This is a genomic window from Nocardioides sp. NPDC004968 (genome assembly GCF_040608935.1).
Taxonomy (GTDB): domain Bacteria; phylum Actinomycetota; class Actinomycetes; order Propionibacteriales; family Nocardioidaceae; genus Nocardioides.
Window position 1 is genome coordinate 1 of record NZ_JBEXJF010000030.1, and the last position, 56,453, is coordinate 56,453.

Annotated in this window: 54 protein-coding genes, 1 tRNA gene and 1 riboswitch (1 of these 56 running past the window's edge); of the genes, 25 read left to right on the top strand and 30 right to left on the bottom strand. The window is 69.5% G+C overall.

The features are described 5' to 3' along the window. The 7 genes from ABZU72_RS21805 to typA all read right to left on the bottom strand — a co-directional run. Window positions 1-687, bottom strand: a 687-nt coding sequence (locus ABZU72_RS21805; protein ID WP_355020898.1) for a LacI family DNA-binding transcriptional regulator, incomplete at its 3' end; no start/stop codon positions are given. Between the two features lie 13 nt (window positions 688-700). Beyond that, window positions 701-2,164: a family 1 glycosylhydrolase gene (locus ABZU72_RS21810; RefSeq protein ID WP_355020899.1), complete on the bottom strand. Its 1,464-nt coding sequence runs from the start codon at window positions 2,162-2,164 to the stop codon at window positions 701-703. After that, a complete protein-coding gene (locus ABZU72_RS21815; RefSeq protein ID WP_355020900.1) occupies window positions 2,161-2,991 on the bottom strand; it encodes a carbohydrate ABC transporter permease in 831 nt (276 codons plus the stop codon). The genes ABZU72_RS21810 and ABZU72_RS21815 overlap by 4 nt, the downstream gene beginning before the upstream one ends. Next, complete coding sequence (locus tag ABZU72_RS21820) at window positions 2,988-3,980, bottom strand: sugar ABC transporter permease (protein ID WP_355020901.1); 993 nt, start codon at window positions 3,978-3,980, stop codon at window positions 2,988-2,990. The genes ABZU72_RS21815 and ABZU72_RS21820 overlap by 4 nt, the downstream gene beginning before the upstream one ends. A gap of 3 nt (window positions 3,981-3,983) precedes the next feature. Further along, window positions 3,984-5,276: an extracellular solute-binding protein gene (locus ABZU72_RS21825; protein ID WP_355020902.1), complete on the bottom strand. Its 1,293-nt coding sequence runs from the start codon at window positions 5,274-5,276 to the stop codon at window positions 3,984-3,986. 160 nt (window positions 5,277-5,436) lie between these two features. Continuing rightward, window positions 5,437-6,270 carry a class II fructose-bisphosphate aldolase gene (locus ABZU72_RS21830; RefSeq protein WP_355020903.1) on the bottom strand — a complete coding sequence of 278 codons (834 nt, stop codon included), beginning with the start codon at window positions 6,268-6,270 and terminating at the stop codon, window positions 5,437-5,439. Window positions 6,271-6,346: 76 nt separating this feature from the next. After that, the gene (gene typA / locus ABZU72_RS21835) at window positions 6,347-8,239 is read right to left on the bottom strand and encodes a translational GTPase TypA (protein ID WP_355020904.1); all 1,893 of its coding nucleotides are present in this window, start codon (window positions 8,237-8,239) and stop codon (window positions 6,347-6,349) included. A gap of 99 nt (window positions 8,240-8,338) precedes the next feature. On the opposite strand from typA, the gene ABZU72_RS21840 reads away from it, so the two are divergent. Beyond that, window positions 8,339-9,634, top strand: coding sequence for a M4 family metallopeptidase (locus ABZU72_RS21840; protein WP_355020905.1), 1,296 nt, complete (start codon window positions 8,339-8,341; stop codon window positions 9,632-9,634). Here ABZU72_RS21840 and ABZU72_RS21845 read toward each other — a convergent pair. Further along, window positions 9,631-10,320 (bottom strand): amino acid racemase, encoded by a 690-nt coding sequence (locus ABZU72_RS21845; protein WP_355020906.1) that lies wholly within the window; start codon window positions 10,318-10,320, stop codon window positions 9,631-9,633. The genes ABZU72_RS21840 and ABZU72_RS21845 overlap by 4 nt on opposite strands. Window positions 10,321-10,390: 70 nt before the next feature. Continuing rightward, a complete protein-coding gene (locus ABZU72_RS21850; RefSeq protein WP_355020907.1) occupies window positions 10,391-11,134 on the bottom strand; it encodes an SDR family NAD(P)-dependent oxidoreductase in 744 nt (247 codons plus the stop codon). A 146-nt stretch (window positions 11,135-11,280) separates the two neighbouring features. On the opposite strand from ABZU72_RS21850, the gene mshA reads away from it, so the two are divergent. Together mshA and ABZU72_RS21860 are read left to right on the top strand one after the other, a co-directional pair. Further along, entirely contained in the window at window positions 11,281-12,537 is a 1,257-nt protein-coding gene (mshA, locus tag ABZU72_RS21855) for a D-inositol-3-phosphate glycosyltransferase (protein ID WP_355020908.1), read from the top strand. After that, the gene (locus tag ABZU72_RS21860) at window positions 12,534-13,061 is read left to right on the top strand and encodes a YbjN domain-containing protein (protein ID WP_355020909.1); all 528 of its coding nucleotides are present in this window, start codon (window positions 12,534-12,536) and stop codon (window positions 13,059-13,061) included. Before mshA ends, ABZU72_RS21860 begins: the two co-directional genes overlap by 4 nt. Here ABZU72_RS21860 and ABZU72_RS21865 read toward each other — a convergent pair. Next, window positions 13,058-13,960 (bottom strand): DMT family transporter, encoded by a 903-nt coding sequence (locus ABZU72_RS21865; protein WP_355020910.1) that lies wholly within the window; start codon window positions 13,958-13,960, stop codon window positions 13,058-13,060. The genes ABZU72_RS21860 and ABZU72_RS21865 overlap by 4 nt on opposite strands. Window positions 13,961-14,160: 200 nt before the next feature. Continuing rightward, window positions 14,161-15,144 (bottom strand): helix-turn-helix domain-containing protein, encoded by a 984-nt coding sequence (locus tag ABZU72_RS21870; protein ID WP_355020911.1) that lies wholly within the window; start codon window positions 15,142-15,144, stop codon window positions 14,161-14,163. A 71-nt stretch (window positions 15,145-15,215) separates the two neighbouring features. Between ABZU72_RS21870 and ABZU72_RS21875 the strand changes: the two genes are divergently transcribed. Next, complete coding sequence (locus tag ABZU72_RS21875; protein ID WP_355020912.1) at window positions 15,216-16,553, top strand: MFS transporter; 1,338 nt, start codon at window positions 15,216-15,218, stop codon at window positions 16,551-16,553. Between the two features lie 34 nt (window positions 16,554-16,587). Here ABZU72_RS21875 and ABZU72_RS21880 read toward each other — a convergent pair whose 3' ends face one another. Further along, window positions 16,588-17,265, bottom strand: coding sequence for a response regulator transcription factor (locus ABZU72_RS21880; RefSeq protein WP_008360778.1), 678 nt, complete (start codon window positions 17,263-17,265; stop codon window positions 16,588-16,590). Continuing rightward, window positions 17,262-18,419 (bottom strand): ATP-binding protein, encoded by a 1,158-nt coding sequence (locus ABZU72_RS21885; RefSeq protein WP_355020913.1) that lies wholly within the window; start codon window positions 18,417-18,419, stop codon window positions 17,262-17,264. Before ABZU72_RS21885 ends, ABZU72_RS21880 begins: the two co-directional genes overlap by 4 nt. A gap of 120 nt (window positions 18,420-18,539) precedes the next feature. Here ABZU72_RS21885 and phoU point away from each other — a divergent pair, with 120 nt between their 5' ends. Then, window positions 18,540-19,190, top strand: a complete 651-nt coding sequence (gene phoU / locus ABZU72_RS21890) for a phosphate signaling complex protein PhoU (protein ID WP_355020914.1) — start codon at window positions 18,540-18,542, stop codon at window positions 19,188-19,190. A 73-nt stretch (window positions 19,191-19,263) separates the two neighbouring features. On the opposite strand, the gene ABZU72_RS21895 is transcribed toward phoU, so the two are convergent. From ABZU72_RS21895 to ABZU72_RS21905, 3 genes are read right to left on the bottom strand one after another with little or no spacing between them, the layout of a single operon-like run. Beyond that, window positions 19,264-20,004: a phosphoglyceromutase gene (locus ABZU72_RS21895; RefSeq protein ID WP_355020915.1), complete on the bottom strand. Its 741-nt coding sequence runs from the start codon at window positions 20,002-20,004 to the stop codon at window positions 19,264-19,266. Further along, window positions 20,004-20,798, bottom strand: coding sequence for a hypothetical protein (locus ABZU72_RS21900; protein WP_355020916.1), 795 nt, complete (start codon window positions 20,796-20,798; stop codon window positions 20,004-20,006). Before ABZU72_RS21900 ends, ABZU72_RS21895 begins: the two co-directional genes overlap by 1 nt. 43 nt (window positions 20,799-20,841) lie before the next feature. Then, on the bottom strand, window positions 20,842-21,687 hold the full coding sequence (locus ABZU72_RS21905; protein WP_355020917.1) for a UbiA family prenyltransferase: 846 nt from the start codon (window positions 21,685-21,687) through the stop codon (window positions 20,842-20,844). Window positions 21,688-21,922: 235 nt separating this feature from the next. Here ABZU72_RS21905 and ABZU72_RS21910 point away from each other — a divergent pair, with 235 nt between their 5' ends. Together ABZU72_RS21910 and ABZU72_RS21915 are read left to right on the top strand one after the other, a co-directional pair. Next, a complete protein-coding gene (locus tag ABZU72_RS21910; RefSeq protein ID WP_179659800.1) occupies window positions 21,923-22,408 on the top strand; it encodes a CarD family transcriptional regulator in 486 nt (161 codons plus the stop codon). A 103-nt stretch (window positions 22,409-22,511) separates the two neighbouring features. Continuing rightward, the gene (locus ABZU72_RS21915) at window positions 22,512-23,120 is read left to right on the top strand and encodes a hypothetical protein (RefSeq protein ID WP_355020918.1); all 609 of its coding nucleotides are present in this window, start codon (window positions 22,512-22,514) and stop codon (window positions 23,118-23,120) included. Here ABZU72_RS21915 and ABZU72_RS21920 read toward each other — a convergent pair. Beyond that, window positions 23,113-23,814 (bottom strand): 2-C-methyl-D-erythritol 4-phosphate cytidylyltransferase, encoded by a 702-nt coding sequence (locus ABZU72_RS21920; RefSeq protein ID WP_355020919.1) that lies wholly within the window; start codon window positions 23,812-23,814, stop codon window positions 23,113-23,115. The genes ABZU72_RS21915 and ABZU72_RS21920 overlap by 8 nt on opposite strands. A 183-nt stretch (window positions 23,815-23,997) precedes the next feature. On the opposite strand from ABZU72_RS21920, the gene nirD reads away from it, so the two are divergent. From nirD to ABZU72_RS21955, 7 genes are all read left to right on the top strand, one after another. Continuing rightward, window positions 23,998-24,366 carry a nitrite reductase small subunit NirD gene (nirD, locus tag ABZU72_RS21925; protein WP_355020920.1) on the top strand — a complete coding sequence of 123 codons (369 nt, stop codon included), beginning with the start codon at window positions 23,998-24,000 and terminating at the stop codon, window positions 24,364-24,366. 24 nt (window positions 24,367-24,390) lie between these two features. Continuing rightward, entirely contained in the window at window positions 24,391-24,873 is a 483-nt protein-coding gene (ispF, locus tag ABZU72_RS21930) for a 2-C-methyl-D-erythritol 2,4-cyclodiphosphate synthase (protein ID WP_355020921.1), read from the top strand. A gap of 30 nt (window positions 24,874-24,903) precedes the next feature. Next, on the top strand, window positions 24,904-26,313 hold the full coding sequence (gene cysS, locus ABZU72_RS21935; protein WP_355020922.1) for a cysteine--tRNA ligase: 1,410 nt from the start codon (window positions 24,904-24,906) through the stop codon (window positions 26,311-26,313). Then, the gene (gene rlmB, locus ABZU72_RS21940; protein ID WP_355020923.1) at window positions 26,313-27,266 is read left to right on the top strand and encodes a 23S rRNA (guanosine(2251)-2'-O)-methyltransferase RlmB; all 954 of its coding nucleotides are present in this window, start codon (window positions 26,313-26,315) and stop codon (window positions 27,264-27,266) included. The genes cysS and rlmB overlap by 1 nt, the downstream gene beginning before the upstream one ends. A gap of 50 nt (window positions 27,267-27,316) precedes the next feature. Next, window positions 27,317-28,834, top strand: a complete 1,518-nt coding sequence (locus ABZU72_RS21945) for a metallophosphoesterase (protein WP_355020924.1) — start codon at window positions 27,317-27,319, stop codon at window positions 28,832-28,834. A gap of 69 nt (window positions 28,835-28,903) precedes the next feature. Beyond that, window positions 28,904-28,979 (top strand) — tRNA-Thr (locus ABZU72_RS21950). A gap of 35 nt (window positions 28,980-29,014) precedes the next feature. Then, the gene (locus tag ABZU72_RS21955; RefSeq protein ID WP_355020925.1) at window positions 29,015-29,419 is read left to right on the top strand and encodes an HNH endonuclease; all 405 of its coding nucleotides are present in this window, start codon (window positions 29,015-29,017) and stop codon (window positions 29,417-29,419) included. Here ABZU72_RS21955 and pdxY read toward each other — a convergent pair whose 3' ends face one another. The 4 genes from pdxY to ABZU72_RS21975 are packed head-to-tail and all read right to left on the bottom strand — an operon-like array spanning window position 29,420 to window position 32,219. After that, window positions 29,420-30,268, bottom strand: a complete 849-nt coding sequence (gene pdxY, locus ABZU72_RS21960) for a pyridoxal kinase PdxY (RefSeq protein ID WP_355020926.1) — start codon at window positions 30,266-30,268, stop codon at window positions 29,420-29,422. It lies immediately after the preceding gene. Window positions 30,269-30,291: 23 nt separating this feature from the next. Continuing rightward, window positions 30,292-30,897 carry a rhomboid family intramembrane serine protease gene (locus ABZU72_RS21965; protein WP_355020927.1) on the bottom strand — a complete coding sequence of 202 codons (606 nt, stop codon included), beginning with the start codon at window positions 30,895-30,897 and terminating at the stop codon, window positions 30,292-30,294. Between the two features lie 14 nt (window positions 30,898-30,911). Beyond that, window positions 30,912-31,472: a hypothetical protein gene (locus ABZU72_RS21970; protein ID WP_355020928.1), complete on the bottom strand. Its 561-nt coding sequence runs from the start codon at window positions 31,470-31,472 to the stop codon at window positions 30,912-30,914. Window positions 31,473-31,529: 57 nt separating this feature from the next. Beyond that, entirely contained in the window at window positions 31,530-32,219 is a 690-nt protein-coding gene (locus tag ABZU72_RS21975; RefSeq protein WP_355020929.1) for a uracil-DNA glycosylase, read from the bottom strand. Window positions 32,220-32,294: 75 nt separating this feature from the next. Between ABZU72_RS21975 and ABZU72_RS21980 the strand changes: the two genes are divergently transcribed. Both ABZU72_RS21980 and ABZU72_RS21985 read left to right on the top strand, forming a co-directional pair. Continuing rightward, window positions 32,295-33,293 carry an LLM class F420-dependent oxidoreductase gene (locus ABZU72_RS21980; RefSeq protein ID WP_355020930.1) on the top strand — a complete coding sequence of 333 codons (999 nt, stop codon included), beginning with the start codon at window positions 32,295-32,297 and terminating at the stop codon, window positions 33,291-33,293. Between the two features lie 64 nt (window positions 33,294-33,357). Then, on the top strand, window positions 33,358-34,908 hold the full coding sequence (locus tag ABZU72_RS21985; protein WP_355020931.1) for an FMN-binding glutamate synthase family protein: 1,551 nt from the start codon (window positions 33,358-33,360) through the stop codon (window positions 34,906-34,908). Between the two features lie 36 nt (window positions 34,909-34,944). On the opposite strand, the gene ABZU72_RS21990 is transcribed toward ABZU72_RS21985, so the two are convergent. Both ABZU72_RS21990 and ABZU72_RS21995 read right to left on the bottom strand, forming a co-directional pair. After that, window positions 34,945-35,967 (bottom strand): Gfo/Idh/MocA family oxidoreductase, encoded by a 1,023-nt coding sequence (locus ABZU72_RS21990; protein WP_355020932.1) that lies wholly within the window; start codon window positions 35,965-35,967, stop codon window positions 34,945-34,947. 27 nt (window positions 35,968-35,994) lie between these two features. Beyond that, window positions 35,995-37,437: a trehalose-6-phosphate synthase gene (locus ABZU72_RS21995; RefSeq protein ID WP_355020953.1), complete on the bottom strand. Its 1,443-nt coding sequence runs from the start codon at window positions 37,435-37,437 to the stop codon at window positions 35,995-35,997. A gap of 157 nt (window positions 37,438-37,594) precedes the next feature. On the opposite strand from ABZU72_RS21995, the gene ABZU72_RS22000 reads away from it, so the two are divergent. From ABZU72_RS22000 to ABZU72_RS22035, 8 genes are all read left to right on the top strand, one after another. Further along, window positions 37,595-37,891 carry a DUF3263 domain-containing protein gene (locus tag ABZU72_RS22000; protein ID WP_091046051.1) on the top strand — a complete coding sequence of 99 codons (297 nt, stop codon included), beginning with the start codon at window positions 37,595-37,597 and terminating at the stop codon, window positions 37,889-37,891. Beyond that, the gene (locus ABZU72_RS22005) at window positions 37,892-38,410 is read left to right on the top strand and encodes a LytR C-terminal domain-containing protein (protein ID WP_355020933.1); all 519 of its coding nucleotides are present in this window, start codon (window positions 37,892-37,894) and stop codon (window positions 38,408-38,410) included. 92 nt (window positions 38,411-38,502) lie between these two features. Continuing rightward, window positions 38,503-39,354, top strand: coding sequence for a trehalose-phosphatase (gene otsB / locus ABZU72_RS22010; RefSeq protein ID WP_355020934.1), 852 nt, complete (start codon window positions 38,503-38,505; stop codon window positions 39,352-39,354). An 85-nt stretch (window positions 39,355-39,439) separates the two neighbouring features. Next, window positions 39,440-41,764, top strand: a complete 2,325-nt coding sequence (lon, locus tag ABZU72_RS22015; RefSeq protein ID WP_355020935.1) for an endopeptidase La — start codon at window positions 39,440-39,442, stop codon at window positions 41,762-41,764. A gap of 68 nt (window positions 41,765-41,832) precedes the next feature. After that, a complete protein-coding gene (locus ABZU72_RS22020) occupies window positions 41,833-42,384 on the top strand; it encodes an isochorismatase family protein (RefSeq protein ID WP_355020936.1) in 552 nt (183 codons plus the stop codon). Beyond that, window positions 42,381-43,292 carry a DJ-1/PfpI family protein gene (locus tag ABZU72_RS22025; RefSeq protein WP_355020937.1) on the top strand — a complete coding sequence of 304 codons (912 nt, stop codon included), beginning with the start codon at window positions 42,381-42,383 and terminating at the stop codon, window positions 43,290-43,292. The genes ABZU72_RS22020 and ABZU72_RS22025 overlap by 4 nt, the downstream gene beginning before the upstream one ends. An 87-nt stretch (window positions 43,293-43,379) precedes the next feature. Beyond that, a riboswitch (SAM riboswitch) is annotated at window positions 43,380-43,519 on the top strand. 11 nt (window positions 43,520-43,530) lie between these two features. Then, window positions 43,531-44,802: a threonine synthase gene (gene thrC / locus ABZU72_RS22030; RefSeq protein ID WP_355020938.1), complete on the top strand. Its 1,272-nt coding sequence runs from the start codon at window positions 43,531-43,533 to the stop codon at window positions 44,800-44,802. A gap of 41 nt (window positions 44,803-44,843) precedes the next feature. Beyond that, window positions 44,844-45,752, top strand: a complete 909-nt coding sequence (locus ABZU72_RS22035; protein WP_355020939.1) for an SGNH/GDSL hydrolase family protein — start codon at window positions 44,844-44,846, stop codon at window positions 45,750-45,752. Here the strand turns inward: ABZU72_RS22035 and ABZU72_RS22040 are convergent. The 7 genes from ABZU72_RS22040 to ABZU72_RS22070 form a co-directional block, all read right to left on the bottom strand. Next, a complete protein-coding gene (locus ABZU72_RS22040) occupies window positions 45,702-46,934 on the bottom strand; it encodes a HipA domain-containing protein (RefSeq protein WP_355020940.1) in 1,233 nt (410 codons plus the stop codon). The two genes, ABZU72_RS22035 and ABZU72_RS22040, sit on opposite strands and share 51 nt — an antisense overlap. Next, a complete protein-coding gene (locus ABZU72_RS22045; protein WP_355020941.1) occupies window positions 46,927-47,175 on the bottom strand; it encodes a helix-turn-helix transcriptional regulator in 249 nt (82 codons plus the stop codon). The genes ABZU72_RS22040 and ABZU72_RS22045 overlap by 8 nt, the downstream gene beginning before the upstream one ends. Before the next feature lie 100 nt (window positions 47,176-47,275). After that, window positions 47,276-48,880 carry an AMP-binding protein gene (locus tag ABZU72_RS22050; RefSeq protein ID WP_355020942.1) on the bottom strand — a complete coding sequence of 535 codons (1,605 nt, stop codon included), beginning with the start codon at window positions 48,878-48,880 and terminating at the stop codon, window positions 47,276-47,278. 88 nt (window positions 48,881-48,968) lie between these two features. Then, entirely contained in the window at window positions 48,969-50,537 is a 1,569-nt protein-coding gene (locus ABZU72_RS22055) for an AMP-binding protein (protein WP_355020943.1), read from the bottom strand. A 17-nt stretch (window positions 50,538-50,554) separates the two neighbouring features. Next, entirely contained in the window at window positions 50,555-51,787 is a 1,233-nt protein-coding gene (locus ABZU72_RS22060; RefSeq protein ID WP_355020944.1) for a DUF6596 domain-containing protein, read from the bottom strand. Window positions 51,788-51,801: 14 nt separating this feature from the next. Next, on the bottom strand, window positions 51,802-52,137 hold the full coding sequence (locus tag ABZU72_RS22065) for a YciI family protein (protein WP_355020945.1): 336 nt from the start codon (window positions 52,135-52,137) through the stop codon (window positions 51,802-51,804). Then, entirely contained in the window at window positions 52,134-52,499 is a 366-nt protein-coding gene (locus ABZU72_RS22070) for a YciI family protein (RefSeq protein ID WP_355020946.1), read from the bottom strand. The genes ABZU72_RS22065 and ABZU72_RS22070 overlap by 4 nt, the downstream gene beginning before the upstream one ends. A gap of 128 nt (window positions 52,500-52,627) precedes the next feature. Here ABZU72_RS22070 and ABZU72_RS22075 point away from each other — a divergent pair, with 128 nt between their 5' ends. Then, on the top strand, window positions 52,628-56,453 hold the 5' portion of the coding sequence (locus ABZU72_RS22075; protein WP_355020947.1) for a Pls/PosA family non-ribosomal peptide synthetase. Its footprint extends 17 nt past the window's final position; only the first 3,826 of its 3,843 coding nucleotides appear in the window; its start codon is at window positions 52,628-52,630; its stop codon lies beyond the right edge, outside the window.

Below are 56,453 nucleotides of genomic sequence, written 5' to 3' on the forward strand. Positions count from 1 at the left end.
GGATTGCGGCTCGCCAATCCGCACAACGACATCAAGTCCATGCTCCAGCAGGTCGACGATCGTGGCGGCCCGCCAGCCCGCGACCCGGTCGGCGCCCGCGCTCATGTCGGCCGGGCCGGTGATGGTGCCGATCCGGCGGCAGCCGCGGTCGATGAGCACCTGGGTGACCTCCCGGGCGCCGGCGAAGTTGTCGGTGTCGGCGTAGGAGACCCGGTGGGCCCCGGTCCACGGGCGGCCGACGAAGGCCGCCGGCAGACCGAGGTCGGCGACGTGGTCGGCGAGCAGGTCGCTGCGGTGCGAGGAGACGACGATGGCGCCGTCGATGTGACCACCGCGCAGGTAGCGCAGCATCCGGTCCTCCTCCTCGCCCGGACGCGCGATCAGGAGGACCACCTGCAGGTCGCGGGAGGAGAGGGCCCGCGTGACGATGCGCAGCGTACGGGCGAAGAACGGGTCGGCGAAGACCCGCTCGTCGGCCTCGGGGATGACCATGGCGACCGAGTCGGTACGCCGGGTCACCAGCGATCGCGCCGCCGGGTTGGGGGTGTAGCCGAGGGTGGCGACGGCCACGGCGACGGCCTCGGCGGCCTTCGCGGAGACGCGCGAGCCGCCGTTGATCGCGCGCGACGCCGTCGCCCGGCTGACACCAGCCAGCCGGGCGACATCGTCGAGTGTTGCCGAGCTCATGCGCGCAGCGACATCAGCGTGCCGGCACTCGGTTGTGGGCGGCGACATCGGCGAACCAGAGTCCGCTGTCCTTCGGCGTACGCACCTGGGTCTCGAAGTCGACGTGCACGATCCCGAACCGGTGCGCGTAGCCGTAGCTCCACTCGAAGTTGTCGAGCATGGACCAGGCGAAGTAGCCGCGTACGTCCGCACCCTGCTCCATCGCGTCGAGGGTCGCGCGCAGGTGGGTGTCGATGTAGTCGAGGCGGGCGGTGTCGTGCACGGCGCCATCCTCCACGACATCATCGTAGTAGGCCCCGTTCTCGGTGATGTAGATGGGCGGGGCACCGTACTCACCGCTGAGCCGGGTCAGCAGCCGGGTCAGCCAGACCGGGTCGATCTCCCAGTCACGGGCGGTCGTGGCGCGGCCCGTGCGCGGAGTGACGAACTCGGCGCCGGGGTAGGGGTTCCCCCGCGGCAGGTCGGAGTGCACGAGCCGACTGCCCAGCACCTGGTCGGGGTCGATCTCGAACGGCTCCGCCGCGATGGCGTTGCCGAAGTAGAAGTTGACCCCGAGCACGTCGAGCGGCGCGGAGATGACCTCCAGGTCGCCCTCGAGCACCCAGTCCTGCCACGGACGGCCCTGGAAGGTCAGGCCCTCGGTGTCCGCGGCCAGGTCGTCGGCGTACTTGCCCCGGAACAGCGGGTCGAGGAACACCCGGTTGTGCAGACCGTCGATCCGCCGGGTCATGTCGACGTCCTCGGGACGGTCGGCGTCGTAGGGGTCGACGACCGTCGGGTTGAGGGTGATGCCGAGGGACTTCCCGTTCTCCGGCGTCGCGCCGCGGCTACGCAGCTCGTTGACCACGAGGCCGTGCCCGAGCATGAGGTGGTGGGCCGCGACGATGCCGGCCACGCCCTCCTGGCGACCCGGCGCGTGCTGGCCACCGGAGTAGCCGAGGAACGCCGAGCACCACGGCTCGTTCAGCGTCGTCCAGTTGTCGACGCGGTCGGAGAGCGCGTCGTAGACGGTCGTGGAGTACTCCACGAACCGGTAGGCGGTGTCACGGCTGGTCCAGCCGCCCTGGTCCTCCAGCGCCTGCGGCAGGTCCCAGTGGTAGAGCGTGATCCACGGCGCGATCTCGGCCTCGAGAAGCTCGTCGACGAGACGGCTGTAGAAGTCGAGCCCCGCCTGGTTGACCTTCCCGCCGTCGGGACGGATCCGCGGCCACGCCGTCGAGAACCGGTACGAAGCCAGGTTGAGGCGCTTCATCAGCGCGACGTCCTCGGGCACCCGGTGGTAGTGGTCGCAGGCCACCTCACCGGTGTCGCCGTTGAGGATCGCCCCCGGCACCTTGGTGAAGGTGTCCCAGTTGCTGGGCGTACGTCCGTCCTCGTCGATGGCTCCCTCGATCTGGTAGGAAGCCGTCGCCGCACCCCAGAGGAAGTCCTGGGGAAACGTACGCTCGGCGCGGGCGGGGTTTGTCGAGAGATTCATCCCTTGACGGCTCCTTGCATGATGCCGGACACCAGGTGGCGGCCGGTGGCGATGAACAACAGAAGTAGGGGCACGGTCGCGAGGATCGTTCCGGCCTGGACCAGCGCCATGTCGGCATGCCCCTGTCCGGGCGCGACCTTGAGCGCGTCCAGCGCGGTCTGCAGGGTCTGTACGTCGGAGCCCTGCAGCACGATCAGCGGCCACATGAAGTCGGTCCACACCTGCATGAAGGTGAACAGGCCGAGGATCGCCATCGCGGGTCTCGCTGCCGGGATGGCGACGGTCCAGAACGTACGGATCATGGACGCGCCGTCGACGCGGGCGGCGTCGATGAGCTCGTCGGGGATCGCGTCGACGAGGTACTGCCTCATGAAGAAGACACCGAACGCGGTCACCACCCACGGCAGGATCACGGCGGCGTGGGTGCCGGTCAGGCCGAGGTTGGAGAACTGCTTGAGCATCGGCACCAGGGCCAGCTGCGTCGGCACCGCCAGGGTGGCGACGACGAAGATCATCCCCGCGTTGGAACCGCGGAAGCGGAGCTTGGCGAAGGAGTAGCCGGCCAGGGTCGAGAAGAGCACGACCGAGGCTGCCGAGATCCCGGAGATGATGATCGAGTTGAGCAGTGCCGACCAGAAGTCGATCCGGTCGAAGACCCGGGCGGCGTTCTCGAAGAAGTGCCCTCCCGGGACCAGCGGCGGAGGCGACTGGATCGCCCGATGCCGGGTGACCGAGCCGATGACGAACGACCAGTACAGCGGGAACGCCGAGCCCAGCAGGAATGCCGCGAGCAGGCCGTAAACGAGGAATCCAGGACGTCTGCTCATCTGAGGTTCCTCCGTTGTACGGCCCGGGTGACCAGGAAGTTGACCAGGGCGATCCCCACGATGATCAGGAACAGCACCCAGGCGGCGGCGGCCGCACGTGGATAGGGGTTGGTCGTGGTCTGGGCGGTGTTGAAGACGTACATCGTCAAGGTCGTGTACTGGAAGTCGGAGCCACCCTGGAAGCGCAGGTTGGTGTCGAAGATCCGGGGCTCGGTGAAGATCTGCAGGCCACCGATGGTCGAGGTGACGATGACGAAGATCATCGTCGGCCGGATCGAGGGCAGCGTGACGTGGAAGAACTGCTTCACCTTGGAGGCGCCGTCGATCTCGGCCGCCTCGTAGAGATCCCGCGGGATCGCCTGCATGGCGGCGAGGATGATCAGCGCGTTGTAGCCCGTCCAGCGCCAGTTGACCATGGTCGCGATCGCGGTCCAGCTCGCGAACCGGTCGGCGTGCCACGGCACCTTGTCGAAGCCGAAGCCGTCGAGCGTCTGGTTGATCAGGCCCGTGCCGTCGGCGAAGATCGCGCCGAAGATCATCGCGGACGCCGCAGGAGCGACCACGAAGGGCAGCAGGATGCTCATCCGCCACAGGGTGCGGCCCCGGAGCCGGGTGTCGAGCAGGGCGGCGAGGATCGTCGCCACCATGATCTGCGGCACCGAGGAGAGCAGGAAGATCCCGATGGTGTTCCAGAAGGCCTTGCGGAAGACGGAGTCACCGAGAACGTGGGCGTAGTTGTCCCAGCCGACCCACGGGCCGACCTCGGAGCCGTAGGCGGGCCAGGAGAAGAAGGACAGGTAGCCGGTGTAGAGCATCGGGTAGAGCCCGATGAGCAGGAACACCAGGAAGAACGGCGCGACGTACAGGTAGGGCGAGAACTTGAAGTCCCACCGGGAGAGCCGGTTACGCCACGCCTGGCGGCGGGGTGCTGCCCCGGTCGAGGGCGCCGGGGTGGCGTTCTCGACCGGGGCAGAGGTGGTGGTCGGCATGGATCAGGACATTCCTTCGACGCCCTCGACGAAGGTCGCCCACGACTTCTCGGGGTCGGTGCCCTCGTCCACACGTCGGATCGCCTGCTGGAAGAGGCCCAGGATGTCGGAGTACTTGTCACCCTTGAACGGGACACCCGCCGGCACGGCCTCCGCGCGGCTGGCGAGGATCTGCGAGGTGGGGGCGTCGTTGAAGTACGGGTCGGTGGCGTTCTCGTCGGCCAGGACCGTCTGCGCCTCCAGGTTGGCCGGGAAGTTGCCGGCCACCTTGGACGCGGCCACCTGGGACTCGGCGGTCGTCAGGTAGTTGGCGAACTCCTTGGCCTCGTCCTGGTGCTCCGACTGCGCCGGGACGGCGAGGTAGGAGCCACCCCAGTTGCCGCCGCCGCCCGGGAAGGCGTCGACGATGTCCCAGCCCTTCACCTCGGGCGCGGAGTCCTTGATGTTGGCGAACATCCAGCCGGGGCAGGGGATGGTGGCGAAGCCGTCGTTGGTGAAGTTGGCCGTCCAGTCCTCGCCCCACTGCTCGACCTTCGTCGACTGGGTGGGGGCGTACTGCGAGACCGTGTCGTAGACCTCCCGGAGCTCCGGGTTGTCCACCTCGATCGTCTGGTCCTTGGTCTGGAAGGGGTACTCGACCTGGTTGAGCATCGCCTGGGCGATCGCGCCGCTGGAGTCGTACCAGGCCGTGTCCGGCATCTTCTTCTTGAACTGCTCGCCGGTGGCGAAGTAGGTGTCCCAGTCCGCGAAGAGCTCCTTCACGGACTCGCGGTCGCTCGGGAGGCCGGCCTTCTTGAAGAGGTCGGCGCGGTAGCAGAACGCCTCGGGGCCGGCGTCGGTCGGATAGCCGATCTGCTTGCCGTCGGCGGTCTGGCCCTCGAGGTACTTCGACTCCATCCAGCGGCTGTCGAGCTCCTCGTCGGTGAGGTCGACGAACTGCTCCGAGGCGCCCTCGGCGACGAGCGCGGGCATCATGTCGCCCTCGATGCCGACGATGTCGGTGAGACCTTCGCCCGACTGCAGGCCGGTGGTGAGGCTCTGCTTCCAGGTGTCCCACTCGGCGACGACGGTCTGCTTGACCTTGAAGGGGCGGTCAGGGTCGGCGTTCCACTGCTCGATGAGGTCGCCGTAGCCGAACTCGCTGAAGGTCGTGATGGTCAGGGTGTCGTCCTTGCCGAGCTTGGCCTGCTCGCCGGTGTCGTCGCTGCCGCCGCAGGCCCCGACGAGGCCAGCGACGAGAGTGGCGACCGCGCCGGCGGCTAGGCCGCGGCGCCAGGACTTGGAGATCTTGGACACGGGGTGCTCCTGCACGTCTGTGTGGGGAGTGAGAGCGCTTCCACTCTCGGGACTACGGAGAGTGTGAGTGTGCTCACACCGCTCTGTCAAGTAGCCCGCTGGTAACGATTTCGCGCGTGTGGGAGCGCTTCCACCAAACTGGGGAAACCGGAGGCGTCGCTCAGCCCGAGACGACGGTGAGCAGCCGGGCGGTCTCGGCGGCCATCGCGTCGCGGCCGGCACCGAGGTAGCGGCGCTGGTCGACCAGGGTCGGGTCGGCTTCGAGGGTCTCGCGGACCGCGGCGGTGAAGGCCTTGTTGAGCTGGGTGGCGACGTTGATCTTCGTCATCCCGGCGGCGATGGCGGTTCGGAGCCCGTCGTCGCTCACGCCGGAGGAGCCGTGCAGGACCAGCGGGACGTCGACGGCGCGGCGGATTGCTGCGATCAGCGCCTCATCCAGGGCCGCGTCGCGGGTGGTCATCTTGTGGCTCGAGCCGACCGCGACGGCGAGGGCGTCGACGCCGGTGCTGGCGACGAACGCGGCCGCCTCGGCCGGGTCGGTGCGTACGCCGGGAGCGTGGACGCCGTTCTTGCCGCCGACCTCACCGAGCTCGGCCTCGAGGTGGGCGCCGCGGTCGTGGCAGCGGCGGGCGACGGCGGCGGTACGGGTGAGGTTGTCCTCGTAGGGGAGCTGGGAGGCGTCGTACATCGCCGACGAGAAGCCGAGGTCGACCGCGATCCCGACCAGGCGCTCGTCGGTCGCGTGGTCCAGGTGGAGCGAGATCGGCATCGTCGAGCCGGACGCGACCGCGATCGCGGCATGGGCCAGCGGAGCCAGGCCGCCGTGGTAGCGCACCGCGTTCTCGCTGATCTGCACGATGACCGGCCGATTCGCGGACTCGGCTCCGGTGGCGATCGCCTCGACGGTCTCCAGGTTGATCGCGTTGAAGGCGGCGACGCCGCGGCCTTCCGCATAGGCCGAGCTGATCAGCGAGGCGGTGGTCGTGAGGGTCATGGTCGAAGTGTCGCAGGCAGCCGACGACGAGAACGGCCGCCGACCCACGAGGGTCGGCGGCCGTCACGAAAGCCGGTCAGGACTTGTTGGCCTTGCGCGCCCGGCTCGCGATCTTGCCGCGGTCGTTCTGGTCGAGGACGACCTTGCGGATGCGCACCATGTCGGGGGTGACCTCGACGCACTCGTCCTCGCGGCAGAACTCCAGGCACTGCTCGAGCGAGAGCTTCTTCGGCGGGATCAGCTTCTCGAAGTTGTCGGAGGTGGCGGAGCGGACGTTGGTCTGCTGCTTCTCCTTGGTGATGTTGACGTCCATGTCGTCCTGGCGGGAGTTCTCGCCGACGATCATGCCCTCGTAGACCTCGGTGGTCGGCTCGACGAACATGACGCCGCGCTCCTGCAGCGAGGTCATCGCGTAAGCCGTGGCCGCGCCGGACCGGTCGGCGACGAGCGAGCCGTTGTTGCGCGAGCGGATCTCCCCGGCCCAGCGGTCGTAGCCCTCGGAGATGTGGTGGGCGATGCCGGTGCCGCGGGTCTCGGTGAGGAACTCGGTGCGGAAGCCGATCAGGCCACGCGCCGGCACGATGAACTCCATGCGGACCCAGCCGGTGCCGTGGTTGGTCATGCCCTCCATGCGGCCCTTGCGGTTGGCGAGCAGCTCGGTGATCGTGCCGAGGAACTCCTCCGGGGCGTCGATCGTCAGGCGCTCGAACGGCTCGTGGACCTTGCCGTCGACCTCCCTGGTGACCACCTGCGGCTTGCCGACGGTCAGCTCGTAGCCCTCGCGTCGCATCTGCTCGACCAGGATCGCCAGCGCCAGCTCGCCGCGGCCCTGGACCTCCCAGGCGTCGGGACGCTCGGTGTTGAGGATCTTCAGCGACACGTTGCCGATGAGTTCGGAGTCGAGGCGGTCCTTGACCAGACGCGCGGTGACCTTCGAGCCCTTGACCTTGCCGACCAGCGGCGAGGTGTTGGTGCCGATGGTCATCGAGATCGCCGGCTCGTCGACGTGGATGAGCGGCAGCGCGACCGGGTTCTCCGGGTCGGCGAGCGTCTCGCCGATGGTGATCTCCGGGATGCCGGCGATGGCGACGATGTCACCGGGGCCGGCGACATCGCCGGGCTTGCGCTCGAGGCCCTCGGTGATGAGCAGCTCGGTGATGCGTACGTTCTTGACCTCGCCGTCACGGCGCATCCAGGCAACGTTCTGGCCCTTCTTCAGGGTGCCCTGGTGGATGCGGACCAGCGCGAGGCGGCCGAGGAACGGGCTCGCGTCGAGGTTGGTGACGTGGGCCTGGAGGGGCGCGCCCTCGACGTACGTCGGAGCCGGGATGGTGTCCATGATCGTCTGGAACAGCGGCTCCAGGTCCTTGGAGTCGGGCAGCTCGCCGTTGCCGGGCTGCTCGAGCGACGCGACGCCGGCCTTGCCCGAGGCGTAGATCACCGGGAAGTCGAGCGCGTCCTGGCTGTGGGAGTCGTCGAGCAGGTCCATGAAGAGCTCGTACGTCTCGTCGACGACCTCCTCGATGCGCGCGTCGGGGCGGTCGACCTTGTTGACCACCAGCACGACCGGCATGTCGGCGTTGAGCGCCTTGCGCAGCACGAACCGGGTCTGGGGGAGCGGGCCCTCGGAGGCGTCCACCAGCAGCACGATCCCGTCGACCATCGACAGGCCGCGCTCGACCTCACCACCGAAGTCGGCGTGGCCGGGGGTGTCGATGATGTTGATCGTCATCCCCTCGGGCGCGCTCGGCCCGGAGTAGTGGATGGCGGTGTTCTTCGCGAGGATGGTGATGCCCTTCTCGCGCTCGAGCTCACCGGAGTCCATGACCCGGTCGGCGACCGATTCGGCCTCGTGCTCGGTGAAGGTGCCTGCCTGACGCAGCATGGCGTCGACCAGCGTGGTCTTGCCGTGGTCGACGTGCGCAACGATGGCGACGTTGCGGAGATTGGCCTTGAGGATCTCGGACATGTGCGAAGCGGCTCGATTTCTGGCGCGGGACGGGACGTCTGATCTTATCCGCCGTGACCTGCTTGACCCGCATCCGGAGATGACGGTTGGCTGAGGCCCATGACTTCTCGGAAACACGTCTGCCAGATCGTGCCCCCGTATCTCATGCAGCGGCTCAACGCCGGTCGCCTCGACCAGGACAACGCGTTTCGAGTCGCCCGCGCCGAGCACCTGACCAGGGTTCTCGCCCAGATCCCCGCCCCCGAGGCCGGCGAGGCCACCGCCGAGGCCGGGGACTGGACGGTCTACACCGCGAACAACGGCACCGACCTGCCCGGGGAGAAGATCCGCGCCGCGGGGGACCCGGAGTCGGGCGACGAGAGCGTCGACGAGGCGGCGACCGGCATCACCGGCTCGCTGGCGCTCTTCGAGGAGGTCTACGGCCGCGACTCCTACGACGGCCAGGGCATCGAGGTCGTGATGACGGTCCACTACGACCGCGACTACGCCAACGCCTTCTGGGACGGCACCCAGCTGGTCTTCGGCGACGGCGACGGCGAGATCTTCCAGCGGTTCACCAAGGCCGTCGACGTGATCGGCCACGAGCTCTCCCACGCGGTCACCGAGCACACCGCCGGGCTCGTCTATCAGGGCCAGCCCGGCGCGCTCAACGAGTCGATGTCGGACGTGTTCGGCTCCTGCCTCAAGCAGCGTCTCCTCGGCCAGAGCGCCGACGACGCCGACTGGATCATCGGCGAGGGCCTCTTCGCCGAGACGGTCCAGGGCGTCGGACTGCGGCACATGCTCGAGCCCGGGACCGCCTACGACGACCCGACCCTGGGCAAGGACCCGCAGCCGGCCCACATGGACGACATCTACGACGGCACCGACGACAACGGTGGCGTCCACATCAACTCCGGCATCCCCAACCGCGCCTTCGCCCTCGCCGCCAAGGCGATCGGCGGCAACTCCTGGGACGGTGCCGGCAAGATCTGGTACGCCGCGCTGACCAACGGCGCCGTCACCACCGACACCGACTTCGCCGGGTTCGCCGCAGCCACCATCGCCGAGGCCGGCGACCAGGCCGAGGCGGTCACCACCGCGTGGTCCGAGGTCGGTGTCACCCCGGCGTCCGGGACGCCCGCGCCCGACGGCGAGGCGCCGACCGTGGTGAAGGTGCGCCGCAGCGGCGGGTTCCTGGGACGTACCAAGGAGGGGGTCGCGGAGCTGGCACCCTCGGCCGCGCAGGTGGCCACCGTGCGTGACCTGGTCGCCGGCGGCGCCGCTCCTTCGAAGCCGAAGGGCGCCGACCGCTACATCTACGAGTTCGAGGTCGACGGCCGGACCGTCGTCGTGCACGAGGGTGACATGAGCCCTGAGCTTCGCGCCGTCGCCAACGAGCTGCTCGAGAGTTAGGGGAGGGCGCGGTCGAGCGCGGCCTCGACGTGCACGGTGATGGCGTCGAGGATCGGTACGTCGACGTCGCTCGGCCGCACCAGGAGGCTGAGCTCGGAGGCGCCGAGGATGACGCCGTCGGCACCCGCGTCCCACAGCTCGTGGACGACCTCGAGGACCCGCTTGCGCGAGCCGGACACGACGTTCCGGTGGATGAGCTCCTCGTAGATGATCGAGTCGAGCATCTCCACGTGGAGGGTGTCGGGCAGGTTCACATCGACGCCGTGGTCGGAGATCCGCTGGGCGAAGAAGTCGTTCTCCACGGTGTAGCGGGAGGCGAGGAAGCCGGCCTTGGTGATGCCGAGCTCCTTGGCCTTCGTGGCGAGCTCGTCGGCCAGGTGCAGCACGGGTACGTCGACGGCGGCCGCCACCTCGTCGTAGACCTTGTGGAAGGTGGTGGTGCACAGCAGGATGAAGTCGGCGCCGCCGGCCACCACGCTGCGGGCCGCGGCGATCAGGATCTCGGCGACCTGGTCCCAGGACTCCTTCTCCTGCAGTGCCGTCAGCTCGGCCAGGTCGACGGAGGCCAGCACGATCTTGGCGGAGTGGAGACCGCCCAGCCGCTCCTGGACACCCTTGTTGAGTCCCTCGTAGTAAGCGGCGGTGCTTTCCCAGCTCATGCCGCCGATGAGTCCGATCGTCTGCACGTCATCGAGTGTGACACCGTCGGAGGCTGCGTATGGAATCCTCGGCGCCCCTGACCAGGGCAGATATCGGTCAGCCCTCGCGGTGCACCTTGTGCGGGGCGGCCTGGGCGCGCGGCTTGATGACCAACTCGTCGATGTTGACGTGAGCCGGACGGGTCGCCATCCACACGATGGCGTCGGCGACGTCCTCGGCCACCAGCGGCTCGGCGACGCCCTGGTAGACGGCGTCCGCCGCTGCCTGGTCGCCCCCGAGACGTACGAGCGAGAACTCCTCGGTCTGGACCATGCCCGGGGCGATCTCCATGATCCGCACCGGCTTGTCGACGATCTCCAGGCGCAGCGCCTCGGTGACCGCGCGGGTGCCGAACTTGGCCGCGTTGTAGCCCGCGCCGCCCTCGTAGGCGCGCCGGCCGGCGATCGAGCCGACGTTGATGACCGCGCCCGCTCCCGAGGCGACCAGCGCAGGTAGCAGCGCCTTGGTCACGCGGGTCAGGCCGATCACGTTGACCTCGAACATCGCCTGCCACTTGGTCAGGTCGGCCTCGGCCACCTTGTCCACACCGAAGGCGCCGCCGGCGTTGTTGACCAGCAGGTCGAGACGGTCGCCGACCGCCTCGACGAGCGCGGCGACGGAGTCGTCGGAGGTGACGTCGGTCGCGATCGCGGTGCCGCCGATCTCCTCGGCCAGTGCTTCGATCCGGTCGGCCCGGCGAGCGGCGAGGAAGACGTGGTAGCCCTCCTTGGCGAGCTGGCGGGCGGTGGCCGCGCCGATCCCGCTCGAGGCGCCGGTGACGACAGCATTCTTGGACGACATGGAGTCATTCTCTCGTCGCTCGCTCGACTTTGCCCACCGGGTCCCACGATCGAAGACGATTCACGCGGGTTCACGCGGCCGGGAATGATGAGCGGGATCCGCGTGTTGAGAGACGGGACCACAGGCATATACACAAAGGGGCAGGAATGATCCACCGCGTAGCGATGGTCAGTCTGCACACCTCTCCGCTCGACCAGCCCGGCACCGGTGACGCCGGCGGCATGAACGTCTACGTGCTCGAGCTCTCCCGGCGGCTGGCCACCCAGGGCATCGCGGTCGACATCTTCACGCGCGCGACGTCCTCGCGCCTGCCGCAGGTCGTGGAGGCGTACGACGGGGTCGCTGTCCACCACGTCCACGCCGGGCCGTTCGAGGGGCTGGCCAAGGGTGACCTTCCGGGGCAGCTGTGCACGTTCGCGCGTGAGGTGCTCCGCGCGGAGGCGTCCAACCCGCCGGGCTACTTCGACGCCGTGCACTCCCACTACTGGCTCTCGGGTCAGGTCGGGGCGCTCTCCCGCGACCGCTGGGGCGTGCCGCTGGTCCACTCGATGCACACGATGGCGAAGGTCAAGAACGAGGCGCTCGCCGAGGGCGACTGTCCCGAGCCCGAGGCCCGCGTGATCGGGGAGGAGCAGGTCGTCGGCGCGGCCGACATGCTGATCGCCAACACCGACCTCGAGGCCAAGCAGCTGATCAACATGTACGACGCGGAGCCAGGTCGTGTCGCCGTCGTGCATCCTGGCGTCGACCTGCGGGTCTTCCGTCCGCGTGGGCGGGCTGCGGCGCGTGCCGCGCTCGGGCTCCCGGCCCGGGCTCACGTGCTCCTCTTCGCCGGTCGCATCCAGCCGCTCAAAGCTCCCGACGTACTCCTGCGGGCGGCCGCGGTCATGCTCGCGCGTGACCCGTCGCTGCGCCGCAACCTCGTCGTACCGATCGTCGGCGGTCCCTCCGGCTCCGGTCTGGAGCACCCGACCGTGCTGGTCGATCTCGCCGCTGAGCTGGGGATTTCCGACGTGGTCCGGTTCGTCCCGCCGGTACGCCAGGACCAGCTCGCGCTCTGGTACTCCGCCGCCTCCGTCGTCGCCGTCCCCTCCTACAACGAGTCGTTCGGCCTGGTCGCCGTCGAGGCCCAGGCCTGTGGCACGCCCGTCGTCGCCGCCGCGGTCGGCGGCCTGACCACCGCCGTGCGCCACGGCCGCAGCGGTCTCCTGGTCGACGGGCACGACCCGGCGCAGTGGGCCGACGCGCTCACCAACGCCATCGCCTCCCACTCGCGCTGGTCCGCCCTGGCCGACGGAGCCCGCGAACACGCCCAGGACTTCTCCTGGGATCTCACCGCACGCAATACGCTCGAGGTCTATGAAGAGGCCAAGATGCTGATGCGTGAGGAGCTGACGGCATGACCGTAGATGCGCGGACCGACCACGAAGAGGTCGTACGCGGCTGGCTGAAGTCCAACGACCTGACCTGGGACGAGACGTCCCAGCCGGGTGGTGAGGTGGTCTTCTCGTTCTCGCTCCCGGGTGAGCGCAAGCTGCAGACGCCGGTCCGGCTCGACCTGGGGCAGCACGCCCTCGGCGTCCATGCCTTCGTCTGTCGCCGTCCCGACGAGAACCACGAGACCGTCTACCGCTGGCTGCTCGAGCGCAACCTGCGGCTCTACGGGGTCTCGTTCGGTCTGGACCGGCTCGGCGACATCTACCTCGACGGCCGACTGCCGCTCGCGATGGTCGAACCGGGCGAGCTCGACCGGCTGCTCGGCTCGGTCTTGACGTACGCGGACGAGTCCTTCAACACCATCCTCGAGCTCGGCTTCGCCTCCTCGATCCGCAAGGAGTGGGAGTGGCGCAAGCTGCGCGGCGAGTCGACCGCCAACCTCGAGGCGTTCCGGGGCTGGCTGGAGCGTGAGGAAGACCCGAAGGACTAGCGCGGCTGGCGCCGGGTGATCAGCACACCCGCGATGCACATCGCCCCACCGATGAAGGCGAGCGCCGGCGGCACCTCGTCGAGCACCAGCCACGCCATCAAAGCGGTGATGAACGGCACCAGGAACGTCGACTGCGCGAACTTGCCGGCATCGGAGTGGGACAGGGCGTAAGCCCAGGTCACGAAGGCCAGAGCGCTCGGGAAGAGGCCGAGGTAGACGATCCAGCCGATGTTGCCGACGCTGATGTCGGGGAGCGTGGTGGCCAGCTCGAACGACCAGGGCAGGCAGATGACGAGGCCGGCGATGGCGTACCAGAACGTCAGCAGCAGCGCGCTCATCGTCGGCAGCAGCTTCTTCTGGGTGAGGACACCGACCGCGAAGGTGAGTGCCGCGACGACCGAGAGGGCGACGCCGATCCAGTCGCCGGTGTCACCGTTGGCCGAGGCGCGGCCGATGACGACGACGCCAGCGAAACCGACGCCGGTGCCGATCAGGATCCACTTGTGGATCGTCTCCTTGAGCACGAGGCCCGCCAGCAGGGCCACCACGATCGGGCCGACCTGCACGATCAGCGCCGCCGTCGCCGCGTCGATCCGACGCTCGGACTCGTTGAGCGCCAGGTTGTAGATCCCCAGCCACGACGCACCGCCCAGCGCGATCAGCGGCCATTCCTTCCGGGTCGGTAGCCGGAACCCGCCCTTCAGCGCGAGGTAGGCGCCGAGCGCCGCCACCATCACCACGAGCCGGCCCAGCGACAGGCTTCCCGGAGGGACGGTGTCGCCCAGGTGACGGATCCCCACGAACGCCGATGCCCACAGGACCAGCGTGATCCCGCAAGCGACGAGTGGCTTCCAGATCGGCGTGGTCTCAGCGGGCGCGGGGCTAATCGTCGTCGTCACGATAAAAGGGTAAATACCCGCGCCCTGGCGCGCGAGCGGATAACAGCCATCGATGTTCGACATCCCGCCATCTAGCCCCAGCAGAGGCGTCACTGGCGTCGGCCGAGGCGTCAGCCGCGTCGGCCGAGAGGCCACGGCGCTGCCCATTCGACCGACCGGAGCGACGCCTCGGGCGACCGGGGTGACGCCTCGGCTGGGCGTCAGCCGCGGAAGGTGCGGCGGTAGGCGGTGGGGGTGATGCCGAGGGCGGCGTGGAAGTGGAGGCGGAGGGACTGGGCGGTGTTGAGGCCGCAGCGGGCGGCGACCTGCTCCATCGAGAGGTCGGTGGTCTCCAGGAGGGTGCGGGCGAGCTCGATGCGCTGGCGCTGCAGCCAGCGGCCGGGGGAGTCGCCGGTCTCGTCGCGGAAGCGCCTGGTGAAGGTGCGTACGGACATCGAGACCTGGGCCGCCATCGCCTCCAGGCTGAGCGGCTGGTCGAGGTGGGCGAGGGCCCAGGCGGTCGCGGCCGAGATGCCGGTGTCGTCGGGGGCAGGTGCGTGGTGCCGGATGAACTGCGCCTGTCCGCCGTCGCGGTGGGGAGGTACGACCGTCACGCGGGCGACGCGGTTGGCGACCGCGGCGCCGTGGTCGCTGCGTACGACATGCAGGCAGAGGTCCAGACCGGAGGCCACGCCGGCGGAGGTGAGGATGTCGCCGTCGTCGACGAAGAGTACGTCAGGGTCCAGCTTGACCTGCGGAAACAGGGCCCGGAAGTCGTCGGTGTGCGACCAGTGGGTGGTAGCCGGACGACCATCGAGGAGACCCGCGGCGGCGAGCGCGAAGGCGCCGGTGCAGATCGACATGATCCGGGTCCCGGGGCGGATCAGGTCGAGCGCCTCCTTCAACGGCGCCGACAACACTCCGTCCGAGACCGTCGGGTAGTCGAGGCCGAACTTCGGGATCACCACGGTGTCCGCGTCCGCGAGCGCCTCGGGTCCGTGCGGCGCGAGGACGACCACGTCCGAGTCCGACTGCACCGGTCCGGGGCTGCCGGTGGTGCAGGTGACGACCTCGTAGAGCAGTCGGTCCTCGCTGTCGCGGGCCCTGCCGAAGATCCGGTGCGGGATGCCGATCTCGAACGGGATGAACCCGTCCTGGATCAGCACCGCGACCCGGTGCGGAGAAGGGACCCGTACGTCACCCATGGCTGGATCTTATCGATAGATGTCAATCAGGCCACTGTCCGTCTGGACACGCACCGAAGAGGATCATCACCATGCCCCAGACGACGACCCCGCCGCCTGCCGACCGCACGGCCTCGCGCCGTCCTCGGATCCACCCCGCCTGGTGGGTCGCCGCCGTCGCCTTCGTGACCATCGTCGGTGCCGCCGCCTTCACCGCGGCACCGGGCCTCCTGGTCGGTCCGCTGCACGAGGAGTTCGGCTGGTCGCGCGGCACGATCGGCGTCGGGATCACGCTGCAGCTCGCGCTCTACGGCCTGACCGCGCCGTTCGCCGCCGCACTGATGGACCGCTTCGGGATCCGTCCGGTGGTCGCCGTCGCGCTCACCATGATCACCCTCGGCTCGCTCGGCACCGTCTGGATGAGCCAGTCGTGGCAGTTCGTCCTCGGCTGGGGCGTACTCGTCGGCGGCGGCAGCGGCTGCATGGCGCTCGCCTTCGGCGCGACGATCACCACCCGCTGGTTCGACCAGCGACAGGGCCTGGTCAGCGGTCTGCTGACCGCCGGCGGCGCCTCGGGACAGCTGATCTTCCTGCCGGTGCTGGCGGTGCTGATCGGAGAGCTCGGCTGGCGGGCCGCCTCGGTGACCATCGCCCTGGTCGCCGCCGCCGTGATCCCGTTCGTGTTGCTGCTGCTCCGGGACTACCCGGCGGACATCGGTCTGGCGCCCTACGGTGCCTCGAAGATCGTGCCGCGCCCTGCGCCCGCGACCGGCGCCGCGCTACGGACCGTGCGCGTGCTCGGGATGGCGATGCGTACCAAGGCCTTCTGGCTTCTCGCCGGTGCCTTCGCGATCTGCGGGATCACCACGAACGGCCTGATCAGGACCCACTTCGTGCCCGCCGCGCACGACCACGGGATGGCCCCGGTCGCGGCCGCCTCGCTGCTCGCCGTGATCGGGATCTTCGACGTCGCCGGGACGATCTTCTCCGGCTGGCTCACCGACCGCTTCAACCCAGTGGTGCTGCTCGGCATCTACTACTCGCTGCGCGGGATCTCCCTCATCTTCCTACCGATGCTGCTCTCGTCCGAGGTGCACCTGCCGATGGTGTTCTTCATCGTCTTCTACGGCCTCGACTGGGTCGCTACCGTGCCGCCCACGCTCGCGCTGTGCCGCGAGATCTGGCCCGAGGACGCCCCGATCGTCTTCGGCTGGGTCCTCGCCTCCCACCAGGTCGGAGCCGGTCTGGTCGCCTGGGTCGGCGGCGTCGTACGCGATGTCACCGGGTCCTACGACCTGGTCTGGTACGCAGCCGGCGCCCTGTGCGCCGCCGCCGCGCTGATGTCGCTCGTCATGCCGCGCGGTGCGGTCCTTCGTCAAGGTGTGCCGACCGAGGAACACATCCCCAGCGGAGCTCCGCTGGGGGAGTGAGCCTTCGGCTGCATACCTTGACGAAGGAACAGCCTCAGAGGTCGAGCTTGTAACCCAGACCGCGGACCGTGACCAGGAACTTCGGCTCGGACGGGTCCGGCTCGAGCTTGGCGCGCAGGCGCTTGACGTGTACGTCGAGGGTCTTGGTGTCGCCGACGTAGTCGGAGCCCCAGACGCGGTCGATGAGCTGGCCGCGGGTGAGGACGCGACCGGGGTTGCGCAGGAACATCTCCAGGAGCTCGAACTCCTTGAGCGGCAGGCGCTGCTCGTTGCCGTCCACGGTCACGACGTGGCGCTCCACGTCCATCCGGACGGGTCCGGCCTCGAGCGTCGCCGGGGCCGCGTCGGGCTCGGTGCCTCGGCGGAGGACGGCGCGGATCCGGGCGACGAGCTCGCGCGGGGAGTAGGGCTTGGTGACGTAGTCGTCGGCGCCGAGCTCGAGGCCGACGACCTTGTCGACCTCGTCGTCCTTGGCGGTCACCATGATGACCGGGACCGACGAGGTGGCCCGGATCTGCCGGCACACCTCGGTGCCGGAGAGGCCGGGAAGCATCAGATCGAGCAGCACGATGTCTGCCCCGTTGCGGTCGAACTCCTTCAGAGCGTCGGTGCCGTCCTCGGCGACGGCGACCTCGAAGCCCTCCTTGCGGAGCATGTAGGACAGTGCCTCGCTGTAGCTGGCTTCATCTTCGACGACGAGTACCCGGGTCACGGGCGTTCCTCCTTGCTTGTGCCGGACTTCCCGGCAGTTGGTAGGTGCTGGGGCAGGGTGAGGGTGAAGGTCGAACCCTGACCCTCCTGCGACCAGACCTTGACCTCGCCACCATGCGTAGCGGCGACGTGCTTGACGATCGACAGGCCGAGCCCGGTGCCGCCGGTGGAGCGGTGGCGGGCCGGGTCGACGCGATAGAAGCGCTCGAAGATCCGGTCGATCTCCGTGGACGGGATCCCGATGCCCTGATCGACCACGGAGATCTCGACGGAGCCGTCGGTCGCGCGGGTCGAGACGGTCACGGTCGAGCCCGGTTCGGAGTAGGCGACCGCGTTGGAGACCAGGTTGGTGACCGCGGTCGAGACCTGCTCGTCGTTGCCGAAGACGTGCAGCCCGGCCGTGCCGGCGCTGACCACGTTGATGCCCTTGGCATCGGCATCGACCGTCGAGGCGTCGACAGCGGCCGCGATGACCTTGTCGACGTCGACCGCGATGGGTGCCTCCAGGGGCTCGTCGCCCTGGAGCCGGGAGAGCTCGATGATCTGCTGGACGAGCGCGGTCAGGCGCTCGGACTCGGTGATCATCCGGTTGGAGAAGCGGCGTACGGCCTCGGGGTCGTCGGAGGCCTCGGTGACCGCGTCGGCGAGCACTCGTATCGCGCCGACCGGCGTCTTGAGCTCGTGGCTGACGTTGGCGACGAAGTCGCGGCGTACGGCCTCGACTCGGCGCTCGCGGGTGCGGTCCTCGACCAGGGCGAGGGCCAGGCGGGTGCCGAGCGGAGCGACCCGGGCGGTGACGTGCCGCGAGGCGCCGTTGGCCCGGGAGATCACCAGCTCGGTCTCACGGATCTGGCCGTCACGGCGCACACCGTGGACGAGCTCGGAGAGCTCGGGCGAGACCAGCGAGGTGCCGCGCACCAAACCCAAGGCGTACGCCGGAGCGCTGGCCTTGAGCACGGTGTCGTGCTCGTCGACGACGACCGCGCTGCTGCGCAGGACCGAGAGGACTGCGGCCACCTCGGAGGGAACCTTCGGGGGCTCGACCTCGGGGATCCGGCGGCGGGAACGTTCGCTCATCGCCCACGCAAGCACCGCCGCTCCGGCGACGACAGCGCCGAGGAGCGCAGCAAGAAAGGCCTGCGTCGTCGAGTCCACACGATCAGGGTAAGCCCATCAAACACCCAAACTTCGCCTCTGGACGTCTCCGCGCCGAACGTTCACCGTCGGTTCACTCGGGATGAAGATCAGTACATGTCGTGTGTCTAGGATCGGCCCATGCGCGCTGCTTTCCATGAGGACCTCGATGCCATCTTCACCGATCTCACCAGTGTTTGTGAGCTGGTGTCGGTGGCCGTACGCGACGCCACCACCTCTCTCCTCGAGGCCCGCAACGACCTCGCCGAGCAGGTGATCGACAAGGACGTCGAGATCGACGACGCCCGCGAGCGCATCGAGGAGAACGCCCTCGAGCTGCTCGGCCTCCAGTCGCCGGTCGCCGGCGACCTGCGCGTGGTCGTCGCCGCGCTGCGGATGATCTCCGACCTCGAGCGGATGGGCGACCTCTCCGTCCACGTCGCCAAGATCGCCCGGCTGCGTACGCCGAACAAGGCCGTGCCCGAGCTGGCCCAGCCGACCATCGCCAAGATGGCCGAGATCGCCCAGCAGATGGTCGAGCGGACCTGCGAGATCCTCCGCACCCGCGATGTCTCCGCCGCTCAGGACCTGGTCGCCGACGACGACGAGATGGACCAGCTGCGACGCAAGTCCTTCGCCGAGCTGCTGGGCCAGGACTGGACCCACGGCGTCGAGCCGGCCGTCGACGTGGCTCTCCTGGGCCGCTACTACGAGCGCATCGCCGACCACGCCGTCACGGTGGCCAACCGGGTCGTCTTCGTCGTGACCGGCGAGACCCCTACCGACTCCTGACCCGCCGAGTCGGCTCGTACTGACCGAAAATCCCGCCGAGTCGGCTCGTCATGACTCGGCGGGATTGTTGGTGCTACTGCTTGCCTTGGTTGGCGACTGCCTCAGCGGCGGCGGCCGCGGCCTCGGGGTCGAGGTAGGTGCCGCCGGTGACGACCGGCTTCAGCGACTCGTCGAGCTCGTAGACCAGTGGCTGGCCCGTGGGGATGTTGAGCTTGGCGATCTCGGCCTCGGAGATGTTGTCGAGGTGCTTGACCAGCGCGCGCAGGCTGTTGCCGTGGGCGGTGACCAAGACGGTCTCACCGGTCTTCAGGTCGGGCACGATGGCGGAGTCCCAGTAGGGGAGCATCCGGGCGACGACGTCCTTGAGGCACTCGGTGGCGGGCACCTCGATGTCGGCGTAGCGCGGGTCGCCGGCCTGGGAGTACTCGGAGTCGGCCTCGATCGGCGGCGGCGGTACGTCATAGGAACGGCGCCACAGCTGGAACTGCTCCTCACCGAACTTCTTCAGCGTCTCGGACTTGTTCTTGCCCTGGAGCGCGCCGTAGTGGCGCTCGTTGAGGCGCCAGTCGCGGCGCACCGGGATCCAGTGCCGATCGGCGGTGTCGAGGGCGATGTTGGCGGTGTTGATCGCGCGGCGCAGCAGGCTCGTGTGGACCAGGTCGGGAAGGATCCCGGCCTCGGCGAGCAGCTTCCCGCCGTTGACGGCCTCGGCCCGGCCCTTGTCGGTGAGGTCGACGTCGACCCAGCCGGTGGACAGGTTGAGCGCGTTCCACTCGCTCTCGCCGTGACGCAGAAGGACGAGCTTGTAGGTCATCAGTGAGCTTCCTCGGCACCGGGCAGAGCGGCCGGCGGGAACTCGCAGGAGTAGGGGTCCTCGGAGATGGTGCCCGCGGACTCGTCGTGCGCCTCGCCCTCGGTGGCGTGCTCGCCCTCAGCCTCGGTCTCGGTCGCGTTCTCGCCCTCGGCGGGCTCGTCGGCCGGCAGGGTCGAAGCCTCCTCGCTGCCCTCGGCAGCTCCCTCGGCGGCAGCGTCCTCGGACGCCTGGGCTTCGGCGTTCTTGCCCTTCTTCGCGGGCTTCGTGGTCTCGTCGACGGCGGCGACGACGTCGGCGTACGGACCACACTGGGTGACCACCGGGACGGAGATGGTCTTCTCCTCGCCCTCGGAGAAGGTGAAGGTCATCGGGATGCTGTCGCCCGGCTTGAAGTCGCCGGTGACCGCGATGCCACCGGTGGCCGGGTCGGCCAGGTTGATGATGCCGGACTTCGGCAGCTCGATCGGGGTGAACGACTCGGGCGTGACGGTCTCCTCGGCCTCGGTCGCCGTGGCGATCGAGGTGACCGACGGCAGCGCCTCGCCGGCGACCGCCGGGTTGATCGCCGGGTCGAGCGAGAAGGTGCCGACCAGGACGCCGGAGCCTTCCTGCGCGGTCACGATGCGAGCGGCGTTGATCCGGATGGCACCGTCGAGCGTCGACCCGCCGTGGGTGATGTCGTTGGGCCGGTCCGTCGCGTAGTCGAAGCTGCTGCAGGCGGTGAGCGCCGGAAGGGCGAGAGCCACGAGTGCGCCCGTCACTGCGAGCCGCTTCTGCATAACCTTGGTCGTCACGCGCGACACTCTATCCGCCCGATCCTGCGATATCGGAAAAGGGTCAGGCACGCAGTCCGACGGCGCTCGCGGCGTACAGCATCCCGGCGATCACCAGGGCGATGTAGACGAGCGTGACGAGGAGGAGCTTGCCGGCCCCGAGCTTCAGTCCGGCCTTGAGCGGCAGGTACGTCCACTTGTCCTCGTTGTCGGCGACCAGGCCCCACAGCGCGGTCAGGAAGTGCACGCCGACACCGAGTGCCGCCGCAAGCGCGACCATTATCCAGTGGGGCGCTCCGCCCGCGGACTCACCGGCCCAGCCGGCGTACGAGAGGTATCCGGGGTAGCAGGCGAAGGCCGCCGCCCACAGGACCCAGGAGAAGAGGCCCTTGCGCAGCAGTACGTTGGCGAGCATCCCGAGCACCAGCGAGCCGAGGTAGAACAGCCCCGCGACGGTGCCAGAGGTGACCGAGAGCGGGATGACGAGCAGTACGCCGCAGCACAGCGCGAACCAGACGCTGCCCGGTTCGAGACGGCCGTCCGAGATCGGCTTGCCCTCGCGCTCGTGACGACGGTCGACGGCCTGGTCGACGAGGTCGTTGTGCCAGCCGAGGACCGCCTGGCCGACGAGCACGGTGACCGCGATCAGCGTCACCTCGCGCGTCGTCAGCCCGGCGAGGACGGCCGCCACCGACAGGCCGATGGCGGTCAGCACCGCCTGGCGGGGGTGGGCGGAGCGGATGAGGAGGAACGGGGCCCAGTTGCCCACCTTGTTCATGACGCTTGCTCTGCCCGCCGGGGCATCAGGAACGGCCGACGCACTGGCCTGCGTCTCTTCCGGGTCCTGATCCTGGGCGTGCGACGACACGGTGAAGATGGTCTTGGGGGCGCTCTGCGATGCATTCGCCATGGCGGCAGTATCGGGCACTCGGTCGAGACGCGCAGGACAACAGGCTGGCTACGGCGAGATTTCGGAGTCGTTTCGAAATCAGCCATGCTGCCACGATCGGTGGGCCTGCGCGCGCGGAACCACACAACTTGTCAATCTGTCAACCCCAGATTGAGCCCCTGACCTGCGCAAACACGGAATCCGAATTCTAAGATCCGTGGTAGACTTATAGCCCTAGGAAGGGGTACCTAAAAATATGACTTTCACCGTCGGCGAGACCGTCGTATACCCGAACCATGGCGCGGCCGTCATCGAAGACATCGAGATGCGCACCATCAAGGGCGAGGAGCGGCAGTATCTGGTCCTCCGCATCATCGCTCAGCAGGACCTCGTGGTGCGTGTTCCGTCGAACAATCTCGAGCTCGTCGGAGTTCGAGACGTCGTAGACAAGGACGGGCTTGATCGAGTCTTCGAGGTGCTTCGTGCGGAGCACGTCGAAGAGCCGACCAACTGGTCGCGTCGTTACAAGGCAAACCTGGAGAAGCTGCACAGCGGCGATGTCATGAAGGTCGCCGAGGTCGTGCGTGACCTGTGGCGTCGTGAGCGTGACCGCGGCCTCTCCGCCGGGGAGAAGCGCATGCTCGCCAAGGCACGCCAGATCCTCGTCTCGGAGCTCGCGCTGTGCGAGCACACCAACGAAGACAAGGCTGAAGTCCTCCTCGACGAGGTGCTGGCCAGCTGACGCTGGTTTCGGTCTGCGTTACAGGCTCCGGGGAAACCCGGGGCCTGTTTCGCGTTTTTAGGAGGCTCCGCGGGGGACTCAACGCGGACGATACGGTGGCCCCATGGAGGACCCCTACGCCGACTACGACGAGATCGACGAGACCGCCGAGGTTCCGCCGGCCCTCGGGATCGTCGCCGAGGACGGCCGAGGCTCGCTGCCGTTCACGTTGATCCACGGCGAGGCGCTGGTCGCCGCGGCGACCTGGTCCCTCGGGGAGTCCGGGGTGACCCCCGTCGACTTCACCACCTCGTGGGAGGGGATGGTCGCGGCCGAGGAGCCGCTCGTCCTGCACGACTCGCTGTGCCCGATGACCCCGCCGGCCTTCATTGCTCACTGTGTCTCGACCGCGCTCGCGCGCGAGGCGGTCGTGGTCGGCGTACGCCCGGTCACGGACACCGTCAAGAACCTGGGCATCGAGGACGGGATGCCGGTCCTCGGCGCGACCATCGACCGCACCTCGCTGGTCTCGGTCGCATCGCCGATCGTGCTGCCCCCGGCCGTCGTGGCCGCCCTGGACGACTGGCCCGCCGGCGACTTCGCCGAGATCGCGGGGTCGCTGGCCCGCCGGTTCCCGGTCGTCTCGGTCGAGGCGCCGCCGGTCGGTCGCCGCGTCGCGTCCGAGGATGACGTACGCCTGCTCGAGGCGCTGTCGTCCAGCGCTGTCAGTTGAGCAGCGTCGTGACCGCGCCCAGGTCGTCGGCGAAGGTCACCTTGAGGTTCAGCGACGAGCTGGGCACCGCGACGATGCGTACGCCGGAGGCGTAGCGCTCCAGGGTCGCGCCGGTGTCGGTGCCGTCGAAGCCATCGGCCGCGGCCTGGGCATAGGCGGCCAGGAGCTCGGTCGCCCGGAACGCCTGCGGAGTCTGTACGCCCACGAGCGCACCTGCCACGGGCTGCAGGTCACGCGTCGAGAGGTGGCTGAGCGGGGCGGCGGGGATGGCGCCACCGTGCTTGCGGGCGACGCCGATGACCGCGGAGAAGAGCTCGGGCGACACCAGCGGCCGGGCGGTGTCGTGGATCGCGACCACGTCGATGGCGTCCTCCCCGGCGGCCTCGATGTCGGCCCTCAGCACGGCCAGTGCGGCCTGTTCGGAGGCGTGGCGGGTGTCGCCACCGGCGACCATCACGACCTCACGATCGCCGAGCAGGGGCTGGGCGACGGCCGCGACCGCCTCCTCGTCGCCGCTGCGTACGACCAGGGCGAGACGGCGCACGTCGGGCACCGCCAGGGCGGTCCGGAGCGAGAGGCCGAGGGCTGAGGAGGCCGGATCGTCGGACCCGTCGAGCGGGAGCAGCACCTTGTTGGTGGCGGCTCCGACGCGGGTGCCGGATCCGGCGGCCAGGAGGACGAGAGCGGCAGGCACCCCTGGAGGCTATCCGTTCGGCGGAGGCGACTGCCGTAGGGCTGGGTCGATGGGCTGGGCGCTGGTGTTTACGTACGCGTAACAGAGCGAAACAGGAGGTGTCCCTCACGCGTCCTACGGTTCAAATCCACCAAAGGGAGGGACCCGACGAATGTGGACGAAGCGGCTCGGGCCGGCGACGTCATGAGTGAGCGCCAGCGAGCGCAGCGGGACGACCAGGGTGACTGGCAGTCCGTCTGCCCGGTCGACGCGCTCGAGGTGAAGCGCGGCGCCACGGCGCTGGTCCACGGGCAGGCCATCGCCATCTTCCGGATGCCCGACGACGTTGTCTACGCCCTGGGAAATCACGATCCGTTCGCCAAGGCGTCGGTGATCGCCAAGGGCATCGTCGGGGTGCGCGACGGGGTGCCGTTCGTCGCCTCGCCGGCTCACCGGCACGGGTTCGACCTGCGTACGGGACAGTGCCTGGACGACCCGCACGTGACCATCCCCGCCTACGAGGTCCGGGTCGTCGACGGGCTCATCCACGTCGGCCACCGGAAGGTTGCCTGAGTCCTGTCTGGGAGACTGCGGAGCGTGCAGCTTCCTCTGATCGGCATCGGGACCGACGTACACAGCCTTGCCGACGGTGTCCCGATGCATGTGGCCGGCCTCGCCTTCCCCGACGAGCCGCAGGGTCTCGCCGGGCACTCCGACGGGGACGTGGCGGCCCACGCCTGCTGCGACGCCCTCTTCTCCGCCGCGGGGCTCGGCGACCTGGGGTCCAACTTCGGCACCTCCGAGCCCGAGTGGGCCGGGGCGGCCGGAGTCGTGCTGCTGACCGAGGCCGCGCGCCGGGTCCGTGATGCTGGTTTCGAGATCGGGAACGTCGCGGTGCAGGTGATCGGCAACCGGCCCAAGATCGGTCCGCGCCGCGACGAGGCCAACCGGGCGCTCACCGCGGCAGCCGGCGCGAGCGTCACCGTGACCGCCACGACCACCGACGGTCTCGGACTCACCGGCCGCGGTGACGGCGTGGCAGCGATCGCGACCGCGCTCATCGTGCGTCGCGATAGGTAGGGAACACGCGTACGTCCCTAGACTTGGGGTATGGCACTCAGGCTCTACGACTCGGCGACCCGTGAAGTACGTGACTTCACCCCCTTGCAGCCCGGCAAGGCGTCGCTCTATGTCTGTGGCCTGACCGTGCAGAGCGAGCCGCATGTCGGGCACGTGCGGAGCGGGGTGAACTTCGACGTGCTGCAGCGGTGGCTGCGGGCGTCGGGGTACGAGACCACGTTCATCCGCAACGTGACCGACATCGACGACAAGATCCTGGCGAAGTCGGCCGAGCAGGGACGCCCCTGGTACAACCTCGGCTACACCATGCACCGCGAGCTCGACGCCGCCTACGCCTCGCTCAACGTCGCCCGGCCGACCTACGAGCCGCTGGCCACCGGTCACATCCCCGAGATCATCGCGCTGATCGAGGAGCTGATCGCGAAGGGGCACGCCTACGCTGCCGAGGACGGTTCGGCCGATGTCTACTTCGACGTGCGCTCCTGGCCCTCCTACGGCGAGCTGTCGGGGCAGAAGGTCGACGACATGGAGGCCGCCGCCGACGCGGACCCGCGGGGCAAGCGCGACCCACGTGACTTCGCGCTGTGGAAGGGCCGGAAGGTCTCCGAGCCGGAGACCGCCTCCTGGCCCTCGCCCTGGGGTCTGGGGCGGCCCGGGTGGCACATCGAGTGCTCGGCCATGGCCGGGAAGTACCTCGGTCCCGCCTTCGACTTCCACGGCGGCGGCCTCGACCTGCGCTTCCCGCACCACGAGAACGAGCAGGCCCAGTCGCGCGCTGCCGGGCGGCCCTTCGCGAGCTACTGGCTGCACAACGCCTGGATCACGACCTCCGGCGAGAAGATGTCGAAGTCGCTGGGCAACTCGCTGGTCATCCCCGAGGTCCTGAAGAAGGTACGCGGCATCGAGCTGCGCTACTACCTGGTCGCGGCCCACTACCGGTCCCACGTCGAGTTCTCGTTCGAGGCGCTCGAGGAGGCCGCAGCCGGGTTCCAGCGGATCGAAGGTTTCCTGGAGCGCGCGGCGTCGGTTCTTGGCGAGATCTCGGCAGATGGCGTGCCCTGCGCCGACTTCGTCAACGCGATGGACGACGACCTCGGCACCCCGGCTGCGGTGGCCGCCCTGCACGAGGTCGTACGCGAGGGCAACAAGCTGATCGCCGACGGCGACAGCCCGGCGCTGCGCGGGGTCGCCGCGAGCGTGCGCGCGATGCTGGACATCCTCGGTCTGGACCCCGCCGACCCGGCGTGGGGTCCGGCGAGCGGTGATGACGAGAAGCTGACCGGCGCGCTCGACGTACTTGTTCGCGGGGTCCTGGACGAGCGCGCCGAGGCGCGCGCTGCCAAGGACTGGGCCCGCGCCGATGCCATGCGAGACCGGCTCAAGGATGCCGGGATCGAGATCGAGGACACCCCTGAGGGTCCGAAATGGAGCGTTAACTGATGGCAGGCAACTCCCAGCGTCGCGGAGCGATCGCGAAGGGACGTAAGAAGGGTGCCCAGGTCGGCACCGGCGGCAACCGTCGCAAGGGTCTGGAGGGCAAGGGCCCGACGCCGAAGGCGAAGGACCGGCCCTACCACAAGGCCCACAAGGCGGCTCAAGCCTCCGAGCAGCGCAACAAGGGTCCGCGCAAGCGGGCCGCCGGTGACGCCGAGTGGATCATCGGACGCAACTCCGTGGTCGAGGCACTGCGCGAGGACGTACCGGTCAACGGGCTCTACGTCGCCGAGGGTGCCGAGCGCGACGGGCGGCTGCGCGAGGCGTTCATGCTCGCCTCCGAGAAGGGCATCTCGCTGCTCGAGGTGACCAAGGTCGAGCTCGACCGGCTGACCGGCTTCAACGGTCACCAGGGCCTCGCGGCGCGGATCCCCGCCTACGAGTACGCCCACGCCGACGACCTGCTCGACCGCGCGGCCGAGGTCAGGGAGAAGGCGCTGATCGTCGCGCTCGACCAGGTCACCGACCCGCGCAACCTGGGCGCCATCGTGCGCTCGGCCGCGGCCTTCGGCGCCCACGGCGTGGTGATCCCGGAGCGGCGTGCGGCCGGGATGACCGCCGCCGCGTGGAAGACGAGTGCCGGTGCCGCGGCGCGGATCCCGGTCGCGCAGACGGTCAACCTGACCCGGCAGCTGAAGGCGTACCAGGAGGCCGGCTGCATGGTCGTCGGGCTGGACATGGAGGGTGACATCACGCTGCCCGAGCTGGGTGCCCCCGAGGGCCTCGCCGACGGTCCGTTGGTGATCGTCGTCGGTGCCGAGGGCGGCGGGCTCTCCCGCCTGGTCCAGGAGACCTGCGACCAGATAGTGTCGATCCCGATGGTCAACTCCGTAGAGTCCCTCAATGCCGGCGTCGCCGCGTCGGTCGTGCTCTACGCGGTCGCGGAGGCGCGTCGCTGATCTCTCGCCGCACTCTGTTTCGGGGCCTCGCCGTCTGGGCGGGGCTCGGAGTGCTGTGGCTCGTGCTGGCCGTGGCGCTGAGTGCGTGGCTCTTCCTGTCCAGCGAACGCCAGGTGGTCCTGGCCGGCCACGACTCGGTCCTGCGCCCGACGCTGTCGGGGAAGGCGATCATCCACACCGGACCGGTGCTGCCCGACGTACGTCTGGACGTCGGTGGCCCGGTCGGTGTCGACGTGACTCTCGGGAAGACCGAGCTGCGGTCGATGGACGAGCTCTTCGAGCGCTACGCGGTTCTCGGGTCGGCCCCCGACGGTCAACGCGCGGTCGTGGTGGAGCAGGTCGAGTCGATGCTCATCGCGGCCGTGCTCCGCGGCGCCGCGGTCTCCTTGGCGATCGTCACCGGGGCAGTGCTGCTGTGGTGGCTGCCCGGTTCCCAACGCCGCGCCGACCTGCGCAGACGTGTCAAGGAATCGGCTCGTACGCGGCACGGTCTCGCCACCGTGGGCATCGGCGTGGTCACGGTGGCGGTGCTCACGGTCGCGGTCTGGCAGCCCTGGGGCGAGGCCGGAGCGCCCGCGGCGGACAAGGAGGCCGAACCGGTCGCCGGCGACTGGACCCCGCTGGCCGACTTCCTCGGCGCGGCGATCCCCGTGCCCGACGAGCTGGCCGACGTCGAGGTCCGCGGCGACGCCTACGCGAACCAGACCCGTCGGCTCGTGGCCAGCGCCGTCGACACGTACAACTCCAGCCGGACCTTCTACGAGGAGGTCGTGGCGAAGGTGCCGGACCTGGCGCTGCGCGAGCCGGGCGAGGACGAGACCGTGTCGGTCCTCGTCTCCGACCGCCACGACAACGTCGGCATGGACTCCGTGGTGCGCGCGATCGCTGACGAGGGTGGCGCGACCGGCGTCCTGGATGCCGGCGACGACACCTCGACCGGATCCGACTGGGAGACCTTCTCCCTCGACTCGCTCACCGACGCCAGCGACGGCCTGGACAAGTGGGCGGTCACCGGCAACCACGACCACGGCCCGACGGTCGGCGACTACCTGGCCAAGCAGGGCTGGACCATGCTCGACGGCGAGGTCGTCGACGGCCCCGGCGGCTCGACGCTCCTGGGCGTACCTGACCCGCGCACCAGCGGCCTCGGTAACTGGATCGACGAGAAGGGCGTCACCCTCGAGGAGGCCGGCGAGAAGCTGGCCGACATCGCCTGTGCCTCGAAGGACGACGGCAAGCCCGTCGCGACCCTCCTCGTCCACGACCCGTCGCTGGGCCGCGAGACCCTGCGACGCGGCTGCGCGACCCTCGTCGTCGGCGGCCACCGCCACGTCCACCAGGGACCGAGCGAGGTGATCGGCGAGAACGGCGACATCGGCTGGACCTACACCAACGGCACCACCGGCGGCGCCGCGTACGCCTTCGCGATGGGGAAGATCCGCCGCACCGCCGAGGTCACCCTGATCACCTACGCCGACGGGCTCCCCGTCGGCGTCCAGTCCGTCGAGCTGGAGACCAACGGCGCCCTCACCGCCCACGAGTACGTCCCGCTCGATCCCGCGCGCTAGCCGCGTCGGCTGCGTACATCGGCCCGCGACTGGCTACGATTGTCCCGCCGTCACGGAGACGTACGGCATGCCGGTGTAGCTCAGTTGGTAGAGCGTTCGCCTTGTAAGCGAAATGTCGCGGGTTCGACTCCTGTCACCGGCTCCACAAAACTGTCGGAGGTCGGCCGTACAGTCATTGCCATGACCCGATGCTTGGGGTGCGGCCGGGAGCTGACCCAGCGACACCAGAAGATCTACTGCAGCAACGCCTGCCAGATGCAGGTGAAGCAGACGCGCATGGTCGAGGAATGGCTTTCCACCGGGATCGGGAAGGCGCAGAGCAAGCGCCGCCACTACATTCGCGACTACGTCCTCCAGCAGCAGGGCGGCCTCTGTGCGGTCTGCGCGATCCCGTCTGAGTGGAACGGCCTCGAACTCGCCTTCGTGCTGGACCACATCGACGGAGATGCCACCAACAACAGACGCGAGAACCTGAGACTGGTCTGTCCGAACTGCGACAGCCAGCTGCCGACGTACAAGGCCAAGAACCGGGGAAGCGGCAGGGCCTGGCGGCGGCAGCGTTACGCCGACGGCAAGTCCTACTGATCAGCGGAGCTGAGTGACCTCGTACGTGGTCGGCGGGTTGGCGATGTCGTCCTGGGAGGCGACGAGCTCGAGCTCGCGGCGGCCGGACTTCAGGGTGCGGTCGAGGATGGCGAAGAGGGTGTTCGCGGTGCGGCCGAGGGCGGCCGGCGTCGAGCCGGTCGAGAGCAGGTGGGAGAGGTAGACCGCCGCGGTGACGTCGCCGCCGCCGTTGGGGGAGATCGGGAGCAGGGGAGTGGTGACCGACCAGGCGCCCTCGTCGGAGACGGCGACCAGGTCGAGGTGCGTGGGGTCCTTGGTGATCACCGAGGTGACCAGCACGTTGGACGGTCCGGACTCGCGGACGATGTCGACGGCGGCGAGCACCTCCTGCAGCGTGTCGGTCGACTCGAGACCGGCGAGGAAGTTGAGCTCGAAGTGGTTGGGCGTGATCACGTCGGCAGCCGGGACGACCTCGTCGCGCATGAACTCCGGGATGCCCTCACGGACGAACATGCCGCGCCCGACGTCGCCCATCACCGGGTCGCAGCAGTAGAGCGCCCGCGGGTTGAGCGCCTTCACGCGGCGTACGGAATCCAGGATGATCGCGCCGACGGCCGGGTCGCCCTGGTAGCCGGAGAGGACCGCGGAGACGGTGGAGAGACCGTCGCGTTCGGAGATGCCCTCGATGACCTCGGCGACCTGCTCGGCGGCCACGACCGGTCCACGCCACGCGCCGTAGCCGGTGTGGTTGGAGAAGTTGACCGTGAGCACGGGCCAGACCTCGTGACCGAGGCGCTGGATCGGGAAGACTGCCGCCGAGTTGCCGACGTAGCCGAAGGCCACGTGCGACTGGATGGAGAGGATCTGCATGGCAGTATTCTGCGACTGCAGCTTCAGACGGACTGCTTCTGGGCCTGTTTCTTGGGCGGGTCGTTGAGCAGCCAGGCCGCCAGCGCGCCACCGATCGCGCCGAAGAGGTGGCCCTGCCAGGAGACACCGGTCTGCCCGGGGAGTACGCCGAGGAGCAGGCTGCCCCAGGCAAGGAAGATGACCACGCCGATGACGATCTGGCCGACGCGGTGGCTGAACAGGCCACGCAGGATCAGGTAGACGAGCCAGCCGAAGATCAGCATCGAGGTGCCGGCGGTGATGCTGTCCGGGGGCGACATCAGCCAGACGCCGACGCCTCCGACCACCCAGATGATGAGCGTCGCCACGATCCCGCGGCCGATGCCCGAGGCGAGCACCAGGAAGCCGAGAACGAGCGCGAACAGGGTGTTGCCGTAGAGGTGGGCCCAGCCGAAGTGGAGCACCGGAGCGAAGACGATGCCGAGCAGGCCGGCGTCGGTGCGTGGCTGGATGCCCAGCGTGTCGAGCTGGTGCCCGCTGATGTAATCGGTGGCCTCGAGCACCCAGAGCAGGGCGACGAAGCCGAGCGACCAAATGCCGGCCCGAAGCCAGTTGGCACGTTGGGGCCGCGTGGGGGAGTCCTGGCTCACGCTTGAAATCTTACCTACCGCTCCACAGCGGCGAGTCTTTGCTCGAGACTCTCATAGAGGTAGGGGACGGCGGCCGGGTGCGGACCGGTCTCGTAGAGCTCGGTGGCGAGGCCCCGGGGCGACTCCCCGGCGTGGTCGGCCGCCCAGGTCTGCCCACCCCCGGTGACCCGCCCGCCGTCGAGGGGCAGCACCGCTTCGGCCGACAGTGCCACCCAGCGTCCGCCGCCGCCCTCGAGCCAGGCCACCGGCACGGCGTACGCCTCGCCCTCGGTCATGTCGGCGTCGAGGGTGATTCCGCGGCCGATCTGGTGGGCTCCCTGCCGGCTCCACAGGACGGTCGTGACCTCGAGCCGGTCTGTGTCGGCGGGGCCGGCGGTGCCGAGGACGAGGTGGTCGGCGAAGGTCGCCCAGTCGCGTACGTCGGTCGCGGGGAACTCCGGCGGACCGGCACGTTCCAGGAGGGCCCGTCCGCCGAGCACGGCGGCCCAGACCGCCGCCAGGACGACGACGATGGTGCCGGCGATCTTGAGTCGCCGTGACACCGACAGCGTCGGTCCGGTCGTGTTCTCGCCCACGTGACCCCCGTTCACCGCGCCGATGGGCCGATGGGGCCGATCCTAATCGGACAGAGCTCAATCAGGCAGGGACCAGTCGACCGGGGAACCGCCCTGCTCGACCAGGAGGGCGTTGGCGCGGGAGAACGGACGGGACCCGAAGAACCCCCGGCGCGCGGAGAGCGGTGAGGGGTGGACGGACTTGATCGCGGGCACATCGTTGAGCTTCGGCTCGAGATTCTGCGCGTGCCGGCCCCACAGGATCGCGACCAGCGGTCCGCCGCGTCGGCCGAGGACGTCGATCGCCCGCCCGGTGACCTCCTCCCAGCCCTTCTTCGAGTGGGAGGCGGGAGCCCCCGGCCGCACCGTCAGCGAGGTGTTGAGCAGCATCACGCCGCGGTCGGCCCAGGTCGACAGGTCGCCGTGCTCGGGCATCTTCAGGTCGAGGTCGGTGGCCAGCTCGGCATAGATGTTCCGAAGCGACGCCGGCAGTGGACGTACGTCCTTCTCGACCGCGAAGCTGAGCCCGATGGGGTGCCCGATGGTCGGGTAGGGGTCCTGGCCGACGATCAGGACGCGTACGTCCCTCAGCGGGCGCCGGAAGGCGTTGAAGATCCGGTCGCCGTCGGGAAGGTAGGGACGCCTGGCCGCCAGCTCGTCGCGCAGGAAGCGACCCATCTGCTCGATCTGCGGTTCGGCCGGCGCCAGCGCCTCGGCCCAGTCGGCTGCCATCAGGCCCTTGTCCACGAGTCCTGCCAGTGCACTCATAAATCATGAGGGTATCGGCTGGCACCGACGGATAAGTTGTCTGTGGCACCCAGGTTGACTCATCAAGGAGTAGACATGAAGTTCGGTTTCTTCGTCCCGCAGGGATGGCGCTTCGACCTCGTCGGGATCGACCCGGCGGACCAGTGGACGACCATGAAGGATCTGGCTCTGCACGCCGATGCCGGGAGCTGGGAGTCGATCTGGGTCTACGACCACTTCCACACCACCCCGGAGCCCTCCGACCAGGCGACCCACGAGGCCTGGTCGCTGATGGCGGGTCTGGGCGCGGTGACGTCGCGGGTGCGCCTCGGGCAGATGTGCTCGTGCATGTCCTACCGCAACCCGGCCTACCTGGCGAAGGTCGCCGCGACCGCCGACCACATCAGCGGCGGCCGGGTCGAGATGGGCATCGGCGCGGGCTGGTACGAGCACGAGTGGCGGGCTTACGGCTACGGCTTCCCGGCGGCGCGCGACCGCCTCGGGATGCTCCGCGAGGGCGTCCAGATCTTCCAGCAGGCCTGGACCAAGGGCATCTCGTCGCTGGACGGGAAGTACTACCAGGTCGACGGCGCCATCTGTGAGCCGCTGCCTCTTCAGCAGGGCCGTTCCGGCATCCCGCTGTGGATCGCCGGCGGTGGCGAGAAGGTGACGCTCAAGATCGCGGCGCAGTACGCCGACTACACCAACTTCCTCGGTGACCCGGAGACCTTCAAGGCGAAGTCCGACATCCTGCGCGGCCACTGCGAGACCCTCGGGCGCGACTTCGCGGAGATCACCCGCTCGTCGAACTTCAACGTGCTGCTCGGGGAGAACGAGGCCGAGGTCGCCGAGAAGGTCAAGGCCTGGGAGGCCCGGCTGGTGCCGCACCTGGGTGCGGCCAAGGCGGCCGAGGTCGTCGCCGGCGGGGTCGACGGCCCGACCTCGCTGGTCGGCACGCCGGACCAGGCGGTGGAGAAGCTCAAGGCCGTGGAAGCGCTCGGGATGACGTACGCCATCGGCTACTTCGCCGACGCCGCCTACGACCGCGCCTCCATCGAGCTCTTCGAGTCGAAGGTCATGCCCGAGTTCGCCTGAGCGACGCCCGGCGACACCGACCCGGACGTTTACAACGAGGTGACCGCCCGGTAGGAAGACGTACATGAAGATGACGACCCTCCTCGGGGGAGTGGCAGTTGCCGCCGGCGTGGTCGCCGCGCGCGACCTGACCCAGCGCAAGCACGCAATCCTGCGGAACTTCCCGGTGATCGGGCACGCGCGGTACCTGATGGAGAAGATCGGGCCGGAGCTGCGGCAGTACATCGTCGCCGACAACGACGAGGAGCGGCCCTTCAGCCGAGACCAGCGGCGCTGGGTCTACGCCTCGGCCAAGGAGCAGAACAACTACTTCGGCTTCGGCACCGACAACGACATCGAGCACGTCCAGGGCCACATTCACATCAAGCACCGTACGTTCGCCGACTCGCTGCCCGACGACCACGACCGGGCCGCCAAGCTCCCGTCGGCGAAGGTGCTCGGGGGTGCGCGCGGGCGCGCGAAGGCGTTCCGGCCGGAGTCGGTCGTCAACATCTCGGCGATGTCGTTCGGGTCTCTGTCCGGGCCGGCGATCAAGGCGCTCAACCTCGGCGCACGCCGGGCCGGGGCGATGCACAACACCGGTGAGGGTGGCATCTCGCCCTACCACCTGGAAGGTGGTGCGGATCTGGTGATGCAGATCGGCACCGCCTACTTCGGGTGCCGGAACGCTGACGGCACCTTCTCGATCGATCGGCTCAAGGAGCGGGTCGCCACCGCGCCGGTCAGGGCGATCGAGATCAAGCTCTCCCAGGGCGCCAAGCCCGGCCTCGGTGGGCTGCTGCCGGCGGCCAAGGTGACCCCGGAGATCGCCGAGATCCGCGGCATCGAGCTCGGCAAGGACTGCGTGTCGCCGTCTCGGCACTCCGCCTTCCACGACGTCGACTCGATGCTCGACTTCGTCGAGATGATCGCTTCCGAGACCGGGCTGCCGGTCGGCATCAAGTCGGCGGTCGGTGAGATGGAGTTCTGGCAGGAGCTCGCCGGCAAGATGCGGTCGGGCGAGCGTGGCGTCGACTTCATCACCGTCGACGGCGGCGAGGGTGGCACCGGCGCCGCGCCGCTGATCTTCTCCGACGCGGTCGCGATGCCGTACCGGATCGGCTTCTCGCGGGTCTACGGCACCTTCGCCGAGCTCGGCCTGACCGACTCGGTCACCTTCATCGGTTCGGCCAAGGTCGGCCTGCCGGAGAACGCCGCCGTCGCCTTCGCGCTAGGTGCCGACATGGTCAACGTCGGCCGCGAGGCGATGATGTCGATCGGCTGCATCCAGGCTCAGAAGTGCCACGACGACACCTGTCCGACCGGCGTCGCGACGCAGAGCAAGTGGCTCTCCGGCGGCCTCGACCCGCAGGACAAGGGCGATCGCTGCGCCAGCTACCTCAGGACCCTGCGAAGGGAGCTGACGAAGGTCTCCGCCGCCGTCGGCGTCGCCCACCCCGGCCTGATCACACCGCACGACATCGAGGTCATGAACGGCGACTACGAGTCACGCACCGTCGCCGGTGTCTACGGCTACAAGGACCACTGGGGTGCCCTCGGCCCCGATGTGGCCCGCGAGCTCCTCGCCGTCGTGCAGCCGCACCGTACGTTCAACGAGAAGCCGAACACCGCCTGAGAGTCGAGACCAAGTCGCGTGTAGGAGACGGCTCCCTCAGCTTTCGCTGGCGTAGCGGGCGCCGATGGACTCGCGGATCATGTCCATCTGGCGCATCAGGCTGAGCGTCTGGCTGTGGGGCACCAGCGGAGACTCCAGGAGGCCCTCGCGCAGGCAGCGCTGCACCTCGACGATCTCGTTGCCGTACGCGGCTCCGATGACGGGCTCGTCGCCGACGATCTCGACGGGCTCGTCGCCGTTGGCGGGCTTGAAGATCGCCGAGGACGGGTGGTGGAAGTCGGTCAGCTCGACGCGGCCCTGGTCGGTGGCGATGGCCGCCGAGCGCGAGGAGTAGGAGGTGACCGAGGAGACCATGGTGGAGAGCTCGTTGCCGGCGTACTTCCCGGTCATCACCAGGTCGAGGTCGAAGGTGGCGCCGTCGGCACCCTCCCCGAGATTGGCCTGAGCGGTCAGCGCGCGAGCTTCGCCGAAGAGCAGGTGGGCGAAGGTGAGCGGGTAGATGCCCATGTCGAGCAGCGCGCTGGCGCCGAGCGCGGGGTCGAGAAGGCGCTGGTGCTGCTCGGGGTCGGCGACGAAACCGAGCTCGGCGTGTACGTGACGGGGGACCCCGAAGCGGCCCGACTTCACGTCGGTGACGAGGCGCCGGATGATCGGGTTGGTCGCCATCCACATGGCTTCCATGAGGAAGAGCTTCTTGGAGGTGGCCAGGTCGACCATCTTCTGGGAGTCGGCGGCGTTGAGCGTCAGCGCCTTCTCGCACAGCACGTGCTTGCCGGCGTCGAGCATGAGGGTGGCGTGCTCGAGGTGGTGGGAGTGGGGGGTGGCGACGTAGACGACGTCGACGTCCTCGTCGGCGGCCAGCTCCTCATAGGAGCCGTGCGCGCGGACCGGGCCGTTGGCGGCGTACTCCTTCGCGAACGTCTCCGCGGACTCCTTGCTCCGGGAGCCGACGGCCACGAGCCGGCCGTCGGGGACGAGCAGCAGATCGGTGGCGAGGGAGTGGGCGATCCGGCCGGTGCCGAGAATTCCCCACCTGATCGGGTCAGAGTTGGTGGTCACGCCTCGACTCTAGCCACCTGGCCGGTCCTAGTGGGCGTTGGGCGGGAGCACGTTCTTGGTGTGGCTGCCCTGCACCGCGGCGAGCTCCTCGAGGAACGAGTCGGCCCAGTAACGTACGTCCTTGGAGGCGACCTGCTTACGCATGGCCCGCATCCGGCGGGTGAGCTCCTTCGGCTCGGCCTTGTACGCCTCGAGCAGCGCCGCCTTCATCCCGTTGATGTCGTAGGGGTTCACGAGCCAGGCCTGGCGCAGCTCCTCGGCCGCGCCGGCGAACTCGGAGAGGACGAGGGCGCCGTCGTTGTCGTAGCGGCAGGCGACATACTCCTTCGCGACCAGGTTCATGCCGTCGCGGTAGGGGGTGACGACCATGATGTCGGCGGCGCGGTAGAGCGCGGCCATCTCCGCGCGGGGGAGCGAGGTGTGGAGGTAGGAGATCGCGGGACGGCCGATGCGGCCGAGGTCGCCGTTGAGGCGGCCGACGAGGCGGTCGATGTCGTCGCGCAGCTTGCGGTACTGCTCGACGCGCTCACGCGACGGCACCGCCACCTGGACGAAGATCGCGTCCTCGACGTCGAGCTCGGTGTCGCGGAGCATCTCGCCGTAGGCGCGCAGCCTGGCGTAGATGCCCTTGGTGTAGTCGAGCCGGTCGACGCCGAGCAGGATCTTCCTCGGGTCGCCGAGCTGCTGGCGGATCTCCTTGGCGCGCTGGTTGACGCCCTCGTCGTGGGCCATCTCGTCGAAGCCGACGAAGTCGATCGAGATCGGGAAGGCGGCCGCGTGCACGGTGCGCCCGTCGGGGAGATAGACCAGGTCACGGTGGGTCTTGTGGCCGACGCGCTGGCGCACCAGGCGGACGAAGTTCTGAGCCGCCTGGGGCAGCTGGAAGCCGACCAGGTCGGCGCCGAGGAGGCCCTCGAGGAGCTGGCGGCGCCAGGGGACCTGCTGGAAGAGCTCGGCCGGCGGGAACGGGATGTGCAGGTAGAAGCCGATGCGCAGATCGGGGCGGAGCTCGCGCAGCATCTGCGGGACCAGCTGGAGCTGGTAGTCCTGCACCCAGACGGTCGCGCCCTTCGCGGCGACCTCGGCGCACTTCTCGGCGAACCTCCGGTTGACGCGCTGGTAGCCGTCCCACCACTCGCGGTGGAACTCCGGCTTGGCCACGACGTCGTGGTAGAGCGGCCACAGGGTGCCGTTGGAGAAGCCCTCGTAGTGCTCCTCGATGTCCTGCGCGGTCATCGTCATCGGCAGCAGGTGGAGCCCGTCGTCCTCGAACGGTTCGAGGTCCTCGTCGATGCCCCCGGGCCAGCCGATCCAGACGCCGTCGTTGGCCCGCAGGACCGGCTCGAGGGCGCTGACCAGGCCTCCTGGGGAGCGTCGCCACGCCTTCGTTCCGTCCGGCATCTCCACACGATCCACGGGGAGCCGATTGGCCACGATTACCAGGTCAGCCTGCACATCTCCGACTGTAATGGACCCGCGCCAGGTTCGGCGCGGAGTCGTTCCACCCGTGACTTACGGCCCCCCGATCGGAATACCTGTCGAGTAACACGCCGGGAGGGTGAACCACAGCGGTGTAGTTCGGCGCGTTAGGGTGTGGTCAGATGCAGACGACACCGGGGGACGAGGAATGAGCGCTGTCAACGTGCAGGTCACAGGCCCAGGCGAGGACCCCGCGAGCCTCAGCGAACGCGACAAGCAGATCCTCGACTTCGAGCGTCAGTGGTGGAAGTACGCCGGAGCCAAGGAAGCCGCTGTGCGCGAGGCGTTCAACATGTCCGCCACCCGTTACTACCAGGTGCTCAACGCTCTCATCGACAAGCCGGAGGCCCTCGAGGCCGACCCTCTGCTGGTACGCCGCCTGCGACGGCTCCGCGCGGCCCGGCAGCGTCAGCGCTCGGCGAGACGGCTCGGTTTCGAGGTCTGAATGACCGGCTGCGTACGTCCTTCGAAGGGTGAGCGTGGCGTCGCGCTCCCCACACCCGTCATCGCGCTGAGCGTGGTGGCCGTCATCGCCGCGGTGATCATCTTCTGGATCACCGGTGGCGACGGAGACGGGGGCAAGGAGATCGCCCAGGCCGGTGGCAGCCCCTCGGCCTCCGCGTCGGCCTCACCGAAGGCGGCCAAGGCCGAGGAGAAGAAGCCGCCCAAGGCCGAGCCTTCGCCGGTCGACCGCGCCAAGGTCAGCGTCGAGGTCTACAACCAGTCGAATATCGTCGGCTTGGCCGGCGACGTCGCGGCCAAGGCGAACACGGTCGGCTGGAACGTCGTCGGCGAGGACAACTGGATGGGCTCCATCCCGGAGAACACCGTCTACTACCCGAGCGAGATGAAGCGCGAGGGCCAGCAGCTCGCCGATGACCTCGGCATCAAACGCACCCATGTGTCGGTCGAGGGCTCGATGAAGGGCGACCGGTTGACGGTGGTTCTGACCGGGGCTCTCTGAGCCTTTCCGGCCGTTCTCGACGGTGTGTGATCTACCGCACTGCGGCACCCTCGTGGTCGGCTCCGAGGTGGTTGCCGTGTCACAGTTGAGGCATGGCCGAACTCCAGCCTGATGGCACCGCAGGAGAGCAGAAGTACGCCGCGATCGCGGCTGCTGCCGCCGAGACCCTCGTCGGTCTCGACTTCGACGGCACGCTCTCCCCGATCGTCGAGGACCCGGCCTCGGCTCGGATCCATCCGGACGCGGCCACGGTCCTGATCGCGCTCGCCTCCCGGGTGAAGGCACTGGCCATCGTCACCGGCCGTCCGGCCGGACAGGTCGTCGAGCTCGGCGGGCTGGCCGCGATCGCCGACGCGCTCGCGGAGGCGGGCAAGGAGCTGTACGTCTTCGGGCAGTACGGCAACGAGCGCTGGAGCGGTGCCGACCGGGTCGTCGTCGGCCCGCCGCCGCCCGAGGGGCTGGCCGCCTTCGAGGCGGCGCTGCCGGAGGTGCTCGCCGCTCACGGTGCGCAGGACGCTTACATCGAGGAGAAGGGTCTCGCCGTCGGGGTGCACACCCGCCGGTTCCCCGATCCCGACGGCCTCGCCGCACGTCTGCTTCCGCCGCTGACCGAGCTGGCTGGCGAGCACGGGCTCGTGATCGAGCCCGGCAAGCAGGTCATCGAGGTGCGTGCTCCTGGCATGCACAAGGGTCATGCGATCGACACGCTGATCTCCGAGGTCTCGCCCGGCGCGATCCTGTTCGGCGGTGACGACCTGGGTGACATCGAGGCGTTCGAGGCCGTCAGGACCTGGGGAAGGACCACCGGGTCGGCGACGCTGCTCGTCTACTCCCACGCCGGCCCCGACCGCGGTCCGCTCGCGGAGCTCGCTGATCTCGAGGTGCAGGGGCCGGACGGTGTGCTGGAGCTGCTGCGTGAGCTGACCGACGACAGCGTCCGCTGACAGCGAACACGATAACCGGAGGGAACATCCGGTTGCTCCCAGAAGTTGAGCGAGTATCACTCAACTCTTCTAGGAGGGTCCGCAAATGGACAAGCTTCCTGTGCTGTTCGTCTCGGATGCCGTGGTCCTGCCGGGGATGGTCGTGCCGATCGAGCTCGACGAGGCCTCTCAGGCCGCGATCGACGCCGCCCGGGCCGGCTCGGATAACCGGTTGCTGGTCGCGCCGCGGCTGGGGGACCGGTACGCGACGTACGGCGCTGTCGCCACGATCGAGCGCGTCGGCCGGTTCCGGGGCGGTGAGCCCGCGGCGGTGCTGAGGGCCGTCGGCCGCGCGAAGATCGGCTCCGGCGTGACCGGACCCGGTGCCGCGCTGTGGGTCGAGGTCGAGACCGCCACCGAGACGACCACGGAGCACGCGAAGGAGCTGGCCGAGGAGTACAAGCGGCTGGTCGTCGCGGTGCTCCAGCGTCGCGAGGCCTGGCCGGTCATCGACCAGGTCAACCGGCTCACCGAGCCGTCGGAGATCGCCGACACCGCCGGCTACGCGCCCTATCTCGATGACGACGCCAAGCGCGAGCTGCTGGAGACGCCGGACGTCACCGAGCGCCTCGAGAAGGTGATCGCCTGGGCGAAGGACTACATCGCGGAGTCCGAGGTCAGCGACAAGATCGCCGAGGACGTACGCGAGGGCATGGAGAAGACGCAGCGGGAGTTCCTGCTGCGCCAGCAGCTCGCCGCGATCCGCAAGGAGCTCGGCGAGGGTGAGCCCGAGGGGTCCGACGACTACCGGGCCCGCGTCGAGGCCGCCGACCTCCCCGAGGCCGTACGCGAGGCCGCGCTGCGCGAGGTCGACAAGCTCGAGCGTGGTTCCGAGCAGAACCCCGAGACCGCCTGGATCCGCACCTGGCTGGACACGGTGCTGGAGCTGCCGTGGTCGGTCCGGACCGAGGACTCGACCGATGTGGTCGCGGCTCGTGAGGTGCTCGACGCCGACCACCACGGCCTCGAGGAGGTCAAGGACCGGATCGTGGAGTACCTGGCGGTGCGGACCCGACGTGCCGAGCGGGGCCTGCAGGTGATCGGCGGCCGTGGCTCCGGTGCCGTGGTGCTGCTCGCCGGTCCGCCAGGAGTCGGCAAGACCTCGCTGGGGGAGTCGGTCGCGCGCTCGCTCGGACGGAAGTTCGTCCGGGTCGCGCTGGGCGGTGTCCGGGACGAGGCCGAGATCCGTGGTCACCGGCGCACCTACGTCGGCGCGCTGCCGGGCCGGATCGTGCGGGCCATCAAGGAGGCCGGCTCGATGAATCCGGTCGTGCTCCTGGACGAGGTCGACAAGGTCGGCTCCGACTATCGGGGTGACCCTGCCGCCGCGCTGCTGGAAGTGCTCGACCCGGCGCAGAACCACACCTTCCGCGACCACTACCTCGAGCTCGACCTGGACCTCTCCGACGTCCTGTTCATCGCCACCGCCAACGTGGTCGAGCAGATCCCGTCGGCTCTGCTGGACCGGATGGAGCTGGTCACGATCGACGGCTACACCGAGGACGACAAGGTCGCCATCGCCCGTGACTTCCTGCTGCCCAGGCAGCTCGAGCGCGCCGCGGTGACCTCGGAGGAGGCCGCGGTGACCGACGACGCCCTGCGTGAGCTGGCTGCGAACTACACCCGTGAGGCAGGCGTACGCCAGCTCGAGCGGCTCATCGCCAAGGCGCTGCGCAAGGTGGCGACGCGGCTGGCGACAGGTGCGGAGCACGTCGAGATCGGCCTGGACAACCTCAAGGACCTGGTCGGTCGGCCGCGGTTCACGCCGGAGTCGGCGGAGCGTACCTCTGTCCCGGGGGTCGCCACCGGACTGGCCGTCACCGGGCTCGGTGGGGACGTGCTCTTCATCGAGGCGTCCTCGGCCGAGGGGCAGGCTGGGCTGAACATCACCGGCCAGCTCGGCGAGGTGATGAAGGAGTCCGCGCAGATCGCGCTCTCCTTCGTCCGCTCGCACGCCGCCGAGCTGGGCGTCGACCCGGCCGTGCTCGACCGATCGCTCCACGTCCACGTGCCCGCGGGTGCGGTCCCGAAGGACGGCCCGAGCGCCGGCATCACGATGGTCACCGCGCTCACCTCTCTCGCGACCGGCCGCCCGGTGCGCAGCGAGGTCGGGATGACCGGTGAGGTCTCGCTCTCCGGGCGGGTGCTGCCCATCGGCGGCCTCAAGCAGAAGCTGCTCGCCGCCCAGCGAGCCGGCCTGACCGAGGTCTTCGTGCCCCAGCGCAACGAGCCCGACCTGGACGAGGTCCCCGACGAGGTGAAGCAGGCCCTGAAGATCAACCTGGTGAGCGATGTCAGGGATGTCGTACGTGGCGCCCTCGCGCCTGCCGAGGGAGGGGTCACCGCCCAGAGCACGGTTGCCGCTGCCTGACCGGATCGTTCCGGATGCTGCCCGCTTGATGCCTCGTGCGTCGAGCGGGCAGCTCGCACACTGGGCACATGAGCAACCGAGCCCTTCTCGTCATCGACATCCAGGAGTCCTTCCGGCAGCGGGAGTCCTGGCAGCAGACCCTCCACCCCGACATCGCCGAGCGCGCCGACCGACTGGTGAGCCTCGCGCGGGCCGCGGGCGATCTGGTGGTCTGGGTGCTCCACACCGAGCCCGGCAGCGGCGGCGTCTTCGACCCGGTCTCGGGTCACGTGCGCTACCTCGACGGGCTCAGCGGCCCGAAGCCGGGCGATGTCGAGGTGCGCAAGACCGCCCACAACGCCTTCACCACGACCAACCTGCAGCAGGTGCTGACCGAGCGCGGGGTCACCGAGCTCGTGGTGTGCGGGATCCGCGCGGAGCAGTGCGTCGAGACCACAGCGCGAGTCGGTTCCGACCTCGGCTACCGGGTCACCTATGTCGCCGACGCGGTCACCACCGAGCCGCTGGGCGGGCTGTCGGCCGAGGAGGTCGTGGAGCGTACGAAGCTCGTGCTCAGCGGCCGGTTTGCCGAGATCGCGACGATCGCCGATCTGGAGGCTGTGACAGCATCTGTGGCATGAGCGCCGTCGTGTTCGTGCTGCTGCCCGGCGTACATCTGCTCGACCTCGCCGGGCCGGCACAGGCGTTCCACACCGCGGGCAGCCTCGGACACCCCTACGACCTCGCGTACGTCGCGGGCGCCGAGCCGGGGGAGGTGCTCTCCGCGCAGGGGCTGCCTCTGACGGCCACCGCGGAATGGCCCGATCTCGACCCCGGTGACCTGCTCGTCGTGCCGGGCTGGCGAGCGGCGTACGACCTCGTCGCCGGCCCCCGGCTCACCCGCGAGAGTGCCGAGCGGCTGCGTGCCCATCATGCCGCCGGGGGCGAGGTGGCCAGCGTCTGCGCCGGCGCCGACGCCCTCGGGCAGGCGGGACTCCTCGACGGACGTCGCTGCACCACCCATCACGATCTCCAGGACGCACTGTCCCGGCGCTACCCGAAGGCCCGGGTGGTGCGCGACGTGCTCTTCACCAGCGATGACCGGATCGTGACGTCGGCCGGCATCGCCAGCGGCATCGACCTGAGCCTGCACCTGCTCGCGGTGCGCCACGGACCGGCGCTGGCGGCTCGCGTGGCCCGCGACATGGTCGTCTACGCGCGGCGCAACGGCGACCAGCCGCAGGAGAGCGTCCTGCTGCGCCACCGGAACCATCTCGACGACACCGTCCACCATGTGCAGGACGTCATCGACGCCCGGTTCGCCGAGCCGCTTCCGCTCTCCGCTCTGGCGGACGGCGCGGGGGTGAGCGAACGGACCCTGACCCGCGCCTTCGCAGCTGCGACCGGCCTCACCCCGCTCCGCTATCAACAGGCTCTCCGCCGTGAACGGGCCGACCATCTGCTGGCTGCCGGCACCACCATGGAGTCGGCCGCCCGTGCGGTGGGCTTCGACGATGCCCGGATGCTGCGCCGCCTCCGCGCTCGCTGAACCCCGATTGTCCAGATGGTGGACGACTGGTCCGCGGAATGGAACCCGGGTGTGTTTGGCAGCGGATACCTGCCGTACGATCGCTACTGCTCATCGAGAGGGACTGAGGGAACGGCCCAGTGAAGTCCCGGCAACCGACCACGAGCCTCCTCCCGGCCATCGGGTAGGGCGTGGAGCAGGTGCTAATTCCGGCCCGGCGCGAGAGACGTGATCGGGGAAGATGAGGAGGAGGTTTCTCATGAGCGCTGCGACCACGGAGACGAAGGGCCTGCGCGAGGGTGCGTTCGGCAACGCCTCGGCGCTGTCGTGCCGGGAGTGTGGGCACCAGGTCGAGCTCGGACCGCATTACGCCTGTCCGGAGTGTTTCGGGCCACTCGAGGTGGCCTATGACTTCCCGGCCGTGACCCGCGAGGAGATCGAGGCCGGACCCCGCAACATCTGGCGCTACAAGGCGCTGCTGCCGGTGCCCGACGACATCGAGCAGAGCCCGAACACCGAGCCCGGCTTCACCCGGCTCCTGGACGCGAAGAACCTCGCCGGGGAGCTCGGCATCGAGAAGATCTGGGTGAAGGACGACTCGACCAACCCGACCAACTCGTTCAAGGACCGCGTGGTCGCCTGTGCGCTGAGCGCCGCCCGCGAGCTCGACGCCAAGGTCTTCGCCTGCCCGAGCACCGGCAACCTGGCCAACGCTGTCGCGGCGGCGGGAGCGCGAGCAGGGATCCCGACCGCGGTCTTCATCCCGAGCAACCTCGAGCAGCCCAAGCAGGTCAACTCCGCCATCTTCACCGACAACCTGATCGCCGTCGACGGCAACTACGACGACGTCAACAAGCTGGCCCAGGAGATCGCCGCGGAGGAGGAGGGCTGGGCGTTCGTGAACGTCAACGTACGTCCCTTCTACGCCGAGGGCTCCAAGACGCTCGGCTTCGAGATCGCCGAGCAGCTCGGCTGGCGCCTGCCCGACCAGATCGTCATCCCGGTGGCCTCCGGATCCCAGCTGACCAAGGTCGACAAGGCCTTCAAGGAGCTGATCAAGCTCGGTCTGGTCGAGGAGAAGCCCTACCGGATCTTCGGCGCCCAGGCGACCGGCTGCAACCCGGTCGCGACCGCGTTCAAGGCCGGTGTGGACGCCATCCGCCCGGTCAAGCCCGACACGATCGCCAAGTCGCTGGCGATCGGCAACCCGGCCGACGGCATCTACGTCCTCGACGCCACCCGCTCCTCCGGTGGTGCTGTCGAGGAGGTCACCGACGACGAGATCCGCGCCGCGATCGTGCTCCTGGCCCGCACCGAGGGCATCTTCACCGAGACCGCCGGCGGCACCACGCTCGCGGTCACGAAGAAGCTCGTCGACAACGGTCTCCTCGACCCGAGCCTGGAGACGGTGATCATCAACACCGGCCATGGCCTCAAGACGCTCGACGCGGTCAGCGGCATCGTCGGCCCCCGCGCCACCATCGCCCCCAACTACGACGCCTTCGAGGAAGCCGGGCTCTCTCAGGCGTAGGTTAATTTCGCGTTCACATCCGTGGGGTACACCTAAGGAATGTGAACACCACGAAGACGAGTGAAGAGGCCAAGTGGCTCGGCATGGTCGCCGCCACCGCCGGGGTCGCCGGCGCAGTCGGTGTGGTGGGGGCGGCGGCCGGTGCCGGGTTCGTGACGTTGCTGAAGAGACAGGCGGCGCACGCGCGTGACGTGATCGGCAAGCCCCTCGGCGAGGAGGCGATCGACGCCGACAAGGTCTACAAGAAGGCCTACGGAGGTACGCCGGTCGAGCTCCTCGTCCTCGGCGACTCGATCGCCGCCGGGCTGGGCGCGGAGACCAGAAGCGGCACCCTCGGCGCGCGGCTGGCCAAGGGCACGGCCAAGGCTCTGCTGAGGCCGGTGCGGCTGCGTACGGCTGCCGTGGTCGGGGCCGAGACGTCGATGCTCCCCGCGCAGCTCGAGTCGCTGCCGAAGGGCTACCGGCCCGATGTGGCGGTGGTCATCGTCGGTGGCAACGACGTCACCCACCGGGTGCCGCAGAAGGACTCCACCCGGGTGCTGGGGGAGGTCATCGACGCGCTGCGCGAGCGTGGTGCCGAGGTCGTGGTCGGGACCTGTCCGGACGTGGGTGCGGTGCGACCCCTGCCGCAGCCGCTGCGCTCGCTCGGACGCCGGATCGCCAAGCAGCTGGCCGACGGCCAGCGGGAGACCGCACTGGCCCGGGGTGCCCACGTCGTCTCGCTCTCCGACGTCGTCGGCCCGTTCTTCATCACCAACCCCGACGAGATGTTCGCCATCGACCACTTCCACCCCAGCGCGATGGGCTACAAGCGCACGGCCAAAGCGATGCTGCCCTCCGTCCTCGCCGCCCTCGGGCAGGTCCAGCAGGTCCCCTTCGGACACCACCTGCCCGAGCCCTTAGGAAGCAGCGGCGACCCGCTCGTCGACGATGGTCCAAGCCTCGGCTGAGACGCCCGGGTGGGCGCTGCGGTCGATGCCGCCAAGTGCCTTGGCGAGGTCGGCGACGGTCGTATCGACAACCCGCCGAGCGCGTCGTTCGGGCAGACCCCATGAGCGGCCCTCCGCGACCACGTCGTCGATGGTGACCTCGTCGACGAGGAACTTCCCGTTGACGTCCAACGCGAACCGCCGGTTGTCCCTGCGGTGGTGGAGATGCATGGAGATGTCGTACGCCGGGCTCAGGGTCACGCTCCCGTCGGCCCGACGGATGAATGAGATGTTCTTCGCGTGCATGTCGGTGTTGCCGACGAGGTGGGAGAAGGTGACCAGCCGCAGGAGGTCGTCCGGGTTGCCGCCGTCTTCCCGGAGCACATCTGCTGCGTGGCGAAGTGTCGGGAGCTTCGAGCCCCATTGAAACTTGCGGTTGGGGTCGGAGGTATTGAGACCGACTGCCTGGGCGAGATCCTCCTGGTGGATTCGCGCCTCGCCGGGCCCACGGTCGTATCGGGAGATCGCGATCGCGCGTACGTCCTCGTACTCCAGGATCTCGGTGTCGACTGTGGTGAGCCCGACTCGACGGGCAAGCTCCAGGCTCGCTGCTTCGGTGTCGATGACGTCAGCGATTCCGGACTCCGGAGACGATCCGCGCTTGATGATCCAGGTCGACGGCGCTCCGGCCTTGCAGGCCTGCCAGGTCTCGCCGATCCGATGGAGAGCGATCTTGGGCACCATTCCGGGGAGGCTGCTCGACTCTGCAGTGACTCCGAACTGATCGGAAGGTGAGTTCTCGTCGGCGTAGCGGATCCGATGAGCGACCTCGTCCGAGTCGAGAGGCTCGTAGTGGCCGGACGTCGTGGGGTCGGCGGTTCCCTCGGGAACGAAGATCGCCGCGCCAGGTGTATCCCGACCGTAGGAGCGGATGAGGGCGAAGGTGTCGTCCGGGCCCACCCCGGCGCTCATCGCATGGTTCGTTCGTGCATTGCCTTCCGGGAGCAGGCCGTCGAGGTAAGCCTTGACCAGCGCCGGGACCGGTCGTACTCCGATGGTCAGTTTCGCCGACAGGATCCGGACCTGGGAGGCCCAGCGGTCCTGTGCCTCGGTGGTCCAGGACAAGGACAGCCGTCCATTCGGATCCTCGGTCATCGTGGCGATCCGGGTTCCGTAGGCCCATACGTCGAGTGGATCACGCATCGGGACCGCCCTCACGGATCTCGGCATGTAGCTCGATATGGCCGCCGAGTTCGCGGATCACCTCGAAGACGCGCGATGCGTAGAGGTTGGGGTTGCCGGACTCGATCCCCACCATGTATTGCCGCGAGATCCCGAGTGTCTCGGCGAGCTCCTCCTGGGTCAGGCCGCGCGCCGTGCGCACCTCGGCAAGCGCTCGTCCCAGCGCCTGGGGCGAGCGTGCTATCGCCGTGTAGTGAGCCACATCTTCTCCCGGTGTCAGGTTATCCTTACAACGTTGGAGTGTCAGAATATCAGGACACTGCCGGAATGTTCGGATATCCTGACACCGGGATGACGTGGGGCTACTCGCTCGTGCTGTCGTCCTCGTCTGGACCCTTGCCGCCGGTGCTGAGCATGTCGGCGGTGAGGCCGGTGGCGGCGCGGTAGTCGACGGTCCCCGCAGGCGTACGCGGCACCGACTCGACCAGGAGGACGAGCTTGGGCTCGTGCGACTCCCCGAGCCGGTCGCGGGCGTGCTTACGCAGGTCGGCAGCCGTGGTCTCGGTCGACGGGGCGAGCTGCACCAGCGCCGCGACCTGCTGGCCCCAGCGCGGATGGGGCATGCCGAAGACGGCGGCGTCGACGACGTCCTCGTGGGCGAGGAGCACGCCCTCGATGGGCTCGGGGTGGATCTCGAGGTCACCGGTGCGTACGAGTGTGGCGGCCCTGCCCAGCAAGGTGATCGAGCCGTCCTGCTCGCGGCGGGCGAGGTCGCCGGGGAAGGTCCAGCGCCGGTTGTCGATCAGCTTGATCGCGGTCGCCGAGCGGGCGTTGTCCTTGTAGTAGCCGAGAGCGGCGGGGCCGGATCGGGCCAGCAGACCCTCGACCCCGGGAGCCGCCGGGGTGAGGTCGGGGTTGAAGACCTCCACCTCCGGACCCACCATGAACCGCGCCTCGCCGGGCACGAGCGGGGATCCGTCGTCGGCGCGGGAGCCGGTGACGCCGGTCTCGAGGGTGCCGTAGGAGTCGACGATGACCCGGCGGGCGAAGGCGTTGCGCAGGATTGCGAGGACGCCGTCGGAGAGCGGTGCCGCGGTGTTGGAGACCCCGGCGAGCGAGTGCAGCGGCCAGCGCTTCTTGCCGGTCAGCCGGGCCTTGGCCACCGGTCGCGCCTGGGCGTCGCCCAGCAGCGTGATCGCGGTCGCGCCGGCCCGCTCGGCGAGGTCGAGGAACGCCTCGGCGGAGAACGTGGGCGAGGTGTCGAGAACCGCGGTGCCACCGGCGACCAGCGCTCGCAGGAGCAGCAGCTGGCTCTGCCCGTGCAGCAGCGGACCGCCGGCGAGCAGGACGACACCCGAGTCGCGAGCGGCCGCCTCGGCGGCGAGACCCTCGACCGACGGGATCGGCGCGTTGCGGCGGACCGTGTTCAGTGCGGCCCAGATCAGGTCCTCCTGGCGCCAGACCGCACCCTTCGGGGTGCCCGTGGTGCCGGTGGTGAAGATGATGTGCCAGTCGCCGGGCGTACGTCCGACCGTCGGCCGCTCCTTGGACGCCGCGGCGACCTTGGCGTCGTAGTCGGGGCCCAGGACGACCCGGTGGTCCAGCTTCAGGTCGAGCTCGTCGAGATCATCGGTGAACTCGGGGGAGACGATGGCCGCGACGCAGTCGGTGGCGGCGTACGTCCGGGCGAGCTCGTCGCGTCGGTAGGCATGGTTGATGTTGACCGGGATGGTGCGGGCCTTGAGGCACCCGTAGAGGGCGTCGACCCACTCGATCCGGTTGGTCGCGTGGACGGCGACCTGGGCACCCGGCTCGAGGCCGACACTCAGCAGGTGGTTGGCCAGGCGCGTGGCACGCTCGTCGATCTCGGCGTACGTGTAGGCGCGCTCGGTGGTGATGACTGCCGGGCGGTCGGGGATGGCATCGGCCATCGCTTCCAGGATGTCGGGCAGTGTGAGGGGGATCACGGCGGACACAGGGCTTCTGCGCCTTCCAATTGGTAGGGCCAGGGGTAGCGCCGCACGGCACGGAGCCGTACGTCGGATCACCCGGTCGTCACGTACGCGCCTCGAGCAGCTCGGCGGCGACCGTAGCGCTGGCACGATAGTCCACCTTGCTCACCGGCGTGCGAGGGACTCGCTCCACGAGCAGGATGTCCTTGGGCACCTTGTAGGCGGAGATGAGGCTGCGGCAGTGCTCGCGGAGCGCATCGGTCGAGGTCACGGCGCCGTCGCGGAGCTGCACGAGAGCGGTGACCTGCTGGCCCCAGCGCTCGTGCGGGGTGCCGACGACCGCGGTGTCGAAGACGTCGGCATGACGCAGCAGGACCGACTCGACCTCCTCGGGGAAGACCTTCTCGCCGCCGGTGTTGATGCAGCCCGACCCGCGGCCGAGGACGGTGATCGAGCCGTCCTCCTCGCGCCGCGCGAAGTCGCCCGGGATCGACCAGCGCTGCCCGCCGACCTCCTTGAACGTCGCCGCGGTCTTGACCGGGTCGTTGTAGTAGCCCAGCGGGATCGACCCGGTGCGCGCGAGCATCCCGGTCTCACCCGGAGCGCACGCCTTCATGTCGGTGTCGAAGACCTGTACGTCCATCCCGACCTGGAACTTCGGCGCGGCCTGCGCGCCCTCGTTGCCGTCGTCGACCTGCATGCCGGCCGCCCCGGACTCCGAGGCGCCGTAGGAGTCGAGGATGTAGCGGCCCGGCAGCGCCTCCCGGAGCTGGGTGCGTACCCCCGCGGAGAGCGGGGCGGCGCCGTTGGAGACGGCGAACAGGCTGCTCAGGTCCCAGCGCTCCGGCTCGCGCAGGATCGCCTCGGCGACAGGGCGGCCCATCGCGTCGCCCAGGAAGGTGAGCGAGTTGACCCCGGCGGCCTGGACCAGGTCGAGGATCGTCTCGGGCGACCAGGCCGGCTCGGTGTAGAGCGAGACCGTGCAGCCGGCGACATGGCCGTTGCCCATGATCCACTGGCTGCCGCCGTGCATCATCGGACCGCAGGCCAGCAGCACCATCGGCGACTCCTGTGCCGCAGCCTCCTGGGCGAGCTGCTCGACGGTGTCGAAGGGAGCGCCGAACCGGCTCGCGTTCATCGCGGCGCGGATGATGTCCTCCTGGCGCCAAACGACGCCCTTCGGCATCCCGGTCGTGCCGCCGGTGTAGATGACATAGCGGTCGTCGGGGCTGCGCTCGATGTCGGGGCGCTCCTTGGACGCGGCGGCGACCGCGGCGTCGTACTCCTCGCCCATCACCAGCGTCGGGATGCCCAGGCCGAGCGCGGCGACCGCCTCGACGTGCTCCGGTCCGATGATCGCCGCGACCGCGTCGGAGTTGCGGTAGAGGTGGTCGAGCTCGTCGTGGAGGTACTTGTGGTTGATGTTGATCGGCACCGCCCGCGCCTTCATGCACCCGTAGAAGGCGTCGACCCACTCGATCCGGTTGCGGGAGTGGACGGCGACGTGGTCGCCAGGTTTGATGCCCTGCCCGAGGAGGTGGTTGGCCAGCCTGGTCGCGCGCTCGTCGACCTCGGCGAAGCTGTAGGCGTGTTCCATGGTGAACACGGCGGTGCGGTCGGGGATGGCGTCGGCCATCGCCTCGAGGATGTCAGGGAGAGTGATCGGGGTCACATCACCGAGTGTGGCAACTAGAACGTGTTCTCGTCTAGCGAATGGGGTGGAAAACCTTCCAACGCCTGTTGCCGCCGGGCGAGGTCGGCCCGCTCCGGCCCGTGCGTGCAGAGCGCGATGGCCTCCGCGTACGCCTCGATCGCATCCTCGTGACGCCCCGACCGTTCCAGCAGCTGGGCACGTACGGCAGGCAGCCGGTGCCCCGGGAGAGCGACCGAGTCCAGCGCCTCGAGCCCGGCCCCGGCGCCGTTCGCCTCGGCCACCGCGACGGCCCGGTTGAGACGTACGACCGGGGTGTCCTGGAGCGTCAGCAGCTCGTCGTAGCGCTCGACGATGCGCTTCCAGGCGGTCGTCTCGGAGCTGGGCGCGAGGGTGTGCTCCGCGGCGATCAGCGCCTGGAGGAGATAGGGGGCAGGGGCCGCGTGGGCGAGCGGGGTGAGGATCGCGAGGGCCTCGGCGATCTCGTCGGTCCGCCAGCGGGTGCGGTCCTGGTCCGGAAGCAGCACGAGAGCGCCGTCCGGCCCGATCCGGGCCGCTCGGCGCGAGTGCTGCAGGAGCATCAGCGCGAGGAGAGCGTCGATCTCCGGGTCCGGCTCGGGGAGAACCGACCGAAGGACCCGGACCAGCCGGATCGCCTCGCCGGCCAGGTCGCTGCGTACGACATCGGGACCGGTGCCGGGGGCGTAGCCCGCCGTGAACGCCAGATAGGCGACCTCGGCGACGATCCCGACCCGGCCGGCGAGGTCTGCGGGAACCTCGAACGAGGCGCCCGCGAGGCGCTTCCGTGCCCGGGTCAGCCGCGCCGCCATCGTGGCCTTCGACTGCAGGAAGAGCCGCCCGATGTCCTCGGTGGAGACGCCGAGGACCAGACGGAGGGTGAGTGCGGCAGCCGCCTCGCGGGACAGGGTCGGGTGGGCGCAGAGCAGCACCAGGCGCAGCCGCTCGTCGGTGACCTCACCAGAGTCGACCATCACCCGCTGCGCCTCCTGGGTCACCGCCGCATCCACCGCGAGCAGCGGCATCTTGCGAGCCAGCACCTCCTCGGAACGCATCCGGTCCACGATCCGCCGCCGCGCGGTGGTGAGCAGCCAGGCCGGTCCGTTGTCGGGCTCGCCGTCGACCGGCCAGCTCCGCGCCGCTGCCTCGAAGGCGTCGGCCAGGCCGTCCTCGGCCAGGTCGAGACGGCGGAACTGCGCGACGAGGAGGGCCAGCAACCGGCCCCACTCCTCGCGCAGCACCTTCTCCAGCATCGCCGTGGGTCGCCCTAGTCCGCCGCGCGGATCTCGATCGCCGACTCGACCGTGGCGAGCAGCCGGCAGCACTCGGCCAAGTCATCGCGGTCCTCGGACTCCACGACGTAGAGCCCGGCCAGGTGCTCGGCCGCCTCGGTGTAGGGGCCGTCGGTGACGCCCGAGGAACGCACGGTCACCGCCGTCGACGGAGCCGCGAGCGCTGCGCCGTACCCCTTCAAGATCGTGTGGCCACGCTCGGCGAGCAGGGCCGCGAACTTCTCGTGCACGGCGAACAACGCGTTCCGGTCCTCCTTCGACTTCGCCTGCCACTCGGCCTCGACGTTGGGGATGAGCAGGTAGTACCTCATGCGGACATCCCCTCGTGCTCGACGATCTCGCGGATCTCGAGCGCCGTCTCGAGCTCGGCGAGCACCTTGCAGCACTCGAGCATGTCGTCGGCGTCGTCGGTCTCGATCGTGTAGAAGCCGGTCACGTGCTCGACGGTCTCGGCGAACGGGCCGTCGGTGATCACCACCCCGTCACCGGTCTTGCGCAGCGTCTTGGCCTTGCTGGAGTGATGGAGCTCGGCGCCGCCGGTGACCTTGTGCCCGCGTTCGGCGAGCAGCTTGGCGAACCTGCCGTGCACCTCGTACCCGGCTGCCTTCTCCTCCGGCGTCGACTCGGCCCAGAAGGCCTCGTTCGTCGGCAGCAGCACCATGTATCTGGTCATCGTGATCCCTTTCGTCCGCTCGGTTTGAGTCTGTCATCGGGGATGACGGGTGGGACAAGGCCAAATCGACACCGGGAAGGAACGAAGATGTACGTCATCCGTTCAACTTTCACCGGAAGGCTCCGCGTGTGACCGACCCCCTGCTGCGAAGCGAGCACGCGCCCGAGCCCCGGACGCTCGTCGACATCTTCCGGGCCACCGCGGCCCAGGTGCCCGACGAGCCGGCCGTCGACGCGGGCAACGGGCTGCTGACGTACGCAGAGCTCGAGGAGGCCGCCGACGGGCTGGCCGCCGAGCTCAACGCCGCCGGGATCGGACCGGGGGACAAGGTCGGGCTGCGGATCGCGAGCGGCACCACCGACCTGTACGTCGCGATCCTCGGGATCCTCTGCGCGGGCGCCGCCTACGTGCCGGTCGATGCCGACGATCCCGAGGAGCGGGCCCGGCTGGTCTTCGGTGAGGCGCAGGTCGCTGCGGTCGTGACCAACGACCTGCGGGTCACCACGACGAGCGAGCCCGGCGAGGAACGCGAGCCGGAGGAGCCGTCGACCGACGACGACGCCTGGGTGATCTTCACCTCCGGGTCGACCGGCACCCCGAAGGGCGTCGCCGTCACCCATCGCAACGCCGCGGCGTTCGTCGACGCCGAGTCGCGCCTCTTCCTCCAGGACGCCCCGATCGGGGTCGGCGACCGGGTGATGGCGGGCCTCTCGGTGGCCTTCGACGCGAGCTGCGAGGAGATCTGGCTGGCGTGGCGCTACGGCGCCTGCCTGGTCCCGGCCCCACGGGCACTGGTGCGGTCCGGGGTCGACGTCGGCCCGTGGCTGGTCGCCAACCAGATCACCATCGTCTCGACCGTGCCCACGCTGGTCGCGCTGTGGCCGCCGTCCTCGCTCGACAGGGTCCGGCTGCTGATCACCGGCGGCGAGGCGATCCCGCCCGAGCTCGCCGCCCGACTGGTCACACCCGACCGGGAGGTGTGGAACACCTACGGCCCGACCGAGGCGACGGTGGTCGCCTGCGGTGCCCAGCTGACCGCCGAGGGACCGGTACGGATCGGCCTCCCGCTCGACGGCTGGGACCTCGCCGTCGTCGACCCCGCCACGGGCCTCCCGGTCCCCGAGGGCGAGACCGGAGAGCTGATCATCGGCGGTGTCGGCCTGGCGCGCTATCTGGACGCGGCCAAGGACGCCGAGAAGTACGCTCCGATGCCCACTCTCGGCTGGGAGCGCGCCTACCGCTCCGGCGATCTGGTCGTCAACGATCCCGCCGGGCTGCTCTTCGGCGGGCGCGCCGACGACCAGATCAAGCTCGGTGGCCGGCGCATCGAGCTCGGCGAGATCGACAGCGCTCTGCTCCAGCTGGACGGGGTCGTCGGGGCCGCGGCGGCGGTGCGGAGGAGCGCCGCGGGCAACAGCCTGCTGGTCGGCTACGTCACCGTCGACGACACCTTCGACCAGGCCACCTCCGTCGCCCGGCTCCGGGCCGACATGCCGGCGGCGCTGGTGCCGCGGCTGGCCGTGGTCGACAGCCTCCCGACGCGTACGAGCGGGAAGGTCGACCGCGACGCGCTGCCGTGGCCGCTCGCCTCGGCCGCGGGTTCGGGAGAGGGGCTCAGCGACACCGAGGCCTGGCTGGCCGGGCTGTGGAACGACGTCCTCGGCGCCGAGGTCAGCGGGCCCGCAGCGGACTTCTTCGACCTCGGCGGCGGCAGCCTGACCGCGGCCCAGATGGTCAGCCTGATCCGCGAGCGCTTCCCCGAGGTCGCGCTCGGCGACATCTACGACCAGCCGAAGCTCGGCGCGCTGGCCACCTACATCGACGAGATGGGCAGCTCTGCCGCGCTCTCCGAGCACGAGGTGCCGGCCGTACGCCTCAAGACCCAGGTCGCGCAGGTGGTCGCCACGATCCTGCTGCGCTGCCTCGCGGCACCGCGCTGGCTGACCTGGATCGGGCTCGGGACGACGCTCGCCCAGCCGTGGGCGCCCTGGCTGCCCTCGCTCAGCTGGTGGATCCTCGTGCCGGCCGTCCTCGCCTTCCTGACTCCACCGGGCCGGATGCTGCTCGCCGCGGGCGCGGCGCGACTCATCCTGCGCGGCGTACGTGCGGGGGAGCACCCCCGCGGCGGCAAGGTCCATCTCCGGCTCTGGCTGGCGACGCACGCCGTCGACGAGCTCGGCGCGCACGGTCTCGCCGGGGCACCGTGGATGCTCTGGTACGCCCGGCTGCTCGGCGTGCGGATGGGCAAGAACGTCGACCTGCACAGCCTCCCGCCGGTCACCGGCATGCTCACCCTCGGCAAGGGCTGCTCGATCGAGCAGGAGGTCGACCTCTCCGGTCACTGGATCGAGGGTGACGTGCTCCATCTCGGTGAGGTCGAGGTGGGCGAACGGGCCCGCGTCGGGGCGCGCTCGACACTGCTGCCCGGCGCACGCGTCGGCGACGACGCCGAAGTCGGACCGGGTTCGGCGGTCTTCGGTGTGGTGCCGGTGGGCGAGTTCTGGTCGGGTTCGCCGGCCGTACGCGCCGCCAGAGAAGCCCGCGGGCCGTGGCAGCCACCCGAGGCGCGGGCCCAGGTCTGGATGCTCCTCTACGGCATCGCGGCCGCCGTCCTCGCGCTCCTGCCCGCGGTCGCCATCGGCGTCGGGATGCTCGTCGGCGTGGCCCTCGCCGGCGTGCCCACCTCCTACACCGACATCGGGGCGCTGCTGGCCTGGAGCCCGGTCGCGGTGGCGGCCGGATTCGCCACCCTGGCCGCGCTGATCTGGGCGGTGGTGCGGCTCGCCGGTCTGGCGATCGCCCCCGGCGTACATCCCGTACGCAGCCTGGCCGGTGTCGCGGTCTGGTCGACGATGCAGGTGCTCGACGAGGCACGCACGTGGCTCTTCCCGCTCTACTCCTCGACGCTGACGCCGCTGTGGCTGCGGGCGCTGGGGGCGAAGATCGGCAAGCACGTCGAGGCCTCGACGGTCCTGATGATCCCCGGGCTGACGCAGGTCAACGACCAGAGCTTCCTGGCCGACGACACCCTGATCGGCGGCTACGAGCTGGGCGGCGGCTGGCTGCGGGTCGAGCGGGTGAAGATCGGCAAGCGCGCCTTCGTCGGCAACTCCGGCATGGCGGCGCCCGGCCGCAAGGTGCCGAAGGCGTCCCTGGTCGCCGTGCTCAGCGCGGCCCCGCGCCGCAAACGCGCGCAGAAGGGGGAGAGCTGGCTCGGCTCGCCGCCGGCGCCGCTGCGCCGGGCGGCCGGCGAGGCCGACTCGGGACGCACCTACGACCCACCGACACGCCTCAAGATCGCAAGGGCGCTCGTCGAGCTGGCCCGGCTGGTGCCGCAGACGCTCGCGGTGCTGCTCTACGCGGGCGTCGGCTACGTGCTCGTGCGGGTCTGGGAGGCGACCGACCTCCTCGTCGCGATCCTGGTCACCGGGCCGGTGCTCGCGGTCGCCGGAGCGGTCGCCGCCGGAATCACGGTCGCGGCGAAGTGGCTGCTCGTGGGCCGCATCCGGGCCGGGTCGCACCCGCTGTGGAGCTGGTTCGTGTGGGCCAACGAGCTGGCGGACACCTTCGTCGAGGTGCTCGCCGCACCCTGGTTCACCGGCGCCGTGTCCGGCACCCCGGTGCTCAACCTCTGGTTCCGAGCGCTCGGCGCGAAGATCGGCCGCGGCGTGTGGATCGAGACCCACTGGCTCCCCGAGACCGACCTCGTCGAGCTCGGCGACGGCGCCACGGTCAACGCCGGCACGGTCGTGCAGACGCACCTGTTCCACGACCGCGTCCTGGCCCTCGACGAGGTCGTCCTCCGGCGCGGCGCCACGCTCGGGCCGAACTCGGTGATCCTGCCCGCCGCGGCCATCGGCCGGCACGCGGTCGTCGGCCCGGTCTCGCTGGTCATGCGCGGGGAGAGCCTCCCCGACAAGACCCTGTGGATCGGCAACCCGATCGGTCCCTGGG

Bases quoted from the DNA above. Each gene is read 5' to 3' on its own strand.
- ABZU72_RS21810 (WP_355020899.1), bottom strand. From the start codon at position 2,164: ATGAATCTCTCGACAAACCCCGCCCGCGCCGAGCGTACGTTTCCCCAG.
- ABZU72_RS21815 (WP_355020900.1), bottom strand. From the start codon at position 2,991: ATGAGCAGACGTCCTGGATTCCTCGTTTACGGCCTGCTCGCGGCATTC.
- ABZU72_RS21820 (WP_355020901.1), bottom strand. From the start codon at position 3,980: ATGCCGACCACCACCTCTGCCCCGGTCGAGAACGCCACCCCGGCGCCC.
- ABZU72_RS21830 (WP_355020903.1), bottom strand. From the start codon at position 6,270: ATGACCCTCACGACCACCGCCTCGCTGATCAGCTCGGCCTATGCGGAA.
- typA (WP_355020904.1), bottom strand. From the start codon at position 8,239: ATGTCCGAGATCCTCAAGGCCAATCTCCGCAACGTCGCCATCGTTGCG.
- ABZU72_RS21840 (WP_355020905.1), top strand. From the start codon at position 8,339: ATGACTTCTCGGAAACACGTCTGCCAGATCGTGCCCCCGTATCTCATG.
- ABZU72_RS21850 (WP_355020907.1), bottom strand. From the start codon at position 11,134: ATGTCGTCCAAGAATGCTGTCGTCACCGGCGCCTCGAGCGGGATCGGC.
- mshA (WP_355020908.1), top strand. From the start codon at position 11,281: ATGATCCACCGCGTAGCGATGGTCAGTCTGCACACCTCTCCGCTCGAC.
- ABZU72_RS21860 (WP_355020909.1), top strand. From the start codon at position 12,534: ATGACCGTAGATGCGCGGACCGACCACGAAGAGGTCGTACGCGGCTGG.
- ABZU72_RS21870 (WP_355020911.1), bottom strand. From the start codon at position 15,144: ATGGGTGACGTACGGGTCCCTTCTCCGCACCGGGTCGCGGTGCTGATC.
- ABZU72_RS21875 (WP_355020912.1), top strand. From the start codon at position 15,216: ATGCCCCAGACGACGACCCCGCCGCCTGCCGACCGCACGGCCTCGCGC.
- phoU (WP_355020914.1), top strand. From the start codon at position 18,540: ATGCGCGCTGCTTTCCATGAGGACCTCGATGCCATCTTCACCGATCTC.
- ABZU72_RS21895 (WP_355020915.1), bottom strand. From the start codon at position 20,004: ATGACCTACAAGCTCGTCCTTCTGCGTCACGGCGAGAGCGAGTGGAAC.
- ABZU72_RS21905 (WP_355020917.1), bottom strand. From the start codon at position 21,687: ATGGCGAATGCATCGCAGAGCGCCCCCAAGACCATCTTCACCGTGTCG.
- ABZU72_RS21910 (WP_179659800.1), top strand. From the start codon at position 21,923: ATGACTTTCACCGTCGGCGAGACCGTCGTATACCCGAACCATGGCGCG.
- ABZU72_RS21915 (WP_355020918.1), top strand. From the start codon at position 22,512: ATGGAGGACCCCTACGCCGACTACGACGAGATCGACGAGACCGCCGAG.
- nirD (WP_355020920.1), top strand. From the start codon at position 23,998: ATGAGTGAGCGCCAGCGAGCGCAGCGGGACGACCAGGGTGACTGGCAG.
- cysS (WP_355020922.1), top strand. From the start codon at position 24,904: ATGGCACTCAGGCTCTACGACTCGGCGACCCGTGAAGTACGTGACTTC.
- rlmB (WP_355020923.1), top strand. From the start codon at position 26,313: ATGGCAGGCAACTCCCAGCGTCGCGGAGCGATCGCGAAGGGACGTAAG.
- ABZU72_RS21955 (WP_355020925.1), top strand. From the start codon at position 29,015: ATGACCCGATGCTTGGGGTGCGGCCGGGAGCTGACCCAGCGACACCAG.
- pdxY (WP_355020926.1), bottom strand. From the start codon at position 30,268: ATGCAGATCCTCTCCATCCAGTCGCACGTGGCCTTCGGCTACGTCGGC.
- ABZU72_RS21975 (WP_355020929.1), bottom strand. From the start codon at position 32,219: ATGAGTGCACTGGCAGGACTCGTGGACAAGGGCCTGATGGCAGCCGAC.
- ABZU72_RS21980 (WP_355020930.1), top strand. From the start codon at position 32,295: ATGAAGTTCGGTTTCTTCGTCCCGCAGGGATGGCGCTTCGACCTCGTC.
- ABZU72_RS21985 (WP_355020931.1), top strand. From the start codon at position 33,358: ATGAAGATGACGACCCTCCTCGGGGGAGTGGCAGTTGCCGCCGGCGTG.
- ABZU72_RS22000 (WP_091046051.1), top strand. From the start codon at position 37,595: ATGAGCGCTGTCAACGTGCAGGTCACAGGCCCAGGCGAGGACCCCGCG.
- ABZU72_RS22005 (WP_355020933.1), top strand. From the start codon at position 37,892: ATGACCGGCTGCGTACGTCCTTCGAAGGGTGAGCGTGGCGTCGCGCTC.
- otsB (WP_355020934.1), top strand. From the start codon at position 38,503: ATGGCCGAACTCCAGCCTGATGGCACCGCAGGAGAGCAGAAGTACGCC.
- lon (WP_355020935.1), top strand. From the start codon at position 39,440: ATGGACAAGCTTCCTGTGCTGTTCGTCTCGGATGCCGTGGTCCTGCCG.
- ABZU72_RS22020 (WP_355020936.1), top strand. From the start codon at position 41,833: ATGAGCAACCGAGCCCTTCTCGTCATCGACATCCAGGAGTCCTTCCGG.
- ABZU72_RS22025 (WP_355020937.1), top strand. From the start codon at position 42,381: ATGAGCGCCGTCGTGTTCGTGCTGCTGCCCGGCGTACATCTGCTCGAC.
- thrC (WP_355020938.1), top strand. From the start codon at position 43,531: ATGAGCGCTGCGACCACGGAGACGAAGGGCCTGCGCGAGGGTGCGTTC.
- ABZU72_RS22040 (WP_355020940.1), bottom strand. From the start codon at position 46,934: ATGCGTGATCCACTCGACGTATGGGCCTACGGAACCCGGATCGCCACG.
- ABZU72_RS22060 (WP_355020944.1), bottom strand. From the start codon at position 51,787: ATGCTGGAGAAGGTGCTGCGCGAGGAGTGGGGCCGGTTGCTGGCCCTC.
- ABZU72_RS22065 (WP_355020945.1), bottom strand. From the start codon at position 52,137: ATGAGGTACTACCTGCTCATCCCCAACGTCGAGGCCGAGTGGCAGGCG.
- ABZU72_RS22070 (WP_355020946.1), bottom strand. From the start codon at position 52,499: ATGACCAGATACATGGTGCTGCTGCCGACGAACGAGGCCTTCTGGGCC.